The 57671-nt window shown below is 36.6% G+C and carries 56 protein-coding genes and 1 pseudogene (1 of these 57 running past the window's edge); 23 read left to right on the top strand and 34 right to left on the bottom strand.

Annotated elements, in window-relative coordinates; genetic code table 11:
* The 8 genes and pseudogenes from G9C87_RS14585 to G9C87_RS14620 all read left to right on the top strand — a co-directional run.
* Positions 1-2082 (top strand): annotated as a pseudogene (locus G9C87_RS14585) (DUF2723 domain-containing protein); the annotation flags it as partial.
* 101 nt (positions 2083-2183) lie between these two features.
* Positions 2184-3668, top strand: a complete 1485-nt coding sequence (locus G9C87_RS14590; RefSeq protein ID WP_172282452.1) for a hypothetical protein — start codon at positions 2184-2186, stop codon at positions 3666-3668.
* Between the two features lie 60 nt (positions 3669-3728).
* Positions 3729-4259 (top strand): DUF1697 domain-containing protein, encoded by a 531-nt coding sequence (locus tag G9C87_RS14595; protein ID WP_172282454.1) that lies wholly within the window; start codon positions 3729-3731, stop codon positions 4257-4259.
* The gene (locus G9C87_RS14600; protein WP_172282456.1) at positions 4256-5116 is read left to right on the top strand and encodes a tetratricopeptide repeat protein; all 861 of its coding nucleotides are present in this window, start codon (positions 4256-4258) and stop codon (positions 5114-5116) included. The genes G9C87_RS14595 and G9C87_RS14600 overlap by 4 nt, the downstream gene beginning before the upstream one ends.
* Positions 5116-5925: a 3-deoxy-8-phosphooctulonate synthase gene (gene kdsA / locus G9C87_RS14605; protein ID WP_172282458.1), complete on the top strand. Its 810-nt coding sequence runs from the start codon at positions 5116-5118 to the stop codon at positions 5923-5925. Before G9C87_RS14600 ends, kdsA begins: the two co-directional genes overlap by 1 nt.
* A 44-nt stretch (positions 5926-5969) precedes the next feature.
* Positions 5970-8201 carry a TonB-dependent receptor plug domain-containing protein gene (locus G9C87_RS14610; protein WP_172282460.1) on the top strand — a complete coding sequence of 744 codons (2232 nt, stop codon included), beginning with the start codon at positions 5970-5972 and terminating at the stop codon, positions 8199-8201.
* A 170-nt stretch (positions 8202-8371) separates the two neighbouring features.
* The gene (locus G9C87_RS14615) at positions 8372-8749 is read left to right on the top strand and encodes an HYC_CC_PP family protein (RefSeq protein ID WP_172282461.1); all 378 of its coding nucleotides are present in this window, start codon (positions 8372-8374) and stop codon (positions 8747-8749) included.
* 111 nt (positions 8750-8860) lie between these two features.
* The gene (locus G9C87_RS14620; protein WP_172282463.1) at positions 8861-9334 is read left to right on the top strand and encodes a DUF3347 domain-containing protein; all 474 of its coding nucleotides are present in this window, start codon (positions 8861-8863) and stop codon (positions 9332-9334) included.
* A gap of 126 nt (positions 9335-9460) precedes the next feature.
* On the opposite strand, the gene G9C87_RS14625 is transcribed toward G9C87_RS14620, so the two are convergent.
* The 5 genes from G9C87_RS14625 to G9C87_RS14645 form a co-directional block, all read right to left on the bottom strand.
* Entirely contained in the window at positions 9461-10579 is a 1119-nt protein-coding gene (locus G9C87_RS14625) for an FAD-dependent monooxygenase (RefSeq protein WP_172282465.1), read from the bottom strand.
* Positions 10580-10597: 18 nt separating this feature from the next.
* A complete protein-coding gene (locus G9C87_RS14630) occupies positions 10598-11107 on the bottom strand; it encodes a GNAT family N-acetyltransferase (protein ID WP_172282467.1) in 510 nt (169 codons plus the stop codon).
* 23 nt (positions 11108-11130) lie between these two features.
* Positions 11131-11724, bottom strand: a complete 594-nt coding sequence (locus tag G9C87_RS14635; RefSeq protein ID WP_172282469.1) for a hypothetical protein — start codon at positions 11722-11724, stop codon at positions 11131-11133.
* Between the two features lie 318 nt (positions 11725-12042).
* The gene (locus G9C87_RS14640) at positions 12043-12909 is read right to left on the bottom strand and encodes an RNA polymerase sigma factor RpoD/SigA (protein ID WP_055859010.1); all 867 of its coding nucleotides are present in this window, start codon (positions 12907-12909) and stop codon (positions 12043-12045) included.
* Between the two features lie 237 nt (positions 12910-13146).
* Positions 13147-13938 carry a S1/P1 nuclease gene (locus tag G9C87_RS14645; protein ID WP_172282471.1) on the bottom strand — a complete coding sequence of 264 codons (792 nt, stop codon included), beginning with the start codon at positions 13936-13938 and terminating at the stop codon, positions 13147-13149.
* A gap of 340 nt (positions 13939-14278) precedes the next feature.
* On the opposite strand from G9C87_RS14645, the gene G9C87_RS14650 reads away from it, so the two are divergent.
* Genes G9C87_RS14650 through G9C87_RS14660 form a run of 3 tightly spaced genes read left to right on the top strand, consistent with a single transcriptional unit; the run spans position 14279 to position 17320 of the window.
* Positions 14279-15196, top strand: coding sequence for a type VI secretion system baseplate subunit TssG (locus G9C87_RS14650; RefSeq protein WP_228457021.1), 918 nt, complete (start codon positions 14279-14281; stop codon positions 15194-15196).
* Positions 15197-15251: 55 nt separating this feature from the next.
* Entirely contained in the window at positions 15252-16154 is a 903-nt protein-coding gene (locus G9C87_RS14655; protein WP_172282475.1) for a TssN family type VI secretion system protein, read from the top strand.
* A gap of 26 nt (positions 16155-16180) precedes the next feature.
* Entirely contained in the window at positions 16181-17320 is a 1140-nt protein-coding gene (locus G9C87_RS14660) for a hypothetical protein (RefSeq protein ID WP_172282477.1), read from the top strand.
* A gap of 131 nt (positions 17321-17451) precedes the next feature.
* On the opposite strand, the gene blaIND is transcribed toward G9C87_RS14660, so the two are convergent.
* Positions 17452-18174 (bottom strand): IND family subclass B1 metallo-beta-lactamase, encoded by a 723-nt coding sequence (gene blaIND, locus G9C87_RS14665; RefSeq protein ID WP_172282479.1) that lies wholly within the window; start codon positions 18172-18174, stop codon positions 17452-17454.
* A 418-nt stretch (positions 18175-18592) separates the two neighbouring features.
* On the opposite strand from blaIND, the gene G9C87_RS14670 reads away from it, so the two are divergent.
* Positions 18593-21022: a TonB-dependent receptor gene (locus G9C87_RS14670; protein WP_172282481.1), complete on the top strand. Its 2430-nt coding sequence runs from the start codon at positions 18593-18595 to the stop codon at positions 21020-21022.
* A 60-nt stretch (positions 21023-21082) separates the two neighbouring features.
* Here G9C87_RS14670 and G9C87_RS14675 read toward each other — a convergent pair whose 3' ends face one another.
* Positions 21083-21736 carry a metal-dependent transcriptional regulator gene (locus G9C87_RS14675; RefSeq protein ID WP_172282483.1) on the bottom strand — a complete coding sequence of 218 codons (654 nt, stop codon included), beginning with the start codon at positions 21734-21736 and terminating at the stop codon, positions 21083-21085.
* 85 nt (positions 21737-21821) lie between these two features.
* Between G9C87_RS14675 and G9C87_RS14680 the strand changes: the two genes are divergently transcribed.
* Positions 21822-22853, top strand: coding sequence for a threonine aldolase family protein (locus tag G9C87_RS14680; RefSeq protein ID WP_172282485.1), 1032 nt, complete (start codon positions 21822-21824; stop codon positions 22851-22853).
* A 47-nt stretch (positions 22854-22900) separates the two neighbouring features.
* Here the strand turns inward: G9C87_RS14680 and G9C87_RS14685 are convergent, their stop codons facing one another.
* The gene (locus G9C87_RS14685; protein ID WP_172282487.1) at positions 22901-23230 is read right to left on the bottom strand and encodes a hypothetical protein; all 330 of its coding nucleotides are present in this window, start codon (positions 23228-23230) and stop codon (positions 22901-22903) included.
* Between the two features lie 60 nt (positions 23231-23290).
* Entirely contained in the window at positions 23291-23791 is a 501-nt protein-coding gene (locus G9C87_RS14690; protein ID WP_172282489.1) for a hypothetical protein, read from the bottom strand.
* 241 nt (positions 23792-24032) lie between these two features.
* Between G9C87_RS14690 and G9C87_RS14695 the strand changes: the two genes are divergently transcribed.
* Positions 24033-25004 (top strand): hypothetical protein, encoded by a 972-nt coding sequence (locus G9C87_RS14695; RefSeq protein ID WP_194304266.1) that lies wholly within the window; start codon positions 24033-24035, stop codon positions 25002-25004.
* Positions 25005-25268: 264 nt separating this feature from the next.
* On the opposite strand, the gene G9C87_RS14700 is transcribed toward G9C87_RS14695, so the two are convergent.
* The 5 genes from G9C87_RS14700 to G9C87_RS14720 all read right to left on the bottom strand — a co-directional run bounded on the left by G9C87_RS14700 (position 25269) and on the right by G9C87_RS14720 (position 28002).
* Positions 25269-25826: a DUF4256 domain-containing protein gene (locus G9C87_RS14700; RefSeq protein ID WP_172282491.1), complete on the bottom strand. Its 558-nt coding sequence runs from the start codon at positions 25824-25826 to the stop codon at positions 25269-25271.
* A 149-nt stretch (positions 25827-25975) separates the two neighbouring features.
* On the bottom strand, positions 25976-26389 hold the full coding sequence (locus G9C87_RS14705) for a DoxX family protein (RefSeq protein ID WP_172282493.1): 414 nt from the start codon (positions 26387-26389) through the stop codon (positions 25976-25978).
* Between the two features lie 18 nt (positions 26390-26407).
* Positions 26408-26986, bottom strand: coding sequence for a YdeI/OmpD-associated family protein (locus G9C87_RS14710; RefSeq protein ID WP_172282495.1), 579 nt, complete (start codon positions 26984-26986; stop codon positions 26408-26410).
* Positions 26987-27113: 127 nt separating this feature from the next.
* The gene (locus G9C87_RS14715; protein ID WP_172282497.1) at positions 27114-27599 is read right to left on the bottom strand and encodes an SRPBCC domain-containing protein; all 486 of its coding nucleotides are present in this window, start codon (positions 27597-27599) and stop codon (positions 27114-27116) included.
* Between the two features lie 73 nt (positions 27600-27672).
* Positions 27673-28002 carry an ArsR/SmtB family transcription factor gene (locus G9C87_RS14720; RefSeq protein WP_172282498.1) on the bottom strand — a complete coding sequence of 110 codons (330 nt, stop codon included), beginning with the start codon at positions 28000-28002 and terminating at the stop codon, positions 27673-27675.
* Positions 28003-28605: 603 nt separating this feature from the next.
* Between G9C87_RS14720 and G9C87_RS14725 the strand changes: the two genes are divergently transcribed.
* On the top strand, positions 28606-29106 hold the full coding sequence (locus G9C87_RS14725; protein WP_228457041.1) for a DUF1062 domain-containing protein: 501 nt from the start codon (positions 28606-28608) through the stop codon (positions 29104-29106).
* Between the two features lie 70 nt (positions 29107-29176).
* Here the strand turns inward: G9C87_RS14725 and G9C87_RS14730 are convergent, their stop codons facing one another.
* From G9C87_RS14730 to G9C87_RS14770, 9 genes are all read right to left on the bottom strand, one after another.
* Positions 29177-30043: a DMT family transporter gene (locus G9C87_RS14730; RefSeq protein WP_172282502.1), complete on the bottom strand. Its 867-nt coding sequence runs from the start codon at positions 30041-30043 to the stop codon at positions 29177-29179.
* A 204-nt stretch (positions 30044-30247) separates the two neighbouring features.
* Complete coding sequence (locus G9C87_RS14735; RefSeq protein WP_172282504.1) at positions 30248-30643, bottom strand: VOC family protein; 396 nt, start codon at positions 30641-30643, stop codon at positions 30248-30250.
* A gap of 233 nt (positions 30644-30876) precedes the next feature.
* Positions 30877-31284, bottom strand: coding sequence for a GNAT family N-acetyltransferase (locus tag G9C87_RS14740; RefSeq protein ID WP_172282505.1), 408 nt, complete (start codon positions 31282-31284; stop codon positions 30877-30879).
* Between the two features lie 201 nt (positions 31285-31485).
* Positions 31486-32190 carry a hypothetical protein gene (locus G9C87_RS14745; protein WP_172282507.1) on the bottom strand — a complete coding sequence of 235 codons (705 nt, stop codon included), beginning with the start codon at positions 32188-32190 and terminating at the stop codon, positions 31486-31488.
* A gap of 310 nt (positions 32191-32500) precedes the next feature.
* Complete coding sequence (locus tag G9C87_RS14750; protein WP_172283470.1) at positions 32501-33181, bottom strand: porin family protein; 681 nt, start codon at positions 33179-33181, stop codon at positions 32501-32503.
* Positions 33182-33433: 252 nt separating this feature from the next.
* Positions 33434-34294: a PhzF family phenazine biosynthesis protein gene (locus G9C87_RS14755; protein WP_172282509.1), complete on the bottom strand. Its 861-nt coding sequence runs from the start codon at positions 34292-34294 to the stop codon at positions 33434-33436.
* A gap of 44 nt (positions 34295-34338) precedes the next feature.
* Positions 34339-34947, bottom strand: coding sequence for a dual specificity protein phosphatase family protein (locus tag G9C87_RS14760; protein ID WP_172282511.1), 609 nt, complete (start codon positions 34945-34947; stop codon positions 34339-34341).
* A gap of 297 nt (positions 34948-35244) precedes the next feature.
* Positions 35245-36042, bottom strand: a complete 798-nt coding sequence (locus G9C87_RS14765; RefSeq protein WP_172282512.1) for an SDR family NAD(P)-dependent oxidoreductase — start codon at positions 36040-36042, stop codon at positions 35245-35247.
* 26 nt (positions 36043-36068) lie between these two features.
* Positions 36069-36869, bottom strand: a complete 801-nt coding sequence (locus tag G9C87_RS14770) for a helix-turn-helix domain-containing protein (RefSeq protein WP_172282514.1) — start codon at positions 36867-36869, stop codon at positions 36069-36071.
* A 294-nt stretch (positions 36870-37163) separates the two neighbouring features.
* On the opposite strand from G9C87_RS14770, the gene G9C87_RS14775 reads away from it, so the two are divergent.
* Together G9C87_RS14775 and G9C87_RS14780 are read left to right on the top strand one after the other, a co-directional pair.
* A complete protein-coding gene (locus tag G9C87_RS14775) occupies positions 37164-37934 on the top strand; it encodes a T9SS type A sorting domain-containing protein (protein WP_172282516.1) in 771 nt (256 codons plus the stop codon).
* A 157-nt stretch (positions 37935-38091) separates the two neighbouring features.
* Positions 38092-38886 (top strand): CPBP family intramembrane glutamic endopeptidase, encoded by a 795-nt coding sequence (locus G9C87_RS14780; protein ID WP_172282517.1) that lies wholly within the window; start codon positions 38092-38094, stop codon positions 38884-38886.
* 122 nt (positions 38887-39008) lie between these two features.
* Here G9C87_RS14780 and G9C87_RS14785 read toward each other — a convergent pair whose 3' ends face one another.
* Positions 39009-39278, bottom strand: a complete 270-nt coding sequence (locus tag G9C87_RS14785) for a bacteriocin-like protein (RefSeq protein ID WP_273648121.1) — start codon at positions 39276-39278, stop codon at positions 39009-39011.
* Between the two features lie 468 nt (positions 39279-39746).
* Here G9C87_RS14785 and G9C87_RS14790 point away from each other — a divergent pair, with 468 nt between their 5' ends.
* On the top strand, positions 39747-40442 hold the full coding sequence (locus G9C87_RS14790) for a VIT family protein (RefSeq protein WP_172282519.1): 696 nt from the start codon (positions 39747-39749) through the stop codon (positions 40440-40442).
* Positions 40443-40470: 28 nt separating this feature from the next.
* Here the strand turns inward: G9C87_RS14790 and G9C87_RS14795 are convergent, their stop codons facing one another.
* Positions 40471-40977, bottom strand: a complete 507-nt coding sequence (locus G9C87_RS14795) for a hypothetical protein (protein ID WP_172282521.1) — start codon at positions 40975-40977, stop codon at positions 40471-40473.
* A gap of 312 nt (positions 40978-41289) precedes the next feature.
* On the opposite strand from G9C87_RS14795, the gene G9C87_RS14800 reads away from it, so the two are divergent.
* Positions 41290-42213 (top strand): NAD-dependent epimerase/dehydratase family protein, encoded by a 924-nt coding sequence (locus G9C87_RS14800; RefSeq protein ID WP_172282522.1) that lies wholly within the window; start codon positions 41290-41292, stop codon positions 42211-42213.
* A 30-nt stretch (positions 42214-42243) separates the two neighbouring features.
* Positions 42244-43152 (top strand): helix-turn-helix domain-containing protein, encoded by a 909-nt coding sequence (locus G9C87_RS14805; protein ID WP_172282524.1) that lies wholly within the window; start codon positions 42244-42246, stop codon positions 43150-43152.
* On the opposite strand, the gene G9C87_RS14810 is transcribed toward G9C87_RS14805, so the two are convergent.
* Positions 43153-43944, bottom strand: a complete 792-nt coding sequence (locus tag G9C87_RS14810) for a hypothetical protein (protein ID WP_172282526.1) — start codon at positions 43942-43944, stop codon at positions 43153-43155.
* A 91-nt stretch (positions 43945-44035) separates the two neighbouring features.
* On the opposite strand from G9C87_RS14810, the gene G9C87_RS14815 reads away from it, so the two are divergent.
* The 3 genes from G9C87_RS14815 to G9C87_RS14825 all read left to right on the top strand — a co-directional run bounded on the left by G9C87_RS14815 (position 44036) and on the right by G9C87_RS14825 (position 46034).
* On the top strand, positions 44036-44464 hold the full coding sequence (locus G9C87_RS14815) for a hypothetical protein (RefSeq protein WP_172282527.1): 429 nt from the start codon (positions 44036-44038) through the stop codon (positions 44462-44464).
* A gap of 198 nt (positions 44465-44662) precedes the next feature.
* Positions 44663-45148 (top strand): DoxX family protein, encoded by a 486-nt coding sequence (locus G9C87_RS14820; RefSeq protein WP_172282529.1) that lies wholly within the window; start codon positions 44663-44665, stop codon positions 45146-45148.
* Positions 45149-45245: 97 nt separating this feature from the next.
* Entirely contained in the window at positions 45246-46034 is a 789-nt protein-coding gene (locus G9C87_RS14825; RefSeq protein WP_172282531.1) for a PhzF family phenazine biosynthesis protein, read from the top strand.
* A gap of 88 nt (positions 46035-46122) precedes the next feature.
* Here the strand turns inward: G9C87_RS14825 and G9C87_RS14830 are convergent, their stop codons facing one another.
* The 8 genes from G9C87_RS14830 to G9C87_RS14865 all read right to left on the bottom strand — a co-directional run.
* Positions 46123-47640, bottom strand: coding sequence for a TSUP family transporter (locus G9C87_RS14830; protein ID WP_172282532.1), 1518 nt, complete (start codon positions 47638-47640; stop codon positions 46123-46125).
* Between the two features lie 4 nt (positions 47641-47644).
* Entirely contained in the window at positions 47645-50521 is a 2877-nt protein-coding gene (locus G9C87_RS14835) for a TonB-dependent receptor (RefSeq protein ID WP_172282534.1), read from the bottom strand.
* A 232-nt stretch (positions 50522-50753) separates the two neighbouring features.
* The gene (locus G9C87_RS14840) at positions 50754-52427 is read right to left on the bottom strand and encodes an NADPH-dependent assimilatory sulfite reductase hemoprotein subunit (protein WP_172282536.1); all 1674 of its coding nucleotides are present in this window, start codon (positions 52425-52427) and stop codon (positions 50754-50756) included.
* 39 nt (positions 52428-52466) lie between these two features.
* Positions 52467-54176 (bottom strand): sulfite reductase flavoprotein subunit alpha, encoded by a 1710-nt coding sequence (locus G9C87_RS14845; RefSeq protein WP_172282538.1) that lies wholly within the window; start codon positions 54174-54176, stop codon positions 52467-52469.
* Positions 54166-55011 (bottom strand): uroporphyrinogen-III C-methyltransferase, encoded by an 846-nt coding sequence (gene cobA, locus G9C87_RS14850; RefSeq protein ID WP_172282540.1) that lies wholly within the window; start codon positions 55009-55011, stop codon positions 54166-54168. Before cobA ends, G9C87_RS14845 begins: the two co-directional genes overlap by 11 nt.
* Before the next feature lie 26 nt (positions 55012-55037).
* Positions 55038-55949, bottom strand: coding sequence for a cysteine synthase A (cysK, locus tag G9C87_RS14855; protein ID WP_172282542.1), 912 nt, complete (start codon positions 55947-55949; stop codon positions 55038-55040).
* Positions 55950-55976: 27 nt separating this feature from the next.
* Positions 55977-56807 (bottom strand): serine O-acetyltransferase EpsC, encoded by an 831-nt coding sequence (gene epsC, locus G9C87_RS14860; RefSeq protein ID WP_172282543.1) that lies wholly within the window; start codon positions 56805-56807, stop codon positions 55977-55979.
* 3 nt (positions 56808-56810) lie between these two features.
* A protein-coding gene (locus G9C87_RS14865) for a sulfate adenylyltransferase subunit 1 (protein ID WP_172282545.1) crosses the window boundary here: on the bottom strand, positions 56811-57671 show its 3' portion. Its footprint extends 378 nt past the window's final position; only the last 861 of its 1239 coding nucleotides appear in the window; its start codon lies off the right edge, out of view; it ends in the stop codon at positions 56811-56813.

Genomic DNA, 57671 nt, shown 5'->3' on the forward strand with positions numbered 1-57671 from the left:
AAGCCATACGATCTTATTAATGTTCAGAAGCCTTCTCTGGCTCAGAATATGGATTACTTCATTACTTTCCAGAACGGATATTACTTTGTAAGATACCTGATGTGGAATTTTGTAGGAAGGCAAAACGACAGAGAAGGACATATGGAAAGTACCAATGGAAATTGGATTTCCGGATTTTCTTTTATAGATAATGCAATGTGGGGAAATCAGGATAAGATGCCTGCTAAATTTAAAAATGAAAGCACGGTTGCTTTTTTCTTCTTACCCCTTATTTTAGGATTAATCGGATTCTTTTTCCAGCTTAACAGGGATTTTGGGAGGTTTTATGCATTGCTGTCATTGTTTATCCTCACAGGTGCCGGAATTGTTTTTTATACGGGAGTAAAACCTTTTGAGGTTAGAGAAAGAGATTATGCGATGGTAGGCTCATTCTATGCTTTTGCTATATGGATAGGTTTAGGAGCGGGTGCTATTTTATGGTACTTACAGTCTAAAGTAAAGTCCGGTGCAACGAATATTGTTGCGGGAGTGATTTTACTGGGTATACCTTTTATGATGGGATTCCAGAACTATAATACGCATGACCGTAGCCGTAAATCAGCAGCACACGATTATGCCTACTCATTTCTGAAGTCTTTGCCCAAAGAGGATATTATATTTCTTTATGGAGATAATGATACCTTTCCGGTTTGGGCGATTCAGGAAACCGAAAATTTCCGTGATGATGTAAAAACGGTCAACTTTACATTGCTTGCTACTCCCTGGTACTGTGATCAGGTAAAGAGAAAAACTTATAACGCCAATCCAATCCCTGGGGAACTTACGCGTGAGGATTATAAAGATGGTGTGAACGATCAGGTTTACATTATGAAAAAAGAAGACTGGCAGAATATTTTTGAAAATCTTAAAGAACATGGAGCGCCTGAAACGGAATTTCAGGCTTTTAGAAAATATCTTACCCAGGATTCCATTACTCTAAAAGAAGCAATCAATTTCATCAAGATGAAATCTCCTGAAAAGGATGAAATTCTTAAAATGATCTTCGGAGAGGCACATTACGAGAAATACAACTTCTTACCGGTGAGTAAATTTATTTTACCTGTCAACAAGGAAAATGCTTTAAAAGCAGGGATTATCAATCCAAGTGATCTTCCCAATACTGTCAATCAGATTATGATCGATTATAAAGCGAATACTCTTTTTAAGGGAAACCTTATGATGTTCGATATTTTTGCCAATTTTGATTGGAAAAGACCAATTAATTTCTCCTCAGGTGGGATTTATGACAGTGAAAATATTTTTTATCTGGATGATTATTTACAATTTGATGGTTTCAGTTACCGATTGGTTCCTATTCATACGCCACCTAGCGGCGATGGAGATATGGGAAGGGTAGACGCCAACTCTCTATACAATGTGGTGAAAAACTTCAAATGGGGTAATTTTAAAGATCTTACCAATCATTATGATGAAACTGCAACATCCAATATTATATATTACAGATCAACAGTCAGCAGAGCTGTAGGAGCTTTATCATCTGTCGGACAGAAAAATAAAGCAATTGAATTGTTAGATCTTGCCGCAAAAGAGATCCCGACGGAGAAATACAATGATCCACGCTCATTAAGTTCAATTGTGTACGGATATATTGTAGCAGGACAGGAACAAAAAGGATTAAAATTGGCAGAAGTTCTTAAGAAAGGAATATTTGAAGAATATGATTACTATTTAAGCCTTAACCCTGGTGATCAGAAATACCTGAGAAGACAAATGGGAGCTAAACCTATGGAATATTCTCTTGTGGTTTCTGCTGTAACTACAGCTTACAACGCTATTGGGCAGAAAGATAAAGCATACGACTACCTTATGAAATCTATTGAGCCTATTGATAAAAAGTTCAATGTGTTCATCAAAGATCTTCAGCAAATGGGTAAAGAAAAAGCGATGAATGAATCTGAAAATGTACAAAGAATCACTCCGTTCTATCAGTACTTATTTGATATTATGGAACCTTTTGATTCTACTTATTCCAAAGAAAAAGAGCATCAGATTACAACAGCGATTATGAAAGCGACCCAATAAAATACTTTCAAAACATATTTAAAAACGGAACTTCGGTTCCGTTTTTTTGTTATTGTATTCATAAATTTTTAAGGTTATATTTGTGGCATTAAAGAAGCACAATGTCTGAAAGAACAACTAAACTTCCAATCTATGCTGTAATTTTTACAGTGGTTTTTAAGCTCCTTTTCTTACTGACGCACCATATTCAGGAGGATGCATTCATCACCTGGCGGGTCGCACAGAATTTAATGGATTATGGAGTAATAGGGTTTAACGGAGATACAAAAATATCGGCATCTACAACGCACCTGTATGTTTTTGTCTCCTACCTGTTCAACCTTATTTTCGGTAAAGAATACTTTATTGAACCTCTTCTTATTTTCAACTCCATATTATTTACAATAGGAAGTTTATTCTTATCTCATCTGCTTTTAAAAAATCCATGGCATAAAGCTGTTTTTATTTTTCTGTTTGGAATTTTACCACCTTCAATAAAAATTTCAATTCTGGGAATGGAATACGGGCTTCTCTTCTTCCTTGAAATGGCTTTGTTGTATTATGGTTTTAAAAAGGAAAAGAAATGGGCACTCATCGTACTTCCGATTCTTATTTTATTTACGAGAATTGATACTGTTATTTTTTTAGGTATTGTATTCCTGGTCGATATATTCTGGAATAAGAAAATACGATGGAGCTACATTTTTGGTGGAATACTGGGGATTTCCTTTGCCCTGGCGTTCAACTGGTTTTATTTTGGAGAATGGGTTAACAATACCATTGTTGCTAAAAAACTACTTTATGATAAGAATTTTACATTCGGGCAGGATGTGGAATATTTTATTTCTAACTACGGAAACTTCTGGGGAATGCTCAAATTACCCGGCGATTTTAATCCGTTTACAATCGTTGTGCTGCTTTTTGAATTGGCCTGTTTTGTTTTTCTGGTCCGCCAAAGAGAAAAGAGGAATTATTTCTTATGGATGATTTTCATTTTTGGATGGGTGAAGCAACTGGTCTTTCTTTCTCAGAAAAGTTTATTCGACTGGTATTACTGGGTTCCTCAGATTTTACTTTTTGTCCCGGTCCTTATTTTTGTGCTCGAGCAAAAGGTCAAAAGAGATCTATGGCTGTTTTTATTGGTTATTATTTACATCGTTCCTATGATGATTTTCCAGACCATACATTCCATTGCAACGGGCAACGGAGAATGGAATTACAGAAGATCGATCGGAACTTCCTTAAACTTTTATGAAAAAGATAAAAATCAGTGGATCTTACTAGAACCGGCAGGATATGTACCTTATTTTTCTGGGTTGAAGACAATTGATGAAGTCGGTCTGGTAGACAAACAGATTCAGACCGAAATCAAGAAAGATAAAGCCAATTACTGGATCAACACCGTTAAAAACAGAAAACCCAAATATCTGCTTTCTTATAATGACCTATTTAAAGGAAAAGATGCGGAATATTATAAAGCTCACTACAGATTATTGGAAGAATTCAGGATAAAAGACCATCTAAAAAGTGAGAATACAATTCTGGAAAAGATTTATCGTCTTAAACCTTCCGGGACGGATTATAATTTGTACGTTAGGATAAAGTGATAGGTAATTGCTCTCAACTTTGACAAACCTGTGATAATGAAACCTTAAAAAACTAAAACTATGAAATACTGTGCTTTTCTTCGAGGTGTGAATGTAAAAGGAACGAACATGAAAATGGCCGATGTTTGTAAAGTCTTTGAAAAAGCCGGAATGAAAAACGTAAGCTCTATTCTGGCTTCCGGAAATATTGTTTTTTCTTCCGATAAGAATGTGGCAGATCTTAAAAAAATTCTGGAAGCAGCAATGTCTGAACATTTTTCTTATGATGCTTTTCTTTTTATCAGGTCTGGTGCTGAAATTGAAAACTTCTGGAACGGAAATCCCTTTGAAAAAAACGAAGATTTCCATAGCTATACTTTTATAGGAAATGAAGGTGTAGAAGCTATTTTAATGAAAGAATTTGAATTGTCTTCCAAAGCTGAAAATGAGAAGGGTGAGATTATCAATGATATTTTTTACTGGCAGGTTCCTAAGGGCAATACATTAGACTCCAGCTTCGGGAAAATTCTGGGAAAGAAAAGTATGAAAGACCAGTTTACCAGTAGAAATATTAATACTTTTGAAAAGATTTTAAAAAAAATGAATTCATGAAAAGAATATTAATTATATGTTTTCTGTTGTGTAGTGTGTTTTTATTTTGTCAATCTAATACAGCATTGAATTTTGATACAAATATTCCAGATGCAGAAAATAATTGGGTTATTTTACCGAAATCAGAAAATGATTCAACTTATAATGTTGGATTTATTTATTTTGATGAATATTCTGGCTATACTTACAGATTTATGGGAGAACTCACTAATGAGAATGGTCAACTGAGTTATGTTGAAAATAAGGATGTAAAGAGCGGTGCTATTATAACGAGAATAGGCAACTTAGAATATAAGGTGTGTAAAGTTTCTCCTGATCTGATGAAGCGCTTCAATCTGCCATCACAACCAGTTTGGCTTAAATCTTATTTGTCTTTGGAGCCTGAAAATGATAAACTTCTGAACAGGGCAAGTAAAATCAATGGAATGAATTCTCCACAGCTAGCTTTACCTATATTGGAAAAACTTTATCACAATAATTTTAAAACTAATAGCCTTTATTTTGAAATGGCATTCTCATATAATGCGTTGAAAGATTATGCTAATGCAGAAAAAGTATGTAAAGAAGCATTGGATAATAAAAAATCTAACGATTCTACCAATAAAGAATATGTTTATGCGTTATTGCAACAGAAGAAAACAAATGATGCGGATCTCTTTTTGACAGAAAATTTAAAAAGCTTTAAAGATAAGGGTTCAAAAGCCGAATCTATGATAAATATGGTTGCATTCAATGCTCATTATAAAAATTTAGATTTAGCAGAAAAATGGCTAAATTTACTAAAGAAAGACAATGATGAAAAGTATAAAGGAAATATAAAACAATTAGAAGATATAATAAATAAAAATAGAGATTAATGATTCAGTATTTAGATAATATCCACCACAAAGATTCAAAAAACTTTTTTCTTACAGCAGGACCTTGTATCATCGAAGGCGAAGATATGGCATTAAGAATTGCTGAAAAAGTAATAGAAATTACCAACAAATATAATATACCGTATATTTTTAAAGGAAGCTTCAAGAAAGCCAACAGAAGTAGAGTAGATTCCTTTACTACGATCGGGGAAGAAAAGTCTCTTGAAATTCTAAAAAAAGTTGGGGAAACTTTTAATATTCCTACAACAACAGATATTCATGAAAATGAGCATGCAGCTTTGGCTGCCCAGTATGTAGATGTTTTACAGATTCCCGCATTTTTAGTCCGTCAGACGGATCTTTTGGTCGCAGCAGCGAAAACCGGAAAATGTGTGACCCTGAAAAAAGGACAGTTCCTGTCTCCGGAATCCATGAAATTCGCTGTTCAGAAAATAACAGATTCCGATAATCAGAAAGTAGCAATTATTGAAAGAGGGAATTCTTTCGGATATACAGACCTTATCGTTGACTACAGAGGGATCCCTACTATGAGGCAATATGCCCCTGTTATTCTGGATGTTACCCATTCTTTACAACAGCCTAATCAGAATTCAGGAGTTACTGGAGGAAGACCGGATCTGATTGAAACAATTGCAAAAGCTGGAATTGCAGTAGGAGCGGATGGACTTTTCATAGAAACACATCCTACACCGGAAACGGCATTATCTGATGGAGCTAATATGTTAAGGCTGGATTTATTAGAAGATTTGTTACAAAAATTAACAAGAATTAGAGAATCGATTTTGTAATTGTTAAAAAATACTTAATTTTAGAAATTCTTAAAACATTTCTTTTGAAAAAACTAGTTTTACCGCTTAGCCTTATGGTTCCCATGTTAGTGTTCTCTCAGACAAAAAAGAAGGATACTGCAAAATACAGAGATATTGAGGAAGTTGTGTTCCAGAAAAAAGTCGTTGGTAAAACCAGTGATCTCAGTACTGTAAAAATCTCAGCCAAAGATGCTAAGAATGTTGCAAGTATTTCGGGAGGAATAGAAGGAATCCTGAAAACCTTACCTTCCGTAAACTCCAATACAGAGCTTTCTTCACAATATATGGTTCGTGGTGGAAACTATGATGAAAACCTTATCTATATTAATGATATTGAAATCTACAGGCCCTTTTTGATCAGAAACTCTCAACAGGAAGGGTTAAGTATCATCAATCCCGATATGGTTTCAACAGTTAATTTTTCTGCAGGAGGTTTTGAACCCCGATATGGAGATAAAATGTCCTCTGCGCTGAATATTTATTACCGGGAACCTGAGAAATTTGAACTGTCCGGGGAAGCAAGTTTGATCGGAGGCAGACTAACGACCGGTCTGGCTTCAAAAAATAAAAAGCTGACTGCTTTATTTTCCGGCCGGTATAGAAATACCAATCTGGTTCTGAATACCTTGAAAGAAGATACCAATTTTAATCCTACCTATTGGGATTTTCAATCGTATATCAATTATCATTTCAATCCTAAGCTTAGCCTTTCATTTGTAGGATATTATTCCAAGAATGATTATGAAATGATTCCTAAAGAAAGGAGTGTGGATTTCGGAACGCTCCAGAGGCCTCTTAATCTGACTGTTTTTTATGCAGGAAAAGAAAATGACCAGTATAAAAACATGATGGGAACACTTTCGATGAATTTCAAGCCATCGGAAAAGTGGAGGTTTACATTAGATGCTTTTGCCTATCAAAACAGGGAGCGAGAATATTATTCTATTCAATCCCAATATATATTACAAACATTTGATCCGATCACCGGAGCACCTATAACGACCTATGATACTGGAGGACAGATAGACCATGCAAGGAATGATCTTTTCGTAAGAACCTACGGAGCTCAGTTCAGAGGACGTTTTTCTCCGAATGTGAATACTGATATCGAAGTAGGGTTTAAATATGAAAAAGAAAACCTCAAGGATCTTACCAATGAATGGAAATTAATTGACTCTGCCGGCTATAGTATTCCAAGGCCTATAGATGATCCAAGATTCGGAACACCGGGAGATCTTAAATTATTATACAGAATAGCAGGGCAGAATGCTATTGAGCCAACACGATTATCAGCCTATGCACAGTATTCCCAGAAATTTTATTGGGGAACCAATAAGGTTTTCATCAACGCCGGAGCAAGGGTTGCCCATTGGAGCTTTAATAATGAAACCATTTTCTCGCCCCGCGTTCAGTTTGCTGTAAAACCTGACTGGGATACGGATATGTTATTCAGGCTTTCGGGCGGGATATACTATCAGGCACCTTTTTACAAAGAGATTAAGGACCTGGACGGGAATTTCAATAACACCATCAAATCCCAGCGTTCCATACAGCTGATTCTGGCAAATGATTATGAGTTCCAGATGTATGATCGTCCGTTTAAATTGACTACAGAAGCTTATTATAAAAAGATGGATGATCTTATTCCATACTACATGGATAATGTAAGGATCCGTTATTCAGGGAAAAATAATGCTTCCGGATATGCCTATGGACTTGATGCCAGGTTATTCGGAGAATTTGTTCCCGGAATTGATTCATGGCTGTCTGCAAGTTATGCGAGGGTGTATGAAAATATCGATGGGAGAGGGAATATTCCCCGACCTACTGATCAGAGGTTAAGATTTGCGATGTTCTATCAGGATTATATGCCTCAATTTCCTTCAATGAGAGTGAATCTTACTTTAACCTATGCAATGGGATTACCGACAGGATCGCCGATCATATTGGATCAGAATGGTGCACCGGACGTGAATGCCCCGTATAGATATCAGAGTACCTTACCGTCTTATAAAAGAGTGGATATAGGACTATCCAAAGTATTCATTGATTCAAAAGATAAAAAACAGACATATGGTTTCTGGGGCAATTTTGAGGAGCTTACTTTAGGAGTACAGGTATTCAATGCATTTAACATCCGGAATACGGTAGCCAATCAATGGATTACCGACGCGAATACCAATCTGATGTATCCGGTACCGGTACGTCTGACCGGAAGATTTTTCAATGTAAAACTTGAATTTAAGCTTAAATAAGATTTTCCCTGAGATGACCGTCTGATCATTAAAAACGGTTAATCTGAAATAGATAAAATATAAAAAAGCTTCTGAAGATTTCAGAAGCTTTTTATTTCCCGAATTTTATAACAACGTTACATAATTTTATAACAACAAAATCAAAGATATTTTTACCTTTGCTTCAACATATGAAAAAGATTCTGGCCATAGTGTTTTCTATTTTCTACTTCGGATTTTCTTCCGGAGCTGTTTTTAGGGTGCATTATTGTATGGAAGAGCTGGTTTCTGTAAGCCGGAAAACCGATGACATATGCTCTAAATGTGGTGTTAAGTCCAAAAAGGACTGCTGCAAGACAGAAATTAAGGTTTTAAAAGTTGATGATTCGCAAAAGTCAGATTTTCTGAAAATCAAATTACTGAAAGCGATTCCAAGGCTTCAAAGTGACGAAACTTTTTATGCAGACCGATCTTTTTCAGCTGAAAAATTTTCGCGAACCACTGTCAATCCACCACCTGATAGGAGATCAGTTCCTATTTTTATTGAACATTGTAATTTCAGAATTTAAAATTTAATCTTTCGTCCAATGGTTTTTATTTGATGAACAAGATGATTATCACCATCTGTGATATTCCAGGACCTTATTAATATTAAAATTTTCAATTCTAAATTTAAAACAATGAAAAAGTATATCATTACAGCAGTACTTTCTATATTCTCAGTACTGTCTATATCTGCACAATCGCAATCCAATCCTCAGGTTTCAAAATTATATCAGGATTATATTTCTATTAAAACAGCTTTAACAACAGACGATGCTGATAAAACATCAAAAGCAGCCGCAGAATTCGTTAAGACAGCTGCTGCAATAGATCCTAAAGTTATTTCATCGACTCATTTGTCTGCTCTGAAAAAGAATGCCGGTACTATTTCCGGAACCAAAAGTATAGATACCCAAAGAGAGGCCTTTCTGAATCTTTCAAAAGATATGATCGCGCTGACAAAGCAGTTCAATCTATCCGGAAAACCTGTTTTTGTAATGTATTGTCCTATGGCTGACGGAAGCTGGCTAAGTAATGAAAAGCAGGTTGTAAATCCTTACTACGGAAGTAAAATGCTTTCATGTGGGAGTATAAAGTCAGAAATTAAATAAATACCTTAACTGTCTTTAAGATAATTGATTGTATAGTTTTATTTAAAGCGTAATTTAATTAAAACTATACAATTCTTTTATTCTGTTTACTGACCTAGCGGAAGAGGATTGCTGACTCTATAATGGTTATAGCTCCAGATATACCAGTTTTTCAATCAGTTTTTTATTGGTACTTTCAGGGATTTGCCTCATTAAAAAGTTCCTGAATCCTGTGCCATATTTCCACAGAGATATTTTTCCAATCATCCGGCTGGTATTGACAACATAGTCTACTTTTTTTCTCCTTATTTTTTGAAAATTTTCGAAGACCCGGTTAAAATCTTTATTCTCTACGAGCAATTTTCCGATGATATAAGCATCTTCTATAGCCTGGCATGCACCCTGGCCCATATTAGGAGTTGTTGCGTGCGCGGCATCACCTATTAGGCATAAATTGTCAGAATACCATTCAGGTATGGGAGAGAGGTCTGTAATATCATTTAAAATGATATCCCCGGGAGAAGTTGCTTGTAGGATTTTTGTTACCAATGGATTGAAATCACTGAAAACAGAGCAGAGATCAATATCCGGTTTAAAGCTTTTATCACTTATTACGGCATACCAATATACTTTTGTAGCTGACATCTTTACAAAACCGAAACGTTTACCTTTTCCCCACATTTCCAGAGCTTCATGATGGTACTCTTCCGGGAGATCGTAGTTAACGAGGCCCCGCCAGCACTTTTGTCCTGTATTTCTGATGGTTCCTGTTTTTAAGATCTGATTCCGAACTTTGGATTTTATTCCATCCGCTCCAAAAACAACGTTGCTTTCTACGGCTGTTCTGTTTTCAAAGTGTAACGTATAATTATCATTTTTTTCTATACTTTGTAGATTATGACTTAGCTGAATGTTTTCGAAACCTATGTTTTCAGCAAGGATTTTTTGCAGCTCCGCTCTATGAATGGCTACATTGGAGACATTCAACTTTCTTTCAAGATCTGAACTATGTGTTCTTGAAATAGATCGAAATGAACCGTCAGTAATAGAGATCCCATGAATTTTATTCCCTGAATTTTCAACTTTTTCTTTTAGATTCAGTTGTTCAAATACTTTCATTGCATTCATGGCCATCATAATTCCTGATCCCACTGGCTTAATTTCAGGAGCTGATTCATATAATGTAACATCCAGCTGATGTTGTTTAAGGATATTGCCAAGGGTAAGACCTCCGATTCCGGCTCCGATAATTGAAATTGAATTCATATCAGCTTGATTATCTGCTTACAGGGTTAAAATATAATTTTCGGAAACTTTTCTAAAACCATATTTTTCAAAAAAATGATGAGCTCCTTTATTATTAATGCCACTTTCCAAAAGGAGAAAGCTGATATTCCACTTCCCGGATTCTTCGATCGCACTTTCCAGGAGGGTACTTCCGATAGATTGCCCACGGTAAGACTGATCTAAGAGCATGTCTTCTAGCACTGCATAATTTTTAAAACCACTGTAAATAACATTAAAAACCAACATCCCAATGATTTCTTTTTCAGCGTTTTCTGCAATTAAAATCCTGATCGTTGATGCAGAAGGACTTCCAGCATTAAAATCACTGTTAAACTGCTCTGTCAGAATGGATTCAAGATCAGCACTCCATTCTTCCGAACTTTCTGCTCTTCCTGAAATTATTTCTCCATGTGAAATGTATGACTTTGTTTTATGGGTGATAAAAAAGTCAACAAGTTCTTTAATCCGGCTTTTATCAGTAAGCCATTGAGTGGTATATTGCATCATTTGGATTTTTATTGTATTCTGAATTATTTAAGGTTTTTCAGCTCGTTTAATAGCGTATTTTGCTTATTAATGAACATGTTCAGTTGGTCTGTTTTCAGAGGATGAGCCTGCTGGTATTTTTCAATTTCAGGAAGTGTCTTTCTGATCTTAAAAGCGGTGTAAAGATCATTCATTTTCTTTTCATTGACATCGATCTGACTAATAAGATCCTTTATGTTTTTGACTTTTAGAGAATATTGATCAGAGCTTGCTTTGATAGATTTGGTTAGTTCGTTTTTCAGAATGGAATCGCTTATTGCATCAGTATGGTACTGAGCATCATGGTAGTATGATTCAGATTTGTCAAGGATTTCTTTATACTTAAAAATAACTTGAATGGCTTCCCTGTTGGCATCGCTTATTTTATCATCCAGTACTTTCAGATTGTTGTCATTCTTAATCAATTCAGAGTAAATCTGGTCGATCATATCACCACCCCGACCACTTTTAAAAGATCCTGAAACAGAAGATTCTGCATGATCCACTAAATTATCTGCAATAGGTGCATTCTCCGAATTATTTTCTTTGCAGGAGATTAGTAAGGCAACCAGGGATATGATGTAAAGTATTTTTTTCATGTGTTGTTTTTTCAGTTGATATTTGCTGACTACAGAATTTTTTCTGAAGATCTGATTATTTAATTTGATTAGTTGAATATATATTTTGTATTGTTACAAACATTGAATTTATAAAATGGAATTGATATCAAAGCCTTTATTTTTAAAATTTATGAAAATTATAAAGTCCTGATTTAAAATTCCGCGGTTGAAGTAGCCTTTTATCCTGTGGCTTTCGCCGGCTTTTGATTGAGAGTAAAAAAAATCTCGATCATAAATACAAAGATAAAAAAAGCGGAGTCTGAAAATCAAACTCCGCTGCTAATTGTTTAGGCTAAATTATTTACCCAGGTAAGATTTTAAAATCTTACTTCTTGTATTATGTTTTAGTCTCTTGATCGCCTTTTCTTTGATCTGACGAACTCTTTCTCTCGTCAGGTCAAAAGTCTCACCAATTTCTTCTAAAGTCATTGGATGTTTTCCGTTTAATCCGAAGTATAATCTTACAAGATCCGCTTCTCTTGGAGTTAAAGTGTTCAATGCTCTTTCAATTTCAATTTGAAGAGATTCAAGCATTAAATCTTTATCCGGGCTTGGAGATTCTCCGGAACGCAATACATCGTAAAGATTAGAATCTTCACCTTCTACTAAAGGTGCATCCATAGACAGGTGTCTACCGGAGTTTTTCATAGATTCTTTAATATCCTCTTCGCTCATATCAAGAACTTCAGCCAATTCTTCCGGAGAAGGTGGTCTTTCATTTTCCTGTTCAAGGTGAGCGTATGCTTTATTGATTTTGTTAATTGAGCCAATCTTGTTTAGTGGCAATCTTACAATCCTTGACTGTTCTGCCAAAGCCTGTAAAATTGATTGACGAATCCACCAAACTGCGTAAGAGATAAATTTGAAACCTCTGGTCTCATCATATCTTTTTGCAGCTTTCATTAATCCTAAATTACCTTCATTGATCAAATCGGGTAAAGAAAGTCCCTGGTTTTGGTATTGTTTAGATACAGAAACTACGAAACGAAGGTTGGCTTTGATTAATTTCTCCAGTGCGGCTCTGTCACCTGCACGTATTTTTTGTGCCAAATCTACTTCTTCGTCTGCAGTAATCAATTCTACCTTACCAATTTCCTGCAAATACTTGTCTAATGAAGCAGTTTCCCTGTTGGTTACCTGCTTAGTAATTTTTAACTGTCTCATTTATTTTATCCTCAAACTAGAGTTACTATATATTATACGCTTGAAGAGGTCAAAAGGTTACACCAGTTTTAATTTTTTTTAAACGTAAACTGAATTTTGCGCAAACAAAAAGGCGAAACCGAAGTTTCGCCCTATCTTTTTAATCGTTGAAATTTTTAGAATCACATTTTAGAGGTTAGATGTTGAACAAAAATATAATTAAACATACAACCCTGAATTCCAGCACAATCAATCCTATTAAAACAGGTCGTTCAACAATTTGGCCAGTCTTAAACCTCCGTAAAGAAGTTGCCTTTCCAGAGTATCGTTAAACTTATACTGGTAGTCAAATGATAATTTGGATCCATCCGGTGTTTGCGCATATATTTTATTGGCAATTTTATGCGAATCGTACAACCAGTCTTCTAATGTCCCGTACTGAATTTGCTTCACTTCATCCTTTGATTTGATATCCAGTAATCTTGAATATTCCGTGTAGCTGTATTTTTGGGAATCAACCAATTTTCCGTCCCAGACAGAGTGCAGGTTGGTTTTTTCTCCGAAATAAGTAACATTAATCTTGTTGCCTCCCAGATCTTCCGCTCTTCCTACGTGTAAAGGCTGTGCTAAATCTCCCATAATATGGATCAGGAAAATCAATGCAATTTTTCTGTCTTTCTCAGGGGTTTTTTCATCTTTTACCTGTGCAGATAACGTATTTACCTGAGAATAAAGGCTTGGTCCCGCCTGTGCTTTTAAATTTTGCTCAAAGGTTTTAAAATCAGTCTGCGGATCAATATTTACATAATGCCATGCTGAAGCCTGCTTCCATACCCCTGTTGTATCCGATTTAATAAAGTCCGGCCAGTTAGCCCAATAGGCCAGGCGTTCCTTGCCCATAATTTTTCTGATATCTCTTCTTGCCTTTCCGGAAAGATGATTCTCTGCGATTTCTGCAATAATTCTGTGTCCCGTTAATCCCCACGCAAATGAATAAAGAGAAGAGGAAATGAATGCTAAAATTAAAATTTTAGAATAAATACTTTTCATTGTAAATAACATTTTCAATCTGCAAAGATAACTTAGCTTTTGGTAATAAGGCGTAAAAAAGTGAATTTCTTATTATTATAATAAGGTTAATAAAATTTAATCATATTCATGGATTAAACCATGTTCCAATTAACAGGTAGCTACGTATTCTTTTATTTTATATTTTTTATCCGGAACCCGCTTTGATTATACAAAATTTTTATATTTTTACTGCTGTTATCGATAGTATTGTCGTAGAAATATAAAAATTGAATAATATTTTTTTTCATTGCGATGAGATATATTATCTTTACAGGCCATAATCACAGGAAACACTATGTATGAGAATAATATTGTAGATATGCATTACAATAAGCTGCAGACAGATTTTAAAGCAGAGTCTGTAGCCGTTAATCTTTTGAAATATCACAGGAGTGTAAGCAATATTTTCATTGACCGTATCGGCATCAATGACAGGGCTTATCTTAAAGATATCAAAAGTATTTCAAGTAATTATCTGGGATTTGATGAAGAAGTATTTACGATAGAAACTTACAGGGAAGGGATATACGACTATCTTCCGGAAGGTTTGTTTCATCCCCCTTCATTAAGCACCTCAAGAAAGAATGTAGAAAGCGTTGTTAAGGAGATCCGCAAACAAAAAAGGATTGAGGAAGACGCGCGCAAATTTTTTCGTCCATTTGAATTAGAAATCTTTTTTACCGAAATCAGTGCTCTGTCTAAGGAGTTTGACTTTGATGTATCAAGCGATACCGATACATTGCTTGAAACGATCAGTGAGCTGTGGCCTATTGTAAGACATCTGGATACAAAGAATGCCTATATTTTTATGCATATTTTACCTTTTTTCCATAACATCCGTGGAGATAAAAGGTGGTTTGAAAGATGCCTGACTGCCTTCCTTCAGGTACCGGTAGAAGTTACTTTCACTCCTAATGTTATTGAGGATATAGAGGAAAATGACGACTCTATGCTTTTAGGAAATTCCCGATTGGGAGTTACTTATATTCCCAGTGGCAGGCATATGGACGGACAGCGTAACTGGGTTGTGAATATAGGACCCATTCCGTACGAAAAAATGAAAATGTATATTCCCGGAAATCCATTCAGAAAAGTTCTCCAGGCGTTATACGATTATTTTCTCCCTGTAACGGTAGATGTAGTGGAAAATTTTATCACCGAAAAACAGGAATATTCATTTAAGCTGGAAGATGATGAAAGAAATGCAAACCGCCTTGGATACTCTACATTTCTGTAAAATAATTTAGCTATATTTACAAGCACCAATACATTATAAATTTGAAAAACAACCAATGGAAATTTCTTCAGTAAAGGGAATCTTTTTAAGATATATTTTAATGCCTTTAATAGCAGTAATCATGATGGTTATACTCGGTGTAATCAGAAGAAATAAACCTGCAATTAAAATTAAGGTCATTATTATTTATGTGCTGCTATGCAGTTTATGTTTGGCTTTGCCCGGCTTTTTTGGGTTTGCCGGAAATCTATTTAACCCGTATTGGTATCTTATAGCACAAATCATTTACCTTATTTTTGGAATTATCCATGTCAATCTATTGGATAAATATTTCAAAAAACACATTGACTCATTGCCGATGAGCATTTTATTTGAGTCCATACTTTCATTAACGTGTATTGCTTTCGGAGGATATCTTTTTGTATTGCTGTTCAAATGGATGAGTGTAGGAACCGGTAATGCGGTAATGTCTGCAACGAGTGTTATCATATTTCTTGTTCCGATGGTGTTTCACTATTGCTATGTTCAGTTTATCAGTATTCCGGTGGATATTTATAAAACATGGCGTTATTCTCCAGAGCAGAGGCTTCCGGATTTTGAAGGCGCGGATTTTGATAGACTTATGGTATTGAATGTGGAATTGAGTAAAAACTTAGAAGATTCCAACAGGTTCAGAATTAAGGCTAAGACTTTGCCAACCGGAGTAACATTTGGAGACTGGTTTTATAGGGTAGTGGATGACTACAATCACAAAAATCCTAAATCGATCATTCACCTTACGGATGCAGACAGAGAATCTTATTACTGGATCTTTTATACTAAAAAATCATTTTTCAGCTTTAGAAAATATATTGATTTTAACCAGGATATTAATACAAACGGGATTTCTGAAAACGAGGTCGTAATTTGTAAGAGGGTTATTCAGCATGAAGAAGAAGGAATAACAAGAAAATCATAACCACACAAAATTTAAAAGTATTTAATATGATACAGCCTATTAAACATTTTGCAATCAATTGGGTTGACGGGATGAAAGTTTCCCAGAGACACCTGAATGATCAGGATAATTTTTTAATTGATACCATCAGGGATTCCAATTCATTGGGAATCACTCCTTATAATTACGGGCTTCTTCCTATTTCAAATGAATTTACAGATAAAACCATTTTTGATGTTCACAATACCGCGACGAATGATGTACAGCTGGTTATCAAACGTTGCAGTGCTGTAACGCTGGCCGGATACAGAATGGAGCTGTCGGACAGAAGGGTAAGCGTAAAATCATTGGCGAAGTCCATGAATGAAGAACAGGCTGATGGAGAATATTACATTCTGATTTCAGTAAATCCATTTGATAAAGTACCTTTCGGAGATATCGATCCTGAAGAGATCCCTCCAAGACACCCAAATGCCCAGCCGAATTACCATATTGAACTTCTTCCTGTAACTTCGCTCAATAGCAGCTATTCCGGAGGAAACTATCTGATCGTGGGAAAGGTTGATCTTAAAGGTAATATTGCCCAGGTTAATTCCAATTTTATTCCGCCATGTACTTCTATTCAGAGCCATCCTGTTCTTATTGATTACTATGGCAGTTTTGCTAAATCTATTGGAAATCTACAGCAGTATGCATTCAAGATCATTCAGAAAGCTTCTCATAAAAATCAGAATACGGCACTGGCACAAAACGTTAAGTTTTTGTGTAATGCCATGATCAATACGTTCGGGGATATGTATTTTCAGTTCAGAAATGTGATTCCCTGGCAACCACCGGTATTTTTAATTGATTCTTTCGCAAAGCTGGCGCTTCGTCTTTATAATTCTACCCAGGTTCTGGTTCCTGCCGAGCTGGAAGAAATGCTGAATTACAGTTTGGAATGGAGTGAAATTGCCCCTCATACGTTATTGAATCAGCTTTCTATTGTTGCTGAAACCAATTATGATCATCACAATTGTGGTGAGCCTTTGCTTTATATCCAGCAGATGCTTAGAAGTCTTGAAATTATTTTCTCTAAATTAAGTGAACTTGATTATATCGGTCAGAGAAAAGAAAATATCATCGTTAATGAACAGGAAGTTTCCAATAATGCTAATCCGAAAAGAGGATGGAGCGTATTGGATTAATTGATCCATATTAAATATTAAAATCCCGTTTTACGGGATTTTTTTTGATGAAACAAGCTTTGTAAACATGATTAACACAGCAGAAAGTATGTTTAAATAAAAAAAGTCCAGGCAACTTGCCTGGGCTTTTGCTATTTTTTATTCAGGAGATCTATTGTATGTTCTACATGACCTCCACCTTTCCATTCATCATGTCCCGGAATAACCATCGTTGCTCCGGCATACCTGGATTTTAATTTTGCCATTGTCTGAGGCCACGCTTTTACATTAGCTTCTCCGGTATATCCTAAATCTGCTGCCATTCTGCTTTTTACCAGACATCCTCCATCTAATATATGGTATTTGGGGAACCATACCACTACATTATCTGCAGTGTGTCCCTCTCCAAGAAAATCAACGATAAACTCTTCTCCTCCAATGCGATAGGGTTTTCCTGTTTTTATAATTTCAGTAGAGGTTGCTTTTCCATTCTTCTTTAAGATTTCGTTAGTTTTTTCCGTAGCATAGGTCTTGATGCCTTTGTTATTATAAAAACTGAGATCTCCTGCTCTGTCCTCATGGGAATGGGTGGCAAATACAGCAATAACAGGTAGATTATGACGCTTTTGTATTGTATCTATCAGGCTTTGGTACTGTGTTTTCTGCCATGGAACATCAAATAAAACGACTCCTTTTTTAGTAATAAGATATACTGCGTTGGTAGAATATTCCTTGCCCCCAAATACTCCAAAAGTTTTGTAGATATACAAATTGGGCTTAATAGGTGGTTCTATTACAAAATCTCTTACCTGGGCATGGATGAACTGGCTTAGAAACACAATGGAAATAATCAGAAACTGACTTCTTTTTTTCATAATTTTTTAGAATAATAATTTAATGATACTGCTTTTAAGAAGAATAAAAGTTGAAGCAGAAAGATTTGCAAACCTAATTAAAATAAAAATATTGACCATTTGCTGAAGAAGGTTTAACCCTTTTTTAACGATTATCAGTCACCATCATTCTTTATGAGGTAAATACTTGCTCGCAAATTTATCTGCATGATAATGTTGTGAAATCTTCGTAGTGGTTTTGAACAATCATTTTCACTTCGTCTGTGAAATTAACTTTATTACTTTAAGGTAGGATTCCAGAGTAATGAAAAGAATATGACAAATAATTAAAGCAACATTGTTGCGTTAATTAAAATTTTTATACTTTTGCCTTTGTTCACGAAGAGGCTTTTTAATGTTTAGCCATAGCCTTTGATGATCATGGTTTAATACAATGTATATGAATTTCAGATTTATGCTGTCAGCATCCGGTATTTTTACTATTTCTATAGTAGGTGCCCAAAATGCACAATTAAAAGGAAGGGTACTTTATGAAAACGGAGACTTTCCGAATACCGAAGTAATACTCAAAGGAACAAAAGAAAAGACGGTAGCCGACAAAACTGGTAACTACATTATGAAAAATCTGGTTCCGGGTAGTTATCAGCTTGTTATTAAGGCGAAAGGGTATGAGGAAGTGCAGCAGGACATTTTTGTAGAGAAAGCTTCTACGGCTATTCCGGATATTTTATTGTTACGTAATAGCAATACAATTGATGAAGTGGTTATTACAGGGGTTTCAAAAGAAACTTTAATCAAGGAAAATCCTGTTGCAGTGATCAGTATTTCTTCTAAACAGATTGAAAAATCAGTAGCTACCAATATCATAAGTGCCCTTGTAAAATCTGCACCGGGAATGAGTGTGGTAGAAACGGGACCGAATGTTTCCAAACCTTTTATCAGAGGATTGGGATATAACCGGGTTTTGACTTTGTATGACGGCGTACGCCAGGAAGGTCAGCAATGGGGAGATGAACATGGTATAGAGATCGGTCCCTATATGATTGAAAGGGCTGAAGTTATAAAAGGCCCTGCAAGCCTGATGTTTGGTTCCGATGCATTGGCCGGCGTTGTAAGTCTTTTTCCCTATATTCCGAATCTGGATGATGGAGTAGTACATGGTAAAATAACAAATGAATACCAGGGAAATAATAATCTTATCGGGAACGGAATGCAGGTGGGATACAAAAAGAACTCTTTTATAGCAGCCTTAACCGGCTCTTACCGAATGGCTAAAAACTTTAGAAATTCTATTGATGGAAGGGTCTACAATACCAATTTTGAAGAAAAGAACTTATCTTTTTTATTAGGATATAAAACAGACACCCGTTTTTCTAAGATCAATTTTACATTATATGATAATCTCCAGGGAATACCGGATGGTAGTCGAGATCCAAAAACCGGAAAATTTACTTATCAGGTAGGAGAGGGAGATGATGATGATATGGAAAAAAGACCTATTGTGCCGGAAAAAGATCTTAACTCTTATGCTCTTTCCCCATTGCACCAGAGAATTCAGCATTACAGGCTATATGCTCAACATACCGAACAGTTGGGAAAAGGTGATCTGGATATCCAGCTGGCCTTACAACAAAATATCCGCCGTGAATATAATCATCCTACATTTCCCTCGCAGGCCGGAATGTATGTACGACTCAACACTTTAAATTATGGAGTACGCTATAATTTTCCAAAATTTTCGTCTTTTGAAATTTCTGCCGGAGTGAATGGTATGATGCAGAATAATACAAATAAATCAGCAACTGATTTTCCTATTCCGGACTATGATCTGCAGGAGGGAGGAGTTTATGCTTATGTAAAATGGAAATACAAAAGACTCAACATCAGTGGTGGTGCGCGGTATGATCTTCGGAATATTCGATGGAGTGACTTTTATATAGGAACAAATCCTATCACCCAATTTGAAGAACACGTCCCATCGTCATCTGCCAGTGCCGAACTTCGATTTCCCTTGTATCATAAAACATTCGGCGGAATATCTGCCAGCATAGGATCAGCGTTTCAGTTAACGAAGCACATAAGTCTTAAAGCAAATATCGGAAGAAGCTACAGAGCTCCTAATATCACAGAAATAGGCTCCAATGGATTGGATCCGGGAGCTCATATTATTTACAGAGGAAACAGGAATTTTGATCCGGAGTTTTCATTACAGGAAGACTTGGGAGTCAGTACACGCTTTAAAGATTTTTCTGCAGACGTGAGTTTTTTTAACAATAATATTCAGAATTATATATATCTTTCATTGCTTATAGACAGTCAGGGAAATCCTCTTGTCGATTCCCAGGGAAACAAAACCTACCAATATCAGCAGGCTTCTGCCCAACTTTATGGTATGGAAGCATGGCTTTCTCTTCATCCAGAGAAGTGGAAGGGATTTAATTTTGAAACCAGTTTTTCGGTTATTTATGGATTCAACCGGGAAAAGATGTTTAAAAACCAGGGAATCAACGGCGAATATCTTCCATTGATCTCTCCGCTGAGATTATCAGGCAATATATCCCAGAAAATATCTACAGGTTCCACAATTATTTCTTCGATTACTCCAATGGCAGAAATAGAATATTCAGCTGCGCAGAACAGATACCTTAACCTCAATGGTACTGAAACTGCAACATCTGACTATACCTTATGTAGTATAGGAACGTCCATGGCTATCAACTATTCGGAAAATCATTCCGCAGTCCTCCAGTTTCAGGTGAATAATGTTTTTGACCGTGCCTATCAGTCGCATCTTAGCCGTTTGAAGTATTTAGGCAATATTTATAATATGGGAAGAAATGTATCTTTAAAACTTATTGTTCCTTTTTAAGGATATAAAAAAAGTGGCCGGATTTTTTCCAGGCCACCTTATTTGTGTTATACTTAGGATTTACTTTTTTACCAGTATTTTCTCCGTCGCTTTTTTACTTAGAATTTCTTTTTTTCCTTCGATTTCAATTGTTACGGATTTATCGAAACTCTCAATTTTAATGATCTTTATCTTTGTATTCAGTAATAACTTTCTCTCCGTGAGATAGCTTAAGAAAGCATCATCTGAGAGTGTAACGGATGCAAAAACTACGGTTTCACCGACTTCGCAATTGCTCAGCTTCTGCAGATCCTGAGCAATAATATTTCCATCTTTATCGGGAATAGGCTCTCCATGGGGATCGAATTTCGGATGATCCAGAATTTCATCCATTTTATCAAAAAAGATCTGGGAGTGTACGTGTTCCAATTGTTCTGCAATTTCATGCACATTTTCCCAGCCAAAGTTCATTTTTTTCACCAGAAACATCTCCGTCAACCTATGTTTACGCACTACCAATGCTGCTTCCCGTCTTCCTTTTTCGGTAACTCGGAGAGGTTTGTAGGTTTCATAAACAACCCAGCTTTTTTCTGCAAATTTTTTCATCATGTTATTAACGCTGGGCATTTTTACATTTAAAAATTTACTCAGTTCGTTAATCGTTACTTTCCCTTCATTATCAACCAAATGAAACAAAGCCTTCAGATAATTTTCTTCTGTTAATGTTGTTTTCAAAATGTTAGACGATTTTACCTACAAATCTAACAAAATATTGTGGAAATGTTGCGCTTGTTGTCTTCAATTTTTTTAATTTTGATCTATGAAATTTTCATTCAAAAACGATTATTCAGAGGGATGTCATCCCAATATTCTACAAGCACTTTTACGATCTAATCTCGAGCAGGAAGCCGGTTATGGGGAAGACCGTTTTTCCTTAGAAGCTAAACAACTGATCAGAGAAAAAATAGGAAAAAAAGATTCAGAAATTTATTTCGTTTCAGGCGGAACACAAGCTAACCTGATCGTTATTTCATCTATTTTAAAACCCTATCAGGCTGTAATTTCTGCTTCTACAGGTCATGTTTTAAATAATGAGACCGGAGCTATTGAAGCTACAGGCCATAAGATTCTAGGCATTGAAAAAGCAGACGGGAAATTAACACCGGAAGATATCATAACGGTTTTGGAAAGCCATACCAATGTTCCGCATCAGGTGATGCCTAAATTGGTTTATATTTCCAACTCAACAGAATTAGGAACTATTTACACCACCCGAGAGCTGGAGGATCTTTCCGCATTTTGCAAAGAAAGAAGCTTGTATCTTTTTATGGATGGAGCAAGGCTTGGACATGGTTTAACGGCAGAAGTAAGTGACCTGAGTCTTGAAAAAGTAACCCAGCTGACTGATGTTTTTTATTTGGGAGGAACTAAAAACGGAGCTCTGATAGGGGAGGCAATTGTGATCAATAATCCTGTTCTTCAGGAAAATTTTGGGTTCAATATCAAACAGAAAGGGGCTTTGCTGGCAAAAGGAAGGTTACTTGGAATCCAATTTCTGGAACTGATGAAAGATGATCTGTACTTTGATCTGGCCAGACATGCGAACCGGCAGGCGATGAAAATAAAAAATGCTCTACAGGAAAAAGGAACTGCTTTTTTATCCGTGACTTATACCAATCAGATATTTCCCATTTTGAGTAATGAGCTTATCGATATTTTATCCCAAAAATTTGAGTTTTACATCTGGAAAAAGATCGATGACCAGTATTCTGCAATCCGGTTGATTACTTCTTGGAATACTCCTGACGAAGGCATCAATGATTTTATTGAAATTATTAACAGAGAGTCATAACTAAAAAACAGCCATATGGCTGTTTTTTTAGTTTGTATCACGGCTGATTAACCGTGGGGATCTTGCCTAAGTATTTGCTTTATACCCGCAACCACTTCATCTTCAAGATGTTTTATCTTATCTTTTTTCATTCTGATATAAATAGCGATCGGAAAAGAGAAGATAAAATAAAATAGAGGGATATCACTGTTGGTTTGTGTAGTAACAGTACCTATTCCCGGATTGGTCGTTATTTTTACATTTCCGGTAAGAGTAAAACCGCTTGTACGAACCTGTAATGTTCCAAAACTTGTCTGAATTTTATATTGAGGAAATATTCTCCTTAAATCTTCAATAAATTCGGACTGTGAAAAAGGCCTGAATTGAAGTGTCTGCATAGAACATGATTTTGGTTTGTATTCTTGGAAAGGCGCTAATGTGATGCAAGAAGCTGTGTCTTATTTTAATGCTTTGGATACAAGCGCACAATCAGCAACATTCATTTTCGGCCCATCTTTGTAAGCAACTTTCTTTTCGTCGGCATACTTACTTTGCCCGCCTTCTTCTTTATGGTCTCCAATTCCTTCAATTAATGTATTGTCTTTCTGAATAAAGAAAATATCGCGTTTACTTTTAGTACCTTCCGACTGGAATTCATAAGTGAGTTTTAATGTATCTCCTGATTTAAAGCCTGTTATATCTCCTTTAGAACTGTCCTTTTCGCTGTTTTTATAAGCTAATTTACCTGAGATGGTTCCCAGATTATCATCAATAGATGCAAAAACACTGTCTTTACCAATTACTCCTAAATAGCAAAATGACTTTGTTCCTAATGTATCAACCACCGGCTCTTCAACTGCAACAGAATCGGTTTCCACTTTTGGAGTTACAGGTTCCGGTTTTTTATTGCAATTCATTAAAAAGAATGATAATGAACCCAACATAATTAATTTTTTCATATCCTTAGAATTATATTAAATCAAATTTCGATTTTGCTAAATTAACCAAACTATTTAAATCAAAGATATATTTAATGGAAATAAAATTTATTAAAAAAAAAGTCCCCGAAATACTTGTGTATATCAAATTTTTCCTAATTGCTGAGAATCGCTTAAAAAAAACTTTCCCGGATATTTTCCCGTATATCAAAAGCTCATTTAGGCATAAAAAGTGCTTATAAAAGGATAATAAAAATCGGATATGATAAAAAGTTTTAAAATATTTTGTCTTGCTTTCATTTTCTTTGGAGCAAGTTCTTTCAAATCTCAAAAACCTCAAAATTATATTTATACTTCTTCAGGTGATCTTCATGATCTGGAAAAAAAGATAAGAAGCAAAGAGATCGGAGGAGTTCAAATTGTTTATAATTGGAAATCTTTGGAAAAAGAAAAAGATGTTTATGATTTTTCCCGGATTGAAAATGATCTCAATTTCCTAAGCCAACTCAATAGAAAGTTGTTTATTCAGCTTCAGGACCGCTTTTTTGAACCCGAAGCCCGATACGTTCCGGATTATATATTAAAGGATAAGGAATATAAAGGAGGATTGGTTCCGCAATATGATAACCCTGGTGAAAATAAGCCTGTTGGGAATGGTTGGGTCACCCAACAATGGAATCCCGAAGTTCAAAAAAGATTTCAAAAGCTCATTGGCGCTTTAGCTGAAAAATTTGACGGAAGAATTCAGGGCATTAATTTACCGGAAACGTCTATAGACATTGAGATGAAAAAAGATAAAACCGGTTTCAGCTGTGACCGGTATTTTCAGGCAGAGATCGATAATCTAAAGTTTGCAAAAGAGGTATTCAAAAAGTCCAACGTTTTGCAGTATGTCAATTTCTTTCCTTGTGAATGGGAAAATGATCATCAATATATGTCCAGGCTATTTAAGTTTGCCAAAGAAAATAATGTGGGTTTAGGCGGTCCTGATATTGTTCCCAACAAAAATGCCCAGATGAAAAATTCCTATCCCTTCTTTAATCAGTATAAAGGACAACTTTCTTTAGTTGCAATGGCAGTTCAGGAGCCAACACTCACGTATAAAAATCCAAAAACAAAGAAACCTTTCACAAAAGAAGAGTTTGTAGAATATGCCGGGAACTATCTGGGTGTGGATATTATCTTTTGGAGCGTGGAAACACCGTGGATAAGGGAATTAAAAGTTGAAGACTAAGAGGGAGTTGTATTTGTGTTTGAGGGTTTGAGAGTCTGAGAGTTTGAGGGTATGAGGGTTGTAGAATAATGGGTTTGGTATCAGGTTGTTTGATTTGGTAGATAGTTCTAGATACAGTTAAGGTTGAGAGTATTTATTTTATAATAACTATCAACTCTCAACTTTCAACTCTTAACTTAACTTTACATCTTGAACCTTATTGCAGCTCTCAGACTCTCAGACTCTCAAACTCTCACACCCTCTAACTCTCAAACACAAGTACTCTCAAACTCTCAAACTCCCACGAAATCCTCTTGCAGCGTAGTATGAATCTGCACCGTTGTGATACATGAAAACCGTATTGTACCGGCGGTCGCAGAAGATGGCACCTCCTAATTCACGAATTTCAGGGGGTGTCTTTACCCAGCTGGATGTTTTCAGATCAAACTTTCCTAATTCCTGAAGTTGGCGGTATTGTTCTTCAGTTAGTAATTCAATTCCCATTTCTGACGCTTTGTCGATGGCATTACTTTCCGGCTTATTGGCTTTACGGGATTCCCAGGCCTGGTAGTCGTAACATAGGCTTCTTCGTTTTGGACTTTCCGGAGAGCAGTCGACAAAAATGTATTCATCGGATTTTTTATCGTAACCGATGACATCGGGCTCTCCTTCAGTATCTTCCATTTCAGAAAGTGACCATAATTTTTCAGGTTGTGCTTCAAGCCTGGTCTGGATCTTACTCCAGTCAAGACCTTTGTGGCGGCCGGTATTTTTTTCAAAACGGGTCTTCAGAATTTTTAAAAGCTCCTGACTCTGTTGTGAAGTTAATTTTTTCTTATTCATATTAATTTGATGTTTTTTTGTTATTCTTTAATGGGATGTGATTTCGTATAACACGTATTCCTGAAGTTCCTGATTATATGTGTTTTAGGTATATTTTTTAAATTTTTATCTAACTGATCATGCAGATATTTTCAATCAGATTAAAAAACTTACAATACATTATTATTACCAAATCCAACTTTTCGGTCAGCAGGTCTGAAGTAATATGAAATCAGAGTAAGTACCAAAAGCAATAGTGAAGCAAAAATTTTACTTGAATTGTGATCTGAAGCAAGATGGGAAATAATAGCTCCTGACATCACGAAGAAAAATCCTGCATAAGCCCATTCTTTTAATAAAGGATACTTAGGAATAAGTACGGCGATTACACCCAGGATTTTCCATACTCCGATAATGGTCATGAGGTAAGCCGGATATCCAAGGCTGGTAAAGTTTTCCACTTCATCTTTATTTTTTAAAAGCTGAACCGCAGCGGTTGATACCATTCCCAATGCCAGCCAAAGGGTAAATATCCAATAGATGATCTTATTTCTTTTTTCGGATTTGTTTGATTGTGTTTCCATAGTATAATTTTTTTGTGATTAGTCGTTAATTCCTTTACCGTCAAGAATTTGAGGAATACATTTTTCAATTCTTGATTCACGGGTTTTACTTTGTTTAGCAGAGGAAAAATGGAGTAGGTAGGCCCTTTGTCTTCCCGGTGTTAAGGCTTCAAAGGCTTGTTTTAAAACAGGATCTTTATCCAGCTTCTGTTGAAATTCTTCCACCATTTCGAATTCTTTAGTCTTTTTCATTTCAACTTTAATTCCCGATTCTTCAATTTCAACAGCCTCAAACATGTATTCCCGGAGAGTTTTTTCAAGGTCATTAATCTGTTCCAGATCTGTAAAGCGGATTTGTCTTGCGGCCTGTACATTTTCTGTCTGTTGGATCAGGATGTTATCAGGATCCTTCATTAAAGCACCTTTAAAAAAGAGTAGGGCGCAATAGTCTTTGAACCCGTGGATCAAAAAAATATTTTTTCCTTCATAGGTATAACAGGGACATCCCCATTTTAAATCTTCTACAAGTTCGGTACTTAAAGCAATGGTTCTTAATTTTTTAAATTCTTTTTGCCATTGGCCGGGTTCGTTAAAGAAAAAGTCTGTTTTTGGATTCATGGTGTTTTGTGTTATAGGGTTTGAAGTGGGAGAGTTTTAGGGTTTGAGGGTGGGAGGGTGAGGTTTGCAGGATTCGAATTTCGGGGTTAAAAAATGAAATGATTATTATTGCTTTAACCTCTAACCTCTAACTTCTAATCTCTAATTTCTCAATTCCCTTAACCACTTCCTGAAGTCGATTATGGGCTATATTGATTCCCTGGGCAAATGGTAATTTCAGGTGCTGGTCCCTGAAGTCTACGGATTTATAGATGGTTTGGATGGTAATTTTGCTGGTGGTGTCAGTTAATTTTTCAAACTCTAAAAACTCTATCTGAGCGGGGAAGGGTGTATTTTCCATTTGAAAGGTCCGGATTATTTTCTGATCGGGAATGATCTCATGGATCGTTCCGTTGGCACTGAAAACTACGTCGCCCTGTGGATTTGAGGTTTCAAAACGGTAGCCGCCATGTTGCTTATTTTCCATTTTTACCACTTTAGTTCCCATCCATTGTTGTACCAATTCGGGTTCTGTGTAGGCTTTAAAGAGAAGATGGACAGGAAGATCAAATTCCCTGGTGATGAAGATTTCCTGCTTGCCGTCTTCGGCGTGAATTTTTGTTTTTAGTTCCATGTTTTTGGTTTGAGTGTTTTGGTGTTTGAGAGGGGGAGAGTAAGAGTTGTTGGGTATAATTATTCATTGCCCATTACTTACTACTTATGTTTTGATATGCTTTCATCACGCTTTCCAGCTTGTTGAATTTCTCATCCCACATTTTGCGGAAGGGTTCTATAAAATCGGCTATTTCTTTCATTTTATTGGGATTTAGGTGGTATATCATTTCGCGGCCGTTTTGTTCCTGAGTTAAAAGTTCACATTCCGTAAGGATCTGTAAATGCTTCGAAACAGTAGGGCGGGCAGTATCAAAATTAGAAGCAATGGCTCCTGCTGTCATTGATTGGGCAGCCACCAACATCAAAATAGATCTTCGGGTAGGATCTGCTATTGCCTGGAATACATCTCTTCTTAAATTCATTGTGTAGCTATTTGACTACAAATATATATGAAGTTATTTAGCTACGCAAATATTTTCCAAAAAAAATTGAAATTGTTTTATATAAATCTTTTGTAAAGCATTGGATTGCGGCTTTGAGCCCGGAGACAGGGTAGTTGTAAAGGTTAGGAAAAATCATATTATTCTCAAAAAGCAATTGTAACGAATAAAAAAACGATCAAATAATCGCTGTTTACAAGAGATTGATTATATTTATATCACAAATCAACGATCATTGAGAACCATTCTTAAACTTATAGTAGCTTAAAATCGGCCTTATAAACCACAGGCTGATTACTTCTTTATTTGGGTAATTCTATACCCGAACAGGTTTTTCATTTAATCATATTATTTATTGGGTTGCTCACAAAGGCAATTGCATGAATTATTTCTACAGTGTCCTGATCATCTTATGGATCAAGACTATAATATTATTAAATGATATCCCAAAATTAATGAAGAATAATAAGCATACTTTAAATGATACAATATATTTGGGAGGTAAAAATAATGAATACTCCCTTTTTAAAAAGAAAATGCAGTCATTGCAGCAGCGACAGATTTTATTGCAGTGAGAAATTCAGGATGAACGCTCAAAAAAAGAATATCGATATATGGTTAATTTACAACTGTTTAAAATGTGGGAGCTCCTATAACATGACGATTTTTTCCCGTATAAAACCAGAAAACATAGATAAAAATCTTTTCAATAAGTTTTCGGAGAATTGTACAAAGACAGCCTGGGATTACGCGTTTTCCAGGGAAACAGCACGGAAAAATAATGTTGAACTGGATTTTGAGAGTGTCCGGTATGAGCTGGAGTATGAAAAGGTTTCAGCAGAAGATATTCTGAATGGTGACCATGATATCATAGCCTTTGAAATTAAATATCCTTTTGATTTTAATCTTAAATTTTCATCTGTTATAAAAAAATGCTTACAGCTTTCGACAAATAAACTGAACCAATTGATCACGGGAGAAGCAATACATATCCCGCAAGGTCCACTGCAAAAGAAGCATAAGATTAAGAATAAGGATATAGTACGGATAAACAGAGCAAGATTGAAAAGCATGTACGATAATTAATTTGTCACTATTTTGTGATTTAAATTTATTTAAAAACCCTCTTACTATAAAGGAAGAGGGTTTGTATATATTATTTTTTCCTGATCGAAATGATAGTCTGTAATACAACAGAAGTAATGATCAGAGAAAGTCCAATATAGAATGAATGATTTACCTGTTTGCTTTCATTAAAGAATACAAAGGCCATGATAATTGCGTAAACAGGCTCCAGATTGAAGGTTAAGTTCACTGTAAATGCAGGGATCTTTTTTAAAACCTCTGCAAATATAACATAGAGACCCACTGTACAAAAGAGAGCCAGGATCATCAGATAACCGATATCATTCATCCCGGGAATCATACTTTCCATCGGGAAAAAATAAAGATAAACCGGTAGGACAGCTCCCAGGCAAACAGTTCCACTAAGCATCTGGTAGTAATTAATGACTTTGGTGTCATAATGTTGAACCAAGCGCTTGTTGAAAATGGTATATAAAGCGCCAATAGCGGATGAAATAACACCTAAACCGATTCCTAATTGATATGATGTATCAAAATGAAAAATCAGACTGATCCCCAAAACCGTTAATAAACTTAACAACAGCTCGGAAATCTTAAACGGTTCCTTATCGATAAGAGGTTTGAATACGGCAGTAAAAAAACTGGTCAGACAATAACACACTACACCTATGGAGATATTAGCGTATTTGATACTTGCGTAAAAAAATAACCAGTGCAAGGTAATCAGTATTCCAATTTTGGCTATATGGAATTTTCCCCGGGTTGAAATCATATAAGGGATTCTCAGCGATTTGAGAATCACGAATAAAATGAGAGTAGAGAATAACAGCCGGTACCAGACCAGAAGACCTTCACTAAGCGAGATGAGTTTTCCGAATATTCCTGTAAATCCGGCCAGTATAACGGCCAAATGTAATAATACATATGATTTTTTCATGAGACAATTTGCCTGTCTGTAAAGACAAAGATTTTAATTAATAGGTCATTGAATCTGAAGCATTAGAAAACAGCCAATAAAATTTTATCAGCGTTAATACTTCAGTTACACTTTAGAAATATTAAAATCTTGGAGGAGGCAAACAGCTTGAATGGTTCATATTGGATTGTATTACGGCAAATATAAGAATTAAATCCAGGAATACTACATGTGGAATACATTAAAGGTATGGCCGTCAGGATCCGAAAAAACAAATCCATAATAATTATCTCCGAAACTTTGAGGCGCCGAGACAATGGTGCCACCGGCTTTTTCAACTTCTTTAGCCCAGTCATCTGCCTGATCTTTGCTTTCTGCAGATAGCGTAAAAACAATCTCATGGACTTTCTGGGTGTCGCAGAATTCTAACGGCTTAAGATTGGACTCCAGGATATTTTTCAGGAAAAAATGGATCACAAAATCATTGTCACCAAAGAAAAAGCTTACCAGCTGATCAGAGGTGTGCGGACCATTAGGTTTAAATCCTAAGTCTGTATAAAATTTGTGGGTACGTTCAAGATTGGCTACGGCCAGATTTGACCAGATCATTTTAGGTTTCATAATGATTTTATTTTTTGGTTAGGATAAAGGTATAGGGTTTATAAAGAATCTGCATTGCCATATGGCAAGATTTGTAATGGCTGAGAATCGGATATTTGAAAAGGTGACAGAAAGATGAGCGTATGAAGGATAATTACCCCTATTCGGAATGAATTTAAAAAGTCCTATAATTTATATTATGTTAAATTGTATATGCTAGTATAATTTCATGCATCATTTTATCATAAGCATACTTAATAATTTCTTTGAATTATAAATGCTTCAGAAATATTTTTCATTCCAATTTTTTCATAAAATTTAAATGCATTTGCATTTGAATGCAAAATTAGTTTGCATTCATTGCCTGCACTTTCTTTTGTAAGTTCAATTAATTTTTTTCCAATATTCAGATTTCGATATTGTAAGTCAACGCAAAGATCTGAAAGATAGCAACAATAACTAAAGTCGCACAAAGAACGAGCAATTCCAACAAGTTTTGTATTATCCCAAGCAGAAACTATCAGATTTGCATTAGTGAACATTTTTTGTAAACGAATTTTATCATTCATATCTTCAAGTGGCAAATAATCAGAATCAAATAATAAGGCTATTATTTTTTCAATTTCTATTTCTTTGTTTAATTTATATATTATGTCTTTCATATAATTCCCTATAACGAAGTGTTGTCAAATGCCTTGTCAAATTTATCTGTAAGTTGGCAGAGCAAATTTGTTTTAATTCTTACTAAAGACTGATTGTTTTAACTATACAAAGTTGTGTATGGTTTATATAAAAGCCTTCTAAATAATACAAAACTCTAATTAAAAATTTCAGTACGCTCCCTTATGAATACAAGTATTATTTTATTTATTGTTGATAATCGGTGCGAGTTCTGTTTTTAATTTGTCAAACTCTTCTTTGCTCATCATATCAATTTCTACTAGATCTTTTGCTTCCTTTAATTTTGCTATCGCTTCATCTCTAGTCATCTTTCTGTTTTTTAAAAGAATTTCACCAGATTCAATTCCTAATTCTGTATCCATTACACTTAAATATTTATTTATTCCGAAAGCTCGACCATTTATTTCTCCTAAAACCATAACTACATACAAAGGCTTGTTTTTACTACCTCTATGGTATGCTTTTATCTCTCTGACAATAACCGTAGTGTTCTTTAAACTGTTGTCTGCCATATTCTGTGCATCACCACCCATAGCAGACATAATACTTCCAAATCCAGCTGGTCTGCCCATTTGTATAAATTCATAAGTTTTTTTTGAAGTACTTCTTGATTGTGCAATACCTCCTCTTGCTCTACCTCCATAACTTCCTGAATAAGTTCTTGTATTCAGTTCTTGAGATGTAGGATATCCTAATATTAATGTATCACCAACCTTCACACTATTTTTATTCGTTGTTATATATTCTTTAACCTGAGCACCATTTTTAATAGTGTTGAAAAAATTAATGTCCTGAGTGTTTTCGTAAGTCAATAAATCAATATCTTCTTGAGCTTGAATATTAGCTATTGAGAAAATAATAGTAAAAAAAGTAATTGTTTTTTTCATAATTGTTATTTATTATAGTTGTTTTATTTAATATTCGTTTTGAGATTTTAAATATTAAATTTCAGAAATATTGTGCATTTTTCAAATAAAAATCCTAAAAATCTGATGTTACCGCTCTAAACCTATCAATATCCCTACTTTGTTCTATCTCAAATATTTAGTAGTCTTTTCTGTTTATGTACTAACCAAAGATAATCAATCTAATCTATCATAATCTACGGGATGTCGTAAACAGCAAATACAAAGTATTTATATTACAATACAAAACCAGGCTTATTGTAAGCCTGGTTTTTGGAAGAATGTTTCAATTTTATTTAAATATATAATTGACTCCTAAACTGATCACCTGTTCAGATTTCCTTTTCTTTGTCAGAGGGTCTTTAGTCCACGATTCATTAAGTTTAGGATATGTATTGGAGATACCAAAATCATATTTTACCATAAATTCTAATTGTCTTTTGTAGCTATAGCCGGCCCCTATTCCAATTCCGAAATTAAACTTATTGGCTTTTCCACTAATTTCCGGGTATTTCGGATCTGTTACATTAGGATCATAATAAGGTCTGCTGATTGGTACATTTCTGACGTTCTGGCTTAATAAAAAATTAAATCTTGGACCCGCCAATGCAAAAAACTCTGATTCGCTGGAAGAAAAATATCCTTTTACATAAATAGGGACACTCAAATAATTATTGGCATAAACGGCATCATATCCATAGCCTTCCCTACCCTTAATACTTTTGTCCCTACCTGTCTCTCCTGCACCGTAAAATGTAACTTCCGGCTGGATAAAAAACTGGTTCGTACTCTCTATAGGTATCATAGCCAATGCACCCGCCTGAAACGTAAATCTCGGACCAGAAGGGTTATGTGCGTTTCTTACACTTGAAAAGTTTCCACCGGCTGTGACCCCAAATCTTGTGGACTTTAAATTAATTTGCGCGGACGCCAAAGTAGACGCCAAAACAGACGCTAACAATACTTTTTTCATCATAAAATTGTGTTTTACGATTGCAAATGTAATTGTAATAAAATAGAAGGATTATTTTAAAATATCCTATTAATGGTAATTTGAGGCTTGATCAAAGAAAATAAAAAATGGTTGTGATAATAAAATAATCATCAATTTTTTACTTTAAATAAAAAAAAGATGAGTAATTAGAAGAATTTTAAATGATAATATTGATGAAGTTTTAATTAAGAACCAGGCCACATTTGCTTTTAGTTATGTCTTTTGAGTTGTTCAGATGAATACTTCACCTTGTGCGATTTTACAAACATCCCCTTCTACAAAAACATGATCCATTTGTTCATTTTCACCGGTGACCATAACTTTAATCTGGCTTGGTCTTCCCAAAAAATGTCCCTGCTCAATAATGATTTCGCTATTTATTTCTGCAATTTTATTCTCAACTAAGTAGGCACCTACAGGACCAGCTGAGCTTCCTGTGGCAACATCTTCTACCCAACCCTGATTATCCCAGGTTCTCCCCTGCTTTCCGGCAACATCCAGAACAAATATGAATTTGGCACCAATTTCATTAAGCTTAACTTCTAAATCAGGAATTATAATTTTTGATTTGCCTAATGCACTGGCTTTTACAGGAACTATTAAGTAAGGTAAACCTGTAGAAACTACCTGAAATGGAAATTCTTCGAATTTGTCCTCCATGCTCAGATTTAAATAGCTCAAAAATTCATTTTCTTGTTCTTTTCTTAATACCGTTTTAAATTCCGGAATTCCCTGATTCATTCTTGCTGAATAATAGTTGGTTTTTTTTGTTGTTTCCACAACAACCGGCTTTTCATTAAGCTCAATAGTCCAGCTGTTTCTCTCCTTTTCCGGGGAATAAAGATCGTGAAGCATTGCAGACAAGCCGATTATGGGGTGTCCTGCAAAATCCAACTCTTCTTCAACTGTAAATATGTATGCTCTGAAAGTGTTCGGATTGATTTTATAATAAAAGATACTTTCAAATTGCTTCATTTCCTGCGTTAGAATATGCATGCTCTTTTTATCAAATTCCTCATTAATCTCAAAAATGGTCAATCCGTTTCCAGAAAATTTCTTTTTTGAGAAAACATCTACATGGTAGTACTTCATTATATTTATTTTTGTTCAGTTTGTTGGATATATTTTTTTATCTCTTATAAAGAATCCTGTTTTTTGCCTGATGCTCTTTTCTTGTAATTCAACAGATAAGTTCCTTTGTCCGAATTTTTTGAGAAATTACTACCGAACTCCCAAAGGAAACGGGCATTTGCTCTCGCCTTTTCGTTGGTGAAATTTTCATATTCAATTCTGTACAGTGAGCTGAATAAACGGGAACGCCCAACACCATGATGACAATGGATCAAAACAGGATAATTTTTAGGGTTATCCATAATAGATAAAAACTTTTTTACCGTGCTGTCCTGAGGAATCTGATCGGTGGGCAAATTGAAATAATGAATACCTGAAAGCTTATCTACGGCATTTTCTTCCGCATTTACCTGTTTCTTTGTTTCCGGGTTGAGTTCCGTTTGCTGCAGGCCATCCCGTAGGTCAATAACCGTTTTTATATTGTGACTCTTTAATACCTCCGGTAATTTGTCAGGAGGAATAACTCCTGAATTGTACACCTTGTTTTCTGAAATGGTGACTAAATTATACCGCACCTTCTTTTGATAAAGGGCACCAACTAAAAATAAAAAAGCTATTATTAAAAGCGGAATTAGTATTTTTTTCAGCGTATTGTTTTTAAAATTCAGGTTCATGATTGAAGGGTTAAATCTTGTATCGTGGAAAGCTCTAATTTATTTAAAAATATTCATTTTTTCTATAAAAATGTTTTACGTAAAAAACATTTTTGATCTAAGGGCTATCCGGGGTTTATTTGACTTTTTGAAATGCAAATTACTGGTAGTTAGCTTTTAAATATAAAGAAAAGGAGACCAGAAGGTCTCCTTTTTATTTCAATAATTTTCTGTAAATGTCTAAAAGAACCGATGTATTATGCATCAAATGAATTCTACTGATCCGGCAGATCACTCGGGTCTGCCGGATTTTATTATTTACAGGCAACGTATTGTACCGCCGTCTACCCGAAGAACAGACCCACTGATGTAGTCGGCAAAACGACTACAAAGGTATACTACAGCTCCGGCAATCTCTTCGGGTTCACCAAACCTTCCTGTGTCATTCGGGATAAGCTCCTGGACAGCTTTGTACTTGATCTCCTCCATATCTGTTCCCCAATTAAATTTCGGGGCTGCATTTTTGAGCCAGTCTTCCACCATTGGATTGATAATGGCACCCGGCGAAACCACATTTGATGTGATGCCCGTATCTTTTAGTGTTCTGGCAAGCGAAACAGACATATTATGACGGGCAGCCAGGGTTGCATTGTAATGAGGCTGCTCTTTAATCGGTTGTATGCCAAGGCCTCCTCCGATATGGACTACCCTTCCCCAACCCAGATTTTTCATCTGTGGCACAATACGTTGAATCATCCGTACATATGAAACTACATTTGTATTGTAAATATTCAGCCAGTCATCGGCTGTCGCTTCACCCCAGGACTTATGGGAAGTTGCACCTGCATTATTAATCAGGATATCTATCTTTCCAGACTGGAGTGCTTCGGCGGCTACCTGATCTGCTCCTTCATCAGTTGAAAGATCCCCTATAGCAATTTCTGCAGATCCTCCTTTATCGATTATTGCTTTTGCAACGTTCTCGGCACGGCTTTTATCACGGCCATGGATAATTACCATAGCACCTTCACTTGCTAGCATTTTTGCAATAGCTTCGCCGAGGCCGGAGCTTGAACCTGTAATTAATGCTCTTTTTCCTTTTAATTGTATATCCATTATTATTGTATTGGTTTTTATTGATATTATTTTTTATTGGGAGCGTACCCAAACGCTTTTTTATAAGCATATGAAAAATGAGAAAGATCTTCGAATCCCAGATCCAGGTATATATCAGAAGGCCTGTTTCCTTTCTCCTCTATCTGATATTGAGCATCTTCCAGTCTTTTTCTGACGAGCCACCTGCGGGGGCTCGTCAGAAAAAGCTTCTCGAAATCTCTTTTGAATCCGGCCAGACTTCTCCCTGTAAGAAAAGCAAAACGTTCAATACTGATATTATATCTGTAATGGCTGTTCATAAATGCCTCGAGATTAATTTTACCCGGCTCTCTGAAATCAAAAAGGATATTCTTAAACTGTGGATTGTTTTTGATCAGTAACATGATCAGCTCCCGGGTTTTTAACATTAGAATATGATGATCAATTTCAGGCTCCTGCAGATAGGGAATCAGAGATTCTGTAAATCCTTTGAGAAGATTGTCGGGACTGATCAAAAGCACTTCTCCGGACAAATTCATTTCATCTGCTATCCACCCATATTGATGACTCATTTCCTTTAAAGTGGTTTGGTCAATATGGATAGCAATTGATTTAAAGCCCTCAGTACCGGTATTTTTAACGTATTTAGCCAGCTGATTCCTTCTGAAGAATCTGAAATCTCCCTGTTGAAATGAATATTTTTTGTTGCCAAGCCATACCTCATGTTTTCCCTGCAGGATATAGCTGAAGATATGGTCGGTTACAAAAGCTTCTCCTTCTACATCAGCTCCCTTATAATCATTTAATATTAATCTTGGTCCTAAAACAGTTGGGTCTTTCTTTTTCATGCTTGTATCATTATTTGCATGGACAAAGTTATGGGGGAAATCATAGTTTAACTTTGCAGGAAAGCTCAAAATACTTTGTTGAAAAGCTCGGACTGAAGAATGATATGATAATGGGTCATATCATTTTTAATATGAGCATTATCGGAGTTTCTTTTAATAGTATGTTATAGACGATTACTAGGGAAAACAAGACAGATACTAGACCAGTTTGCTCAGTTGCTAGTTGTTTGTTGGCTGTACCCTATTTTAATCTCAATTTTATTAAAAATATTTTACTAACCTAAATTTAATTGCATGAAAAAACTAATTCTATTTTTATCCTTTATGTCTTTCTTTCAAAGTCAGATAATTGCGCAGATAATTGCTCCTGTAAGAGATACCTATAACATTACTTTTACCAGGGATGACAATTTTATAGGTGAAACCGTACCAGGGCACGCCCATACAAATGTTACCCTGGATATAAAAATTGGCTCTAATATAAGAACAAATACTTTTCTTCCAGATGTTGTTTCCTCAAAGGATTATAATTTTCCTGTGATCTACCTTCTTCCCGGGAGCCCGGCCCCTGTCACCTATGTTAATGTAACTTTTAGTACTCCATCCTTACAAAGCGGATATTATGAGCTTGGAACCCATGTTGGAGATGAGACTATAATTCCTCCTGTGACCTACTATACCGGTCAATTCGGATACGGTGTTGCGATTACCTGTATTGCTACCAATAAATATCTCATGAGAATTACCCGTTTTGAATGTAATCTATGCATTCCGGGAGGTGGTATACCGGTTACAAAAACAGCAAACCCTCAAAATACACCGCAAATAGCTCCAAATCCAAGCATGGGACTTAGCGAATTGTATTATACGGCTGCAGGTAAGGAAACAGTTTCAATAAACATAGCAGATATTAATGGTAAAACAATAAATGCTTATTCTAAGGATTTAGAAGCCGGTTTACAAAAGCTTCCTATTGATATTCAAAATCATTTGAGCGGTACTTATATTGTTCAATGGAGATCCAGTACAGGTAAAACCGGAAGTTTGAAACTGGTTAAAAAATAAATAAATCAAAAAAAAGCTCTCAATAGTTATCGCTCCTGCATTTTGCAGGAGCTTTTTTATTCAGTTCCAACAGAAAATTCTTAATTGACTTTTTTATTATTATTTTTACTTTCAGAAACCAAGCAGTTATTAGTTTAATTAAAGTATCATCAACCATATGGAAAGAAAAGAATTCATTAAAACAGGAGTATTATTTTCTGTTTTGATGATGAGCCTCTTCACTCAGCTTATATCTGTTACAGGATTTTTAATTATAACGTTGTTTGCAGCTTTGGTCTATCTGTATACTGTGCTGGAAAAGAACCTGAAGTATAGCAGGTTTTTATATCATACTTTGGCACTGGTAATTCTGGCTGTTTCGATTATTATTTTTCAGCATCTGTTGCCGGGGTTTAATAATGTGCTCATTTTCGACAAAATACAGGTTTCAAAAGACGGTGTTCCTTTCACAATGTACTTTAATATAGATAAAACGTTGGCAGGACTTACCCTGTTGTTATTTGTAGTACCGCCTGGAGCTGGTTTCAGGTCCGCTTTGAAGAAAAGCTGGTCCCTGATTTTGATGACCATTCTTTTGCTGATGGGACTCACCCTATTATTTAGTTTTGTAAGAATTGATATTAAATTTCATCAGTATTTCTTTGTATGGGCTTTGAATAATGTGTTGTTTGTCGTCATGGCCGAAGAGGTTTTGTTCAGAGGTTTCTTTCAAAGGCATTTGTCTTTGCTGAATATTAAAAACAGTCAGATAATTGCTGTTGTTATTGCCGGATTAAGCTTTGGAGCGTTGCATTGGGCGGGTGGAATATTGTATGTTCTGTATGCTGCAATAGCCGGGATTATGTATGGTTTAATTTACCAGAGATCAAACAATATACTGGTGAATATATTGAGTCATTTTTTATTGAATATCATTCATATTCTGTTTTTTACCTATCCATTTTTAAAATAAAAGTTTGTCCGTAAATCTCCGGTTCTATACCCGCTGATTAATGTGACCAAGATTTGTATTGCTTATTTCTGAGCATAAAAAAACCGCCCTTTTCGGAGCGGTTATTAGTCTTTAATTTTTTATTAGTTGCAAGTGTTTGCTCCACAGCTAACAACAGTAATGTGTACTACGTTGTTGATTCCGCACTGCACCTGGCAAAGTCCGTTTTCAAGATTTTTGATCACTTGAACAACAGTTCCTCCAACTGCACCACCAACAGCACCGATAGTACCGCCAACGATAGTTCCAACACCTCCTAATACACCACCTACTAATCCTAAGATTGGATCAAGGAATCCATCTCCTGAAATAGTTTTCAATTGCTCTCTGTCTAATTTTTTTAAATTTTTCATGATATAATTTTTTATGATTAATACATCACTAAGATATGAAAAATTATAATATGACAAATTTTTTTTGAAAAAAATAATTAAATATTCTTATAATTTAATATTCGATTAATATATCGGGTGTTTAGTATGGATATCGTTTTTGTAAAAACACCCTTTCTGAATGCATTTTAACGGATATTAGGGGGCTTTTTTTCCGGAATGAATATTTATTTATAGATCCTGGTTGTAGCGTTGCGTTATTTTAATGTTGTATTATTGTTACAGCTCGCTCCTGTAAAACAATAAATTTCTAAACAAATGTTTGACCCCAGGAGGTGCATGTACTGTTGATTAGAGATTATAAATATTTTTTTCGAAATGATAAATTGTTGAAATGGCGTTTAGCATTGTCTTTTTACTTTTACAAAAGTAGAATACGGTATTATTTCCTTATATTTAAGATGAGAATAACCATTTATTCATTCGTGTATGCATCATCAACAAGAAAAACATTATGTAAACAGGGTTGGTTGGCTGCGGGCAGCCGTTTTGGGAGCCAATGACGGTTTATTATCTACAACAAGCATTGTTATAGGAGTTGCCGCTGCAGAATCACAGCGTAACACGATCATTCTGGCTGCATTAGCCGGGATGATCGCCGGTGCCTTGTCCATGGCTGCAGGTGAATACGTATCGGTGAGTTCACAGGAGGATACCGAGAAAGCTGATCTTCTGCGTGAGAAAAGGGAGTTGGAAGAAATGCCGGAAATGGAACTTAAAGAACTTGCCAAAATATACGAAGAAAGAGGTGTGAGTAAGGAAACAGCAATGCAAGTTGCCGTTGAATTAAGTGAGCACAATGCCCTGGAAGCCCATGCGCGGGATGAATTAGGAATTAATGAGATCAGCCAGGCCAGGCCATTGCAGGCTGCCATTGCTTCGTTGGCATCATTTGCTGTAGGTGCCATGCTTCCCTTTCTTGTATCTCTTTTAGCTCCTATTGATCAGATGGTTTATTTTCAATATGGCTTTTCCATTATTTTTCTGATGATTTTGGGAGCTGTTTCTGCAAAAACAGGAGGTTCAAAAATCGGAATTGCTGTGGCAAGGATTTGTTTCTGGGGAACTGCTGCGATGGGGATAACGGCACTGATAGGACATCTTTTTGGAGTAACCGTTTCCTGATATTTGTCAAACAGTGATCTCTGCCCTATTATTTCCTTTTGATTCCAATCATTTTTAATGCCGTAGGGCTCAGATAGATCTCATCAAAAACAGTAAGGGATTCAATATCCGTAAACGTTTGAAATTTTGAGTCATTTTTATTGCAAGATAATTCTATCGATTCATCATAGGATGATGTAATGCGTACGACCGAATACCCATTGTAGGCCACTTTAAAGCCTTCAAAAAAGCAGTTTTGTTCGGCTTTCTTATACACATTGTATTCTTCAAATCCGCTTACAGCAGGAGTATCATCGGAAAGAACTTCATTGTGCTTAAGCGATTTCCAGGAAGAATAGTTTTTAGGTTCCTTCAAGACATTCCCATTTGGATCTACAGGAACAAACAGGGCAAGCGTTAAGGGATGCCTCAGAAAGTTAGCATAATTTTTCATCAGATTTAATGTCTGAAGATCGGCGTATCCTTCGTTTGAATAATATTCAATGACAAAATCGGTCATTGGGATAAGCTTATGGGAAGCATCATTTGGCATCATTAATATTCTCTTTGTCTCGAATGAATTTGATTGTTGGGCAAATATACAAGTTTAGCATAAATACACCTCCTTCACAACGTTCAAGAATGCGGATTAGTACTGGAATTTCCGGTATTTTTTCTTAGAATAAATAAGGTTAGGAATGGAATTGGGATTTGTAATTACGTTAGAATGATCAACACCTGTGATTGAAATATGTGTAGGGCAAGAACAGAGATTATGTTACAAATTCAGGTGATCGGGATACAATTTCATTCAGATTATGCCCGAATTTTGCATAGGAATATAAGTCAGAAATAAATACCCATAATTATGCAAACAATATTAGGTGCTAATGGCCAGATTGGCGAAGAACTGGCAAGGGAGCTGAAACGGAATTTCACTTCCGATATCAGAATTGTAAGCAGAAATGCAAAAAAAGTAAATGACACGGATACCGTCTTTTCAGCGGACCTCTCTGTTAAAGAAAGTGCGGTTGAGGCGGTGAAAGGAAGTGAAATTGCTTATTTCACATTGGGGCTTCCGATGGACTCGGATCTTTGGGAAAAACAGTTTCTCCTTATTACAAAAAATATAATTGAGGCTTGTAAAGTAAACGGAACCAGGCTTGTATTTTTTGATAATACCTACATGTATCCTCAAAATGGTAACGTTCTTACGGAAGAAACACCGTTTGCTCCTGTGGGTAGAAAAGGAAGAGTAAGGAAGAAAATGGCAGAAATGCTTTTAAAAGAGATGGCAGCCGGAACTATGGATATTGTCATCTGCAGAGCTCCGGAATTCTATGGCCCCGGAAAAACACAGAGCATTACCAACGCTTTTATTTTCGATGCTATTAAAGAGGGAAAAAAACTAAAGGTTCCTTTAAGAGATGATAAGTTAAGAAGCTTAATCTGGACACCCGATGCGAGCAGAGCTACCGCTTTGATTGGTAATACACCCGATGCCTATGGTCAAACCTGGCACTTACCTGTTGATGATCATCGGCTGACTTATAAAGAATTCATTGCTTTGGCTTCGGAAATTTATGGACAGGAATTCAGATATTTTACAATTCCTAAATTTGCTTTCAGGATTGGAGCCCTGTTTAATGAGAAAGCAAAAGAACTGCAGGAACTTCTTCCCAGATATGAATATGATAACCTTTTTGATGATTCAAAATTCAGAAACAGATTCCCGAATTTTGAAGTAACCCCATATCGAAAAGGCATAGAACAGATAAAAAAAGAGCAGTAAAATACACGGTAACTTATAAAACAACAAACGATGAAAACTCCTGAAAAAGTATCTTCTATTACAGCAATGCATCATTATCTGAAGCTTAAAAAACCTACGAATCCATTGATCAGTGTTTTTGATTTTAATGAAGTGTCTGTGTCTCCGGATACCATTCTAAATGCTATTACAACGGAATTTTACGTTATTGCGATTAAAAGTGATTGTGCGGGAAGATTCAAATACGGTCAGCAATATTATGATTTTGAAGATGGAATCATGTACTTTATTGCTCCCCATCAGGTGGTGCAGTTTGAAGATATTCTGCTTTCTGACGTTAAAGGAAGTGTATTGGTGATTCACCCGGATTTTTTGCAGGGCTATCCTATTGCTTCTTCCATAAAGGATTACGGTTATTTTTCCTATTCTGCCAATGAAGCTTTACACCTTTCCGAAAAAGAAGAAAATTCCGTTACGGAAATTATCGCCAATATACGGAGGGAAACGGAAAATAATATGGATGTTTTTACCCAGGATTTACTGATCTCCAATATTGACCTGCTTTTGAAATACTGTGATCGTTTTTATAACCGTCAGTTTTTAACCAGAAAGAAAGTAAATAATGATCTCTTAACGCAATTGGAAACACTGCTTGATGAGCAGTTTAAAAATAACAGCCTCATCATCAATGGAATTCCGTCCGTACAATTTATAGCGAACGAATTGCACATCAGTCCTAATTATCTCAGCGATATGTTGCGTGTCCATACGGGACAAACAACACAGCAGCATATCCAGAACCGGCTGATTGCAAAAGCTAAAGAATTGCTGTCTACGACTTCAATGTCGGTTTCGGAAATTGCCTATCATCTTGGTTTTGAGCATTCGCAGTCTTTTCACCGTTTGTTTAAGAACAGGACTTCGCTTTCTCCACTTGAATTCCGGCAGACTTTTAACTGATTATTCTTTTGCGGTCTCTTTTTCCAGTTCTTCCTGAAATTCAATAAGGGCTTTGGTGGTTCCGGATTTTAAGCTTCCGTTCTTTTCTCCTTCATCCCAGGTTTTAAAAGCTTTTTCTTTTAATCCTAATGTGTAATAATAGCTTCCCAGAACCGTATACCCTTCAGGCTCTCCCATGCTTATTATTTTCTTTGACAGGGTAATTAATTCAGGATGAGGTTGTATTTTTTTTGAGGCGATTTTCTCCGGTTTGGTCAAAAGTCCGGGAGTATACTTCATCATTTTGAGCCCAAAAAGATTCATGCAGGCCTTTGCTAATCCTTTATTACAAAGTTCTTCATTCACTTCATCGGTTTTTCCTGAAAACAGGGCTTCAAAATCCAGATCTGAACCTGAAGGACTTTTTGTCTTATCATAGTATTCTGCTAAAAGCCGGGCTTTGTTTTGAGCATCCAAAGGACTCTTTCTGTTATTGACTTCGGAGCTGTCTTTTTTCTGAACCCAGACACCTTTTTCAACCCAATTAGAAATCCCGAGCAGTTTTCCTTTTTTAATTTTAAAGATGAAAATGCTTTTATCAGGATAAATAATTAAACTGTCATTTCTTGTAAAATAATCTCCATAATCCATATCACCTATCGAAACTTTCCCGTTTCCATCGAAGTTAAAACTGCTGTAAAGTGTATCGTCACTGCTTGCTTTGTAATATCCCTGAAGGGAATTGTCGGCATTTTGTGCCGAAAGAATATAGCTTGATAAAAAACATAGTATTGACAGGATGCATCGTTTCATGGTGCCTAATATTTTGGTGTGATTTTTCTTTGTGCAAAACTATTAAATAAAAAACAGTTATAATAATTGATAAATATCACATCAGTAGTGAATGGATGTAAGAAATTTCACCCGTAAATATTTTATTACCTTTGTCTGGTGTAAGGAAGTGCTTATGGTGAAACAAATCGGTTTATGGCATTATATAAAGGTATTGAGTATATTTTTGATGCTTACCCATTTGTTGATCATTCAGTCAGGTACAAATTCTTTTACGGCTCCGACCACTGTCTTTTTTCACATCAAGGAAACTTCCCATAAAGAATGTGATAAAGTTATTCTCAAAGAAAACAATACAACGCCTGTAAAATGTAATGGCAATTATTGTTCAGGTTTCTCATCATTGTTTACTGCACCATTTTCATCTTTTACATTCGGTAGATTTGAAAAGGATGTAAAAAACCGGTTCTTTTTATATGATGATCCATCCTACTCTTCTTTTTTTAATTCGATTTGGATTCCCCCAAAAATAACAGCTTAATTTCTGATTGTCTTTGGTCTTATCAAATAGTGACAGGACCTTATTATTGCTTACAATAATACTATCCGGGATCTATATGCCGGAATATAAGCACATTGCTTTATTCCTTCATAATCTGTGATCTGAATTTCAATAAAATGTAAGGCCGGGATTTCTGTGCCTTCAATAATGTTTAATTAAAATGAATTAAAAAATATAATGAAAACAACCATATCAAGTTTTGAAAAAAACAGCAATACCATTTATATTATCTGTAGAATCCTGATCGGCCTGTTCTTTTTTATCGCAGGCTTTAATAAACTATTCCACCCTATTTTCCAGGGATATATGTTCAATACCATCAGCAGTATAGGCTTTCCCTTTCCGGCGTTCACTGCTCATTTTACAGCTTTTTGCGAGTGTGTATTTGGCTTATTTTTAATGTTGGGTTTCTGGACGAGAATAAGTTCTGTTGTTCTGATCATCATAATTCTTGTAGCCTTATTGACACATGATCTGAATTCAATTCCTAAAGAGCTTATTCCGATTAAGCCGGAAACCGGAGTTTATGAAATGGATCCGTTTACCTGGCTGAGTTATTTTCTTTATCTACCTCAAACCCTTTATTTCCTTTTTCTTACCCTGTTCTTATTCCGGGGATGTGTGGGATTTGGGATTGATACTTCGAAAAAAATAAATGCGTAAATACCTGAAGGTCCATCTGAAAGATATTACCCCTGTTGGAATACCAAGATGAAAAGAAATTTTTAATTTTGCAGGAAACAAGTTTATATCCGTAATTATGAAATTAGAATTATATCAGATAGATGCATTTACAGATGAGCTTTTCAGAGGAAATCCGGCATGTGTTGTACCATTAAAAGAATGGCTTCCGGATGAAACTCTTCTTAAGATTGCTATGGAAAACGCGGTTGCCGAAACAGCATTTTTTATAGACCTCGGTTCAAGAATACATCTTCGCTGGTTTACCCCTGAAATTGAAATGGATTTATGCGGACATGCAACACTGGCAACGGCCCATTGTCTGATTTCAGTTTTAAACTATAACAGGAATGAAATTATCTTTGAAACAAAAAGTGGCGATTTAAAAGTTACCTACAGGGATGGGCTATATTATCTTGATTTTCCTTCGAGAATGCCTTCCCCGTCCTCTTTACCGGATTTGATTTCAAAATCATTGAATATACAGCCTAAAGAGGTATTTAAATCCAGGGATTATGTTCTGGTATATGATAATGAAGATGATATCAGAAACATCAAAATCGACAGACAAATCTTTGATCAGATCAATCTGGACCCGGGTGGCGTGATTGTAACTGCAAAAGGTGACCACAGCGATTTCGTTTCCAGATATTTTACTTCGCAGGCAAGTATTCTTGAAGATCCTGTAACAGGCTCGGCTCATTGCTCATTAATTCCTTTCTGGTCTGACAGATTGGGGAAGAAAGACCTTTTTGCTATGCAGCTTTCCGAAAGATTAGGAAAGTTATATTGTGAAAATCAGGGTGATCGGGTGATCATTGCCGGAAAAGCAAAAACGTATGCTGCCGGACATCTGTGGACGGAATGATTTTTATAGGAAGTAATCATTACATCTATATTGTTAGCAAAAAAGCTCCCGTGAGGGAGCTTTTTCTGTATAGGTAAAATCCTGGTTGCTAGATTATCGATTTGATAATTGTGGTAAGGCTCATTGCAATAACCACTATTCCTACAACCACAAACATTTTCTTTGTAGGAAGCCTGGAAGTAAGCATTGCTGAAAAAGGAGCAGTGAAAACACCACCCAGTAAAAGTCCAAGCACGATATTCCAATGATGGATACCAATGGTAAAAATAAAAGTAACAGCACTGGTAAGGGTTAGAAGAAACTTAGCAACAGTAGAGCTTCCTACAACATAACGCGGAATTCTTCCTTCTTTGATCAGGGTTCCTGTAACCAACGGCCCCCAACCGCCTCCGGCGAATGAATCTATAAAGCCCCCAACCAATCCAAGAAGCCTCAGGTTGGTTCTTTTTTTTGTTTTTATACGATCTTTTGTTTTTTCCTTGAAAGCATTTCTAAGAATATTCAGTCCCAAATACAAAGTATAACAAGCGATAATAGGCTTTACGATATGCGCATAATATTCGCCGTAATGGGATAAGGTTAATGCACCGATCACAGAGCCGGCAATGGCCAGCGGAAACAGAACCCAAACCAGTTTTTTATTGACATTTCCCAGTTTATAGTGGCTGAAACTTCCGGCTGCAGTAGTAAATGATTCTGCAGAATGAATGCTTGCGCTTACTACGGGTGGCGGAACATTGAGCAACAAAAGTATAGTGGTGCATATTACTCCGTACCCCATACCCATTGATCCTGCTACAATTTCTGCCAGAAAACCGGTAAGAAGCATCCAGTAAAAAATATGGCCGTCCTTATTAAGGAACACCTGAATGTCATCCGAAAGGTTAAACTGATAAATAATAATTCCTAATACGCCTAAAAGAAGTAAAACTCCGATGACAGCGAGATAAATGTTTGCTCTTCTCTGGGCTATTTTGGTAATGTGGATCAGCTTTTCGATTTCCAGATCGGAATTCGGAAAGCTTTTTTTTCCATCAGCAAGATATTCTGTCGTTACCCGGTTCAGTTCTTTTACTTTATAATTAAAATCTCCCTTTAGCTGGTTACGAATATCCTGCATATTGTCCAGTACCATATCCATTTCATCAGGAATGATTTCGGTAAATGTTTCCCTTAATCTTTTGGCAATGGTTGGCGATTTTCCGTTGGTTGAAATAGCAATTTTCAGACTTCCTTTCCTGACAATGGATCCTAGATAAAAATCGCACAAATCCGGTTTATCCGCAATATTCACCAAGAGATCATGATTCCGTGCCTTTTCCCTGATCTGACCGGCCAGCTCAAGGTCATTTACGGCAATAATCGCAAGATCTGCATTATTAAAATCATTCTCATTATAAGGTCTTTCATGTATCTGGATATTAGGGAACCGGGCTTGTAAAGCTTTTACTTCCGGAATAATTTCCTTGGCTACCAATTTAATTGAAGTCTCAGGGGAATTACCCAGTACCGATTCCAGCTTTTCAAGGGCAACCCTGCCACCACCGATAATGAGGAGTGATAGCTGCTCCAGCTTTAAAAATATGGGATATAAGGAATTGCTCATTTAATTATAGTTTTAAATCATAGGTAAAAGCCAGATAATATAATCCGCCTATTTCAGGCCCGGCTGCATATTGAAAATAACGCCTGTTAAAAAGGTTGGTAGCTCCAACCTTTACATTGGCATGGATCTCAGGAAGCTTCCATGTTGCCTGTGCATCTATGGTGTAATATGCCGGAATATTCCCCGAGGCCAAAGGACTTTCCCATAAAAACTGATTCTGCCATCTTGCTACGACTGTAAATCCGATATTTTTAATGATCTCCCTGTTTCCTATACTTACATTTACCATCCATTTTGGGGTGTTGAATGAAGTAATGAACAGGTCGGATGCATTGTTCGAAGCCAGATCATTATAAGAAACGTTAGCATTGATATTGTAGTTTTTAATAATATTATATCTGATTCCCAGAGAGGTCCCGTAACTTTTATAAGTACTGTTGCTGTTGGTATATACCCGATAACGATCCTGCTTGCTTCGGTCGGTCATATCCAGCACTGCATTATTGCTTCCCACCTGACCGTTTTTAGGTACGGCCACTTCTACCTGTCCCAGAAAACCTTCGTAGATATTATAATAAAAATCCCAGTCCAGAACCAGTTTACTATTAAAGAAAACCGATTTGTATCCTACCTCAAATGAATTGATCTTTTCAGGTTGTAACTTTTGAAGATTGGCAACGGCTAAAAGATTCTTATTGTCCAGGGCCGCCTGGTTAAGGGTTTTCCCTCCGTCTACATCCGCATTCACAGCAGAAGTGAATCGATCAATTGATGCTAGCGTGTAAGAATTTTCGAGATATCCGAGTCCCTCGTTGACCTTTGAAAGTCCTCCGACCCTTCTTACATTTCCGTTGTTGACGAAAGACAATGCTTCAAATAATGAAGGAAAACGATATCCATTCTGAAATGATGCTCTGAAGTTGTGCTGGTTTACAGGAGAATAGACAATACTTATCCTCGGATTCACTTTAGCTTCAAATTCAGGATTTCTGTCCACCCTTAAGGCGGCATTAAGTTTTAATTTATCGTCAAAGAAAAGCTTGGTAATCTGGGCGAAAATCCCATATTTCTGATAGATAACATCCTTACCAAATGTTCCGTCGGTTAAAGGGATGTTTCTTTCTTTAACTGGCCTGTTAAAATCTACAAAATTGTTTCCATCGGGAGTAATGCTGTAAAGACGATAATCGATACCCGCAAGGAGATTGAATATTTTTACAAATCTGCTGAAATCATAGGTTAGCTCTCCTTGATAAAAACGCGATTTTTGCTCCAGTTTTGCTCCTCCGGTTGCAGGTGCTCCTGTCACTCCTCCATTGGCCGAATCCCAGTTATTAATCCCAATAATTGTATTTTTTAATTGTTCAAAAGCCGGGGTTCCCGGGACTACTCTGTTTTTATCGGCTTCCCTTCTGGCAAGAATAAAAGCTTCATTAAGGCTTACACCGGCGTTAATACTGTTCTGTAAAGCCGTCTGAAATGCATTTCTCCAGTTGCTGTTAGAAAGATTCGTAAGATCAAGATTATCGGCTAATGGTTTCAGATTATAGGAATCTCCTGTATTTTCTATAGAGACATACGCTCTGAATGTAAGCTCCTTACCAGTCAGTTCAACTTTGTGATTCTGCACCGTCGCATTTTGGAGGCGGATTTTATTTCCCCTCTGGAATGTTCCGTCCAGCAATCCATACCGGTATACATATGAAGTCTTCCATTGGTCTCCAAAACGGTAATATAATCCCGCATCAAATTTAATGTTCTTTACTTCAGGACTTACAAGGTCTTTTTCAAGATACCCTGTTCTCGATACATTGAATGTGGTAGGTTTGCCATTATAATCTACTTTTACGGCAACCCGGTTGTTTCTTTCATCTCCGTATTTGTTCCAGAGATCCTCTGCAGGGTTATTAGCTAATGAAAAATTGGGATTGGCCGTAATCAATGGATTGGCGTTCTGATCGGTTTGATTATTCGAGATCCAATCGACTCCGCTGAAATAAGAGGCATTAATTTTTACCGCCAGATTTTTATTTAAAACTTTTGCAAACCGTATTGCACTCTCCCCCAGAGAACTTATTTTATGATTAACGTTGTCTACATGATTCACGCCGCCCCGGAAATAAACGCTGAGCCCTTCGGAGGTAAAAGGATCTTTTGTCTGAAGGCTTGCCAGTCCGTTGATGGCATTCATTCCGTAGAGCGCAGAAGCTGCACCGGGTGTAACCTCCATAGACTGTATATCCAGCTCTGTAGGTCCGATTGCATTTCCTAAAGGAACACCCAATGTGGCAGATTGTACATCTACCCCATCTACCAGCTGCATAAACCGGAAATTATTAGGAGAATTAAATCCCCTTGAGTTAGGAATTTTTAAAGTAAGGCTGGACGTTAATAGTTGTAACCCTTTTACATTTTCAAGGGTTTCATAAAAAGATGCAGCAGGGCTTTCCCTGATCGCCCGGATATCAATCTTTTCAATAGCTATTGGTGATTTTAAAACTTTTTCAGGAACTCTTGATGCAGAAATGACCACTTCATCAATGATGGCATTCTGCGGATTAAGTTCCACCGCAATTTTATTGGATAGGGATAATATTTCCACCGTTTGGGTGAGAAAACCTTCTTTGCTGATGATCAGCCTGAAAGGTACTTTTACCCTTGTACGTATTTTAAAATTACCCTGTTGATCTGTTAATGAAGTATCCTCAGTGTGTTCAACCTGCACCTTTACGGTACTGATCCCTTTCCGGGTATCGGTATTTTTTATCGTTCCGCTTAACTCTACAAGCTGCTGCTGAGCTTCTGCAAGATTACAAAATAAGAAGATTAATAGAAATACAGCTGATTTCTGCAGAAAATATCCCTGCTTATTGTTTTTCATTTTTTCATTTTTTAGGTTATGTGAATGAGCCTGTTTAAACTTTTAATAAGGGAGGATTCAGATATGTTTTAAAACAAGCAACATTAAAGTCTTTGGCTTGCGATTTAAATAATTTAAACAGTTAATGCTATCATTGATTTAAAATCAACAACACATACACATTCGTTTACCTAAAATAGAATGGTTTTGTTTTTTAGTTTGTTTCTGACGATAAAATGGTTGTGTCATATTTTCAATTTAAGTTTTGTAAATAACGATAAGAGAAATCACCGAAAGTTTCTTCTTCTAGTTTATCTTGTATGTAAATTCCAAAAAGCTCATCAAGCGTTTCAATGATTTCTTCCTCGCCGATATTCTCTTTGAATTTCGTGTTAAGACGGGTTCCTAAGCGGTCTCCCCCAATGTGAAGGTTGTATTTACCATAAGCAGTACCCACAAAACCGATCTCTGCATTAGGTGATCTTCCGCAACCATTCGGGCAGCCTGTCATCCTGATCGTGATATCTTCCTCCAAAAGGCCATATTTTTCGAGTACGGGTTCTATTTTGGTTACCAGGGAAGGCAGATAACGCTGTGCTTCTGCTAAAGCCAGGGAACAGGTATTTAAGGCTACACATGCTACGGAGTTTTTGCGCAATGCGCTGGCTCCGTTTGTATACCCAGAAATGCCATATTCTTTCAGGAGACGTTCAATTTCGGGTTTATCAGCTTCTTTAATATCCGCAAGAATAAGGTTTTGGTTACAAGTAAAGCGGAAATTAACCTTGCCGGTTTCTGCAATTTTTAATAAACCTGATTTTAACGGGTAATTATCCGTGTTGAGAACTCTTCCATGTTCAACAAATGCGGTGTAGAACCAATTTCCTTCATGGTTTTGTGTCCAGCCGTAACGGTCTTTTCTTTGTTCAAACTTAAATTCCCTGGCGGGTTCGAAGGCAAAGCCTGTTCTTTTTTCAACCTCCGCTCTGTATCCTTCGATTCCCATTGTATCGATTGTATATTTTAGCCTGGAAAGTTTTCTGTCACTTCTGTTTCCGAAGTCACGCTGTACGGTGATGATTTCATATACCGCCTTTAAAACTTTCTCTTCGGTATCCACAAATCCTAATACTGAAGCCAAACGTGCATAGGTAGCCGCATTTCCATGTGTTGCACCCAAGCCTCCTCCTGCTGCAATATTGTAGCCGGCGATTTTATTGTTTTCAATGATAGCGATGAGTGCAATATCATTGATAAATACATCCACATCATTATTAGGTGGAATAGCAATTCCAATTTTCAGTTTTCTTGGAAGATATCTGTCCTGGTACAGAGGATCCTCTTCAACTTTCCTGTCGACTATTAATTCATCATCGATCCAGATATCATAATAGGACTTGGTTTTAGGAAGACACATTTCACTGATTTTACCGGCTAACTCATAAGCTTCCTGGTGCAATGGAGACTCCGAAGGATTCGCAGTACAGGTTACATTTCTGTTCACGTCCCCGCAGGCTGCAATGGAATCGAGATGCTGTATATTGAAATTCTGGATCGTAGGTTTTAAATGTGATTTTAAAATGCCGTGCAGCTGAATGGTTTGTCTTGTTGTAATTTTTATCGTGCCTGTAGAATGATCTTCGGCAATGCCATTCAATCCGATCCATTGTTCCGGGGTTAAAAATCCACCGGGTAGTCTCAGTCTGATCATATATGAATACAACCACTCCAGTTTCTTGCTTACCCGCTCTTCCCTTCTGTCCCTGTCATCCTGCTGATACATTCCATGGAATTTGATAAGGGTCTGGTCGTCTTCTCTTATAGATCCTGTGAAATCATCCGCAAGACTTTCCTTTAATGTACCTCTGAGTCCGTTGCTTCCGGTTTTTATCCTTTCTACCGGCGAAAGGTTATCTTTATTGCTCATTATTATTTTCTTTTAATTGGTGATTATTTCCGGCAGATTTTAATAAACATCTTTCGCGTACCTGCCACTAAGTTCCATTTCCTCGAGATAGCTTACTGCTTCGGTTCTGCTACGTCGTCCTTCATCCTGTATGATATCCAGAAGAGTTTCTTCTACATCACGGCTCATCGGGTCTTTGGTTCCGCAAACGTAGACGGATGCTCCCCCTTCCAGCCAGTAAAATACCTCCTGTGCTTTTTGTTTCAGTTTATGCTGGACATAAATTTTTTCAACAGTATCCCTTGAGAATGCGGTATCCAGATGCGTTAATGTTCCTGTTTTCAGGAAATCAATCAGTTCCGATTGGTAGAGGAAATCTGAAATGAAATTTCTGTCCCCGAAAAATAACCAGTTTCTCCCTTCTGCTCCCGTGGCATCCCGTTCCCAAAGAAACGATCTGAAAGGCGCAATCCCGGTGCCGGGTCCTATCATAATGATATCTTTTTCCGGTTCAGGCAGTTTGAAGTGTCCTGCCTCCTGGATATAAAATTCAAGCTCTTCGCCTTCCTTAAATTGACTTAAATAACCACTGCATAAACCATTTTGCTTCTGGTCATCAATAAAAAATTCTGATTTCGCTACCGTAATATGAATTTCAGTATCACCATGCGCTTCCAGTGAAGAAGAAACAGAATACAGACGTGGGGATTGTCCTGTTAGTATCTTAATAACCTGCTCAAACTCATCAGGTCCCTTTACCGGATAGATCCTTAGAAGATCCAAAAGACCTAAACGGACATCCGGAATTGAATGACCTGTGATCTTGGCATATTGTGCAACGACAGACTTTAATAAATAACTTATATTAAGGTGTTTATGCAAAAGCTCCTGCACGCTGGCTGTAAGCTTTGTAGTTTGTATCTGCTTTTGGGAATTGATTCCGGTAAGCCGGATGATCTCGTCCACTGCTTCCTGTGAATTAAAAGGCATAATCCCTAAAGCTGCACCCGGTTGATAACTAAGGGTTTCTTCGGTTTCAATCTCAATATGATAGGTTTCTTTTTCTGAAGTGATGTCGTTGAGGTTGATGATTGCAGATATTTTTCCCTTATATTTTCTTCGGCCGGAAAGTTGTTTTGGAGCTGAAGCATTTTTTAAGCTTCCTTCTGATGCTTTTTGTACAGCTTCAAAAACATGTTCTATCCAGGTTCCGGCTTCGCTTTCATAATCAATATCACATTTTTTTAAAGGAACAATACGTTTTGCTCCCAATAGCTCAAAACGGTAATCCACGTCTTCTCCTGTTTTACAGAATAAAGGATAACTGCTGTCTCCCAATGCCAGAACCCCGAACTTAAGATTGCTGAGATTGATTTCATTTTCATGGATATAATCATAGAATTTTTTTGCCAGAACAGGTGGATCTCCTTCTCCTTGCGTACTGATGATCACAAAGAAATAGTCTTCTTTACCAAGGTCTTTAGGCTTATATTGGGAGAGATCAGCTAATTTGACCTGAATTCCTTTTTTCTTGATAATCCCTGCAAGTCCTGTTGCCAGTTTTTTACTATTTCCCGTTTCCGTACCGTATGCCAGGGTTATTTTCCTTGTAGTGATGGGGTCTGGCTGGTCTGTATGGATAGGTGGTAGCACGGCAGTCACAGGAGTTCCTGCAAGACCGGCTAAATATCCGCTTGCCCATATGGTTTCGTCCCTGGAGAACTCCCCGGATATTTGTTTAAGGACATTTAATTTTGTTTCAGACAGCATATTCGAAAAAGTTTTGAGTTTTTTGTATTAGGCTTCCATTTTCAACCGATTTAAAATAAAGACCTTCTTCTGCTGCATTTTCCAGCCACGAAAACTCTTCATGCAGATTCACGATCTTGCCGATAATTACCAGTGAAGGTGAGGCAAATGTTTTACCTTTAAAATTATTTTCAAAGTCATCAAAAGAAGAAGTATATACCTTTTGATAAGGTGTTGTGGCCTGCTCAACGACAGCTATTTTTTTCTCATCGGAAATGTTCAGCCTGATGAACTTCTCAACCAGACCGGCAAGATTACCTTTGGACATATAAAAGACAAGAGTGTCGTCGGTCCCGGCCAGTTCCTTCCAGTATTCATCTGTAAGAATTTCAGATTTATAATAGGTTAAGAAACGGACTGATGTGGCGTATCCTCTGGCTGTTAAGGGCATGCCTGCATAGGCTGCTGCCCCTAAAGCTGCAGTGATACCAGGGATGATTTCATATGGAATATGATTTTCTCTTAAAGTCTGGAGTTCATTCAGGATATTAGAAAATACTGATACATCTCCCCCCTTAAGCCGTACGACGGTTTTGTTCTGGCGAGCATAATCTACCATTAGAGAATTAATGACCGATTGAGGGGTAGAAGCATTTTTACTGCATTCTTTACCTACATATATTATTTCTGCGTTTTTGCTGACATAAGTCTCTAAAATTTCAGGACTTACAAGTCGGTCACACAGAATAACATCTGCTTCAGCAATAATTTTTACTGCTTTTACAGTGATCAGATCAGGGTTGCCGGGTCCTGCACCGATAAGATATACCTTGGGTGCTTTGATACTTGTATTCATTTAAAATCGGTTTTTAGTTAAAGGATTTAGAAGAGTCCTTCAATCGAAAGATACCTTTCTCCGGTATCATAATTTATGGTAAGAATTTTTGCTCCGGGTTGTATTTCAGGGAGATGTTTTGCAATCGCTGCCAATGCAGCACCTGTTGAAATTCCTACAAAAAGTCCTTCCTGTTTTGCTGCTTTCAGTGTATATTCAAATGCCTCTTCCTTACCTACAGTAATGACGCCATCCAGAAGTGTTATATCCAATATGGAAGGAACAAATCCTGCTCCCAGTCCCTGCAAAGGATGAGGCGCGGGACTTCCGCCGCTTAATACGGGAGACAGCTCTGGTTCTACAGCAATTACCCTGATATTGGGAAAGGTTTCCTTTAAAACTTTAGCAATTCCAGTGATATGTCCTCCGGTGCCCACTCCTGTGATTACATAATCCAGTCCGTCGGGAAAGTCCTTTATAATTTCCTGTGCCGTAGTTTCGGTATGTATTTTTACGTTGGCAGGGTTATCGAATTGTTTCGGAATCCATGAGTTCTGGATTTCCTCTGCCAGTTCGTTAGCCTTTTCAATAGCACCTTTCATTCCTTTTTCCCTTGGAGTGAGCACGAACTCAGCACCGTAGGTTTCCATAATCTTGCGGCGTTCTATACTCATGCTCTCGGGCATTACGAGAATAAGTTTATATCCTTTAACTGCAGCAACAAGCGCAAGTCCTATTCCCGTATTGCCACTGGTTGGCTCTATAATGGTAGTATCTTTATTTAATAATCCTTTTGCTTCTGCATCTTCGATCATTGCTAGTGCAATTCTGTCTTTGATACTTCCACCGGGATTGCTTTTTTCCAGTTTGATCCAGACTTCATGATCTGAATTAAAAAGTTTATTAATCTTTACGACTGGTGTATTTCCAATCGTTTCTAATGCGTTCTGAAATTTCATACCAATACAATTTTTATTTTTCTCTTTTTATATGACGAAGTTCAGCGACTCCGGTAATGTGTTGTTATCTTTTATTCTTATTTCCCCTTTATTATACACCAGGGAATTAGACGGAACGCTTTGAGTGATCCATACGTTTCCACCGATAATGCTTTCCCTGCCTATTGTTGTATTTCCGCCGAGGATAGTCGCTCCGGAATATATAATCACATGGTCTTCAATATTCGGATGTCTTTTTTGGTTGGCTTTTTCCTTCGAAACATTCAAAGCTCCTAAGGTTACCCCCTGATAGATCTTCACATGGTTTCCAATGATGGCTGTTTCCCCGATCACGATTCCTGTTCCGTGATCAATAAAAAAATGTTCCCCGATCACCGCTCCAGGATGGATGTCGATCCCTGTTTTGCTGTGGGCATATTCAGAAATGAAACGCGGTAAAATTCTTATTTCCTGTTTCCATAACTGATGAGAGATTCTGTAGACATACGTAGCAAAATATCCTGGATAAGCAAGAAGTATTTCCTCCGGGGAATCCGCAGCGGGATCAAACTCAAGTATAGAACGGGCATCCTTGATGAGGTGATCATAAATTCCAGGGAGTGCATCAAAAAAGCTATCCGTCTGCACTTCTGCAATTTCCTCATCACCGGTTATGCTGTTGATCAGGCAAAACAGTTCGCCATATAATCTGGCGAAATTTTCTTCCAACTGATCTTTTATCTCTTCTTTTTCAGGAAGAAAAAGAACTTCGTACAGGGTCGTAACAAAATTTTTGGCTTTTGCTTTATCAAAAAAAACATGGCCGCTATTTTGTTTATTGTCCCGGATTCTATCGATTAAATTACTAAATGCTGTCATTTTTTATTGAATTATGCATGCTGCCACCGTAGAATTAGATGTTTCATCCACTAAAATTGCAGATCCGGTTCTTTTGTTATTAATAAAACTATCGTAAGCAAGGGGTTGTGCTGTTCTCAGGGTAACCTTAACGATCTCATTCAGCTTTATCTCCCCATCAGCCTGTTCCTGTACCAGCGTATTGACATTAATCTTATAGTCTACTGCTTTTACTACTGTTTTTACAAGTCTGCTATTCTGTTGTAACAGGTATTTATTACCGGGCTGTAATGATTTCTGGTCGAGCCAGCATAAGAGTACTTCCAGATCTTTTTCTATAGTGGGAAGCTGTTCTTCGGTCGCAAAAAGATCACCTCTCCCAATATCCAGATCATCAGCAATGTGAATGACGGCAGGTTGTCCTTCAAAGGCTTCTTCAACTTCTTTTCCATTAATTTCAATTGCTGTGATTTCACTTGATGAAACAGCCGGAAATATCTGGATTTTGTCCCCTTTTTGAAATTTTCCACTTAATATCTGTCCGGCATATCCCCTGTAATCATGTAATTCCTCTGTCTGTGGACGAATTACATACTGCACCTGGAAACGGCTTCCACTATTTAATTCTTCATCAAGGGTTACCTGTTCCAGGTATTCCAGAAGAGCGTTTCCCTTATACCATTCTGTTTTACAAGATAAGCTTACAATATTATCTCCTTTCAGCGCTGAAATGGGAAAATAGCTTACGTCATGTAAGTCCAGATTATCGGCAATCTTGGAATAATCGGATTTAATGCTTTCAAAAACTTCTTCCGAATAATCGACCATATCCATTTTATTAATGGCTACAACTACTTTTTTCAGCTTGAGTAATGAAGCGATGAT

The sequence above is a fragment of the Chryseobacterium sp. LAM-KRS1 genome, from assembly GCF_013184525.1.
In the GTDB taxonomy this organism is placed as follows: Bacteria; Bacteroidota; Bacteroidia; order Flavobacteriales; family Weeksellaceae; genus Chryseobacterium; species Chryseobacterium proteolyticum.

Bases quoted from the DNA above. Each gene is read 5' to 3' on its own strand.
- G9C87_RS14590 (WP_172282452.1), top strand. From the start codon at position 2,184: ATGTCTGAAAGAACAACTAAACTTCCAATCTATGCTGTAATTTTTACA.
- G9C87_RS14595 (WP_172282454.1), top strand. From the start codon at position 3,729: ATGAAATACTGTGCTTTTCTTCGAGGTGTGAATGTAAAAGGAACGAAC.
- G9C87_RS14600 (WP_172282456.1), top strand. From the start codon at position 4,256: ATGAAAAGAATATTAATTATATGTTTTCTGTTGTGTAGTGTGTTTTTA.
- kdsA (WP_172282458.1), top strand. From the start codon at position 5,116: ATGATTCAGTATTTAGATAATATCCACCACAAAGATTCAAAAAACTTT.
- G9C87_RS14615 (WP_172282461.1), top strand. From the start codon at position 8,372: ATGAAAAAGATTCTGGCCATAGTGTTTTCTATTTTCTACTTCGGATTT.
- G9C87_RS14620 (WP_172282463.1), top strand. From the start codon at position 8,861: ATGAAAAAGTATATCATTACAGCAGTACTTTCTATATTCTCAGTACTG.
- G9C87_RS14625 (WP_172282465.1), bottom strand. From the start codon at position 10,579: ATGAATTCAATTTCAATTATCGGAGCCGGAATCGGAGGTCTTACCCTT.
- G9C87_RS14630 (WP_172282467.1), bottom strand. From the start codon at position 11,107: ATGATGCAATATACCACTCAATGGCTTACTGATAAAAGCCGGATTAAA.
- G9C87_RS14635 (WP_172282469.1), bottom strand. From the start codon at position 11,724: ATGAAAAAAATACTTTACATCATATCCCTGGTTGCCTTACTAATCTCC.
- G9C87_RS14640 (WP_055859010.1), bottom strand. From the start codon at position 12,909: ATGAGACAGTTAAAAATTACTAAGCAGGTAACCAACAGGGAAACTGCT.
- G9C87_RS14645 (WP_172282471.1), bottom strand. From the start codon at position 13,938: ATGAAAAGTATTTATTCTAAAATTTTAATTTTAGCATTCATTTCCTCT.
- G9C87_RS14650 (WP_228457021.1), top strand. From the start codon at position 14,279: ATGCATTACAATAAGCTGCAGACAGATTTTAAAGCAGAGTCTGTAGCC.
- G9C87_RS14655 (WP_172282475.1), top strand. From the start codon at position 15,252: ATGGAAATTTCTTCAGTAAAGGGAATCTTTTTAAGATATATTTTAATG.
- G9C87_RS14660 (WP_172282477.1), top strand. From the start codon at position 16,181: ATGATACAGCCTATTAAACATTTTGCAATCAATTGGGTTGACGGGATG.
- blaIND (WP_172282479.1), bottom strand. From the start codon at position 18,174: ATGAAAAAAAGAAGTCAGTTTCTGATTATTTCCATTGTGTTTCTAAGC.
- G9C87_RS14670 (WP_172282481.1), top strand. From the start codon at position 18,593: ATGAATTTCAGATTTATGCTGTCAGCATCCGGTATTTTTACTATTTCT.
- G9C87_RS14680 (WP_172282485.1), top strand. From the start codon at position 21,822: ATGAAATTTTCATTCAAAAACGATTATTCAGAGGGATGTCATCCCAAT.
- G9C87_RS14685 (WP_172282487.1), bottom strand. From the start codon at position 23,230: ATGCAGACACTTCAATTCAGGCCTTTTTCACAGTCCGAATTTATTGAA.
- G9C87_RS14690 (WP_172282489.1), bottom strand. From the start codon at position 23,791: ATGAAAAAATTAATTATGTTGGGTTCATTATCATTCTTTTTAATGAAT.
- G9C87_RS14695 (WP_194304266.1), top strand. From the start codon at position 24,033: ATGATAAAAAGTTTTAAAATATTTTGTCTTGCTTTCATTTTCTTTGGA.
- G9C87_RS14700 (WP_172282491.1), bottom strand. From the start codon at position 25,826: ATGAATAAGAAAAAATTAACTTCACAACAGAGTCAGGAGCTTTTAAAA.
- G9C87_RS14705 (WP_172282493.1), bottom strand. From the start codon at position 26,389: ATGGAAACACAATCAAACAAATCCGAAAAAAGAAATAAGATCATCTAT.
- G9C87_RS14710 (WP_172282495.1), bottom strand. From the start codon at position 26,986: ATGAATCCAAAAACAGACTTTTTCTTTAACGAACCCGGCCAATGGCAA.
- G9C87_RS14715 (WP_172282497.1), bottom strand. From the start codon at position 27,599: ATGGAACTAAAAACAAAAATTCACGCCGAAGACGGCAAGCAGGAAATC.
- G9C87_RS14720 (WP_172282498.1), bottom strand. From the start codon at position 28,002: ATGAATTTAAGAAGAGATGTATTCCAGGCAATAGCAGATCCTACCCGA.
- G9C87_RS14725 (WP_228457041.1), top strand. From the start codon at position 28,606: ATGAACGCTCAAAAAAAGAATATCGATATATGGTTAATTTACAACTGT.
- G9C87_RS14730 (WP_172282502.1), bottom strand. From the start codon at position 30,043: ATGAAAAAATCATATGTATTATTACATTTGGCCGTTATACTGGCCGGA.
- G9C87_RS14735 (WP_172282504.1), bottom strand. From the start codon at position 30,643: ATGAAACCTAAAATGATCTGGTCAAATCTGGCCGTAGCCAATCTTGAA.
- G9C87_RS14740 (WP_172282505.1), bottom strand. From the start codon at position 31,284: ATGAAAGACATAATATATAAATTAAACAAAGAAATAGAAATTGAAAAA.
- G9C87_RS14745 (WP_172282507.1), bottom strand. From the start codon at position 32,190: ATGAAAAAAACAATTACTTTTTTTACTATTATTTTCTCAATAGCTAAT.
- G9C87_RS14750 (WP_172283470.1), bottom strand. From the start codon at position 33,181: ATGAAAAAAGTATTGTTAGCGTCTGTTTTGGCGTCTACTTTGGCGTCC.
- G9C87_RS14755 (WP_172282509.1), bottom strand. From the start codon at position 34,294: ATGAAGTACTACCATGTAGATGTTTTCTCAAAAAAGAAATTTTCTGGA.
- G9C87_RS14760 (WP_172282511.1), bottom strand. From the start codon at position 34,947: ATGAACCTGAATTTTAAAAACAATACGCTGAAAAAAATACTAATTCCG.
- G9C87_RS14765 (WP_172282512.1), bottom strand. From the start codon at position 36,042: ATGGATATACAATTAAAAGGAAAAAGAGCATTAATTACAGGTTCAAGC.
- G9C87_RS14770 (WP_172282514.1), bottom strand. From the start codon at position 36,869: ATGAAAAAGAAAGACCCAACTGTTTTAGGACCAAGATTAATATTAAAT.
- G9C87_RS14775 (WP_172282516.1), top strand. From the start codon at position 37,164: ATGAAAAAACTAATTCTATTTTTATCCTTTATGTCTTTCTTTCAAAGT.
- G9C87_RS14780 (WP_172282517.1), top strand. From the start codon at position 38,092: ATGGAAAGAAAAGAATTCATTAAAACAGGAGTATTATTTTCTGTTTTG.
- G9C87_RS14785 (WP_273648121.1), bottom strand. From the start codon at position 39,278: ATGAAAAATTTAAAAAAATTAGACAGAGAGCAATTGAAAACTATTTCA.
- G9C87_RS14790 (WP_172282519.1), top strand. From the start codon at position 39,747: ATGCATCATCAACAAGAAAAACATTATGTAAACAGGGTTGGTTGGCTG.
- G9C87_RS14795 (WP_172282521.1), bottom strand. From the start codon at position 40,977: ATGATGCCAAATGATGCTTCCCATAAGCTTATCCCAATGACCGATTTT.
- G9C87_RS14800 (WP_172282522.1), top strand. From the start codon at position 41,290: ATGCAAACAATATTAGGTGCTAATGGCCAGATTGGCGAAGAACTGGCA.
- G9C87_RS14805 (WP_172282524.1), top strand. From the start codon at position 42,244: ATGAAAACTCCTGAAAAAGTATCTTCTATTACAGCAATGCATCATTAT.
- G9C87_RS14810 (WP_172282526.1), bottom strand. From the start codon at position 43,944: ATGAAACGATGCATCCTGTCAATACTATGTTTTTTATCAAGCTATATT.
- G9C87_RS14815 (WP_172282527.1), top strand. From the start codon at position 44,036: ATGGATGTAAGAAATTTCACCCGTAAATATTTTATTACCTTTGTCTGG.
- G9C87_RS14820 (WP_172282529.1), top strand. From the start codon at position 44,663: ATGAAAACAACCATATCAAGTTTTGAAAAAAACAGCAATACCATTTAT.
- G9C87_RS14825 (WP_172282531.1), top strand. From the start codon at position 45,246: ATGAAATTAGAATTATATCAGATAGATGCATTTACAGATGAGCTTTTC.
- G9C87_RS14830 (WP_172282532.1), bottom strand. From the start codon at position 47,640: ATGAGCAATTCCTTATATCCCATATTTTTAAAGCTGGAGCAGCTATCA.
- G9C87_RS14835 (WP_172282534.1), bottom strand. From the start codon at position 50,521: ATGAAAAACAATAAGCAGGGATATTTTCTGCAGAAATCAGCTGTATTT.
- G9C87_RS14840 (WP_172282536.1), bottom strand. From the start codon at position 52,427: ATGAGCAATAAAGATAACCTTTCGCCGGTAGAAAGGATAAAAACCGGA.
- G9C87_RS14845 (WP_172282538.1), bottom strand. From the start codon at position 54,176: ATGCTGTCTGAAACAAAATTAAATGTCCTTAAACAAATATCCGGGGAG.
- cobA (WP_172282540.1), bottom strand. From the start codon at position 55,011: ATGAATACAAGTATCAAAGCACCCAAGGTATATCTTATCGGTGCAGGA.
- cysK (WP_172282542.1), bottom strand. From the start codon at position 55,949: ATGAAATTTCAGAACGCATTAGAAACGATTGGAAATACACCAGTCGTA.
- epsC (WP_172282543.1), bottom strand. From the start codon at position 56,807: ATGACAGCATTTAGTAATTTAATCGATAGAATCCGGGACAATAAACAA.